53 protein-coding genes and 1 riboswitch (2 of these 54 only partly in view) are annotated in these 57671 nt (G+C 49.0%); of the genes, 7 read left to right on the top strand and 46 right to left on the bottom strand.

Annotated features, from left to right (window positions below):
- Positions 1 to 273, bottom strand: partial view of a DUF134 domain-containing protein gene (locus NQ502_RS14240; protein WP_028529778.1) — the 5' portion only. 111 nt of this gene lie to the left of the window's left edge; only the first 273 of its 384 coding nucleotides appear in the window; its start codon is at positions 271 to 273; the stop codon falls past the left edge of the window.
- 197 nt (positions 274 to 470) lie between these two features.
- On the opposite strand from NQ502_RS14240, the gene NQ502_RS14235 reads away from it, so the two are divergent.
- From NQ502_RS14235 to NQ502_RS14220, 4 genes are read left to right on the top strand one after another with little or no spacing between them, the layout of a single operon-like run.
- Positions 471 to 1394, top strand: coding sequence for a rhodanese-like domain-containing protein (locus tag NQ502_RS14235; protein ID WP_242830294.1), 924 nt, complete (start codon positions 471 to 473; stop codon positions 1392 to 1394).
- Positions 1387 to 1533, top strand: a complete 147-nt coding sequence (locus NQ502_RS14230; RefSeq protein ID WP_169579929.1) for a CD1871A family CXXC motif-containing protein — start codon at positions 1387 to 1389, stop codon at positions 1531 to 1533. The genes NQ502_RS14235 and NQ502_RS14230 overlap by 8 nt, the downstream gene beginning before the upstream one ends.
- Complete coding sequence (locus tag NQ502_RS14225; RefSeq protein WP_028529777.1) at positions 1526 to 2404, top strand: 4Fe-4S binding protein; 879 nt, start codon at positions 1526 to 1528, stop codon at positions 2402 to 2404. Before NQ502_RS14230 ends, NQ502_RS14225 begins: the two co-directional genes overlap by 8 nt.
- Positions 2401 to 2829 carry an RrF2 family transcriptional regulator gene (locus tag NQ502_RS14220; RefSeq protein ID WP_028529776.1) on the top strand — a complete coding sequence of 143 codons (429 nt, stop codon included), beginning with the start codon at positions 2401 to 2403 and terminating at the stop codon, positions 2827 to 2829. Before NQ502_RS14225 ends, NQ502_RS14220 begins: the two co-directional genes overlap by 4 nt.
- A gap of 72 nt (positions 2830 to 2901) precedes the next feature.
- Here the strand turns inward: NQ502_RS14220 and NQ502_RS14215 are convergent, their stop codons facing one another.
- The 7 genes from NQ502_RS14215 to asnB form a co-directional block, all read right to left on the bottom strand.
- Complete coding sequence (locus tag NQ502_RS14215; RefSeq protein ID WP_028529775.1) at positions 2902 to 4116, bottom strand: aminotransferase class I/II-fold pyridoxal phosphate-dependent enzyme; 1215 nt, start codon at positions 4114 to 4116, stop codon at positions 2902 to 2904.
- Positions 4117 to 4128: 12 nt separating this feature from the next.
- Positions 4129 to 4923 (bottom strand): ABC transporter ATP-binding protein, encoded by a 795-nt coding sequence (locus NQ502_RS14210; RefSeq protein ID WP_028529774.1) that lies wholly within the window; start codon positions 4921 to 4923, stop codon positions 4129 to 4131.
- A 2-nt stretch (positions 4924 to 4925) separates the two neighbouring features.
- Positions 4926 to 5840 carry an ABC transporter permease gene (locus NQ502_RS14205; protein WP_028529773.1) on the bottom strand — a complete coding sequence of 305 codons (915 nt, stop codon included), beginning with the start codon at positions 5838 to 5840 and terminating at the stop codon, positions 4926 to 4928.
- A 195-nt stretch (positions 5841 to 6035) separates the two neighbouring features.
- Positions 6036 to 7106: an ABC transporter substrate-binding protein gene (locus NQ502_RS14200; protein ID WP_242830293.1), complete on the bottom strand. Its 1071-nt coding sequence runs from the start codon at positions 7104 to 7106 to the stop codon at positions 6036 to 6038.
- A 96-nt stretch (positions 7107 to 7202) separates the two neighbouring features.
- Positions 7203 to 7652, bottom strand: a complete 450-nt coding sequence (nrdR, locus tag NQ502_RS14195; protein ID WP_028529771.1) for a transcriptional regulator NrdR — start codon at positions 7650 to 7652, stop codon at positions 7203 to 7205.
- 72 nt (positions 7653 to 7724) lie between these two features.
- Complete coding sequence (gene sigG / locus NQ502_RS14190; RefSeq protein ID WP_028529770.1) at positions 7725 to 8501, bottom strand: RNA polymerase sporulation sigma factor SigG; 777 nt, start codon at positions 8499 to 8501, stop codon at positions 7725 to 7727.
- 103 nt (positions 8502 to 8604) lie between these two features.
- A complete protein-coding gene (gene asnB / locus NQ502_RS14185; RefSeq protein WP_028529769.1) occupies positions 8605 to 10437 on the bottom strand; it encodes an asparagine synthase (glutamine-hydrolyzing) in 1833 nt (610 codons plus the stop codon).
- A gap of 140 nt (positions 10438 to 10577) precedes the next feature.
- On the opposite strand from asnB, the gene NQ502_RS14180 reads away from it, so the two are divergent.
- Entirely contained in the window at positions 10578 to 10841 is a 264-nt protein-coding gene (locus tag NQ502_RS14180; RefSeq protein WP_407691145.1) for a YlmC/YmxH family sporulation protein, read from the top strand.
- Between the two features lie 169 nt (positions 10842 to 11010).
- Here NQ502_RS14180 and NQ502_RS14175 read toward each other — a convergent pair whose 3' ends face one another.
- The 6 genes from NQ502_RS14175 to aroD form a co-directional block, all read right to left on the bottom strand.
- Entirely contained in the window at positions 11011 to 12723 is a 1713-nt protein-coding gene (locus NQ502_RS14175; RefSeq protein ID WP_049898380.1) for a M56 family metallopeptidase, read from the bottom strand.
- A 38-nt stretch (positions 12724 to 12761) separates the two neighbouring features.
- Positions 12762 to 13151: a BlaI/MecI/CopY family transcriptional regulator gene (locus NQ502_RS14170; RefSeq protein ID WP_028529767.1), complete on the bottom strand. Its 390-nt coding sequence runs from the start codon at positions 13149 to 13151 to the stop codon at positions 12762 to 12764.
- A 183-nt stretch (positions 13152 to 13334) separates the two neighbouring features.
- Positions 13335 to 14753: a group II intron reverse transcriptase/maturase gene (gene ltrA, locus NQ502_RS14165; protein WP_260046563.1), complete on the bottom strand. Its 1419-nt coding sequence runs from the start codon at positions 14751 to 14753 to the stop codon at positions 13335 to 13337.
- Between the two features lie 456 nt (positions 14754 to 15209).
- Positions 15210 to 15908 carry an RNA polymerase sporulation sigma factor SigE gene (gene sigE, locus NQ502_RS14160; RefSeq protein WP_044983295.1) on the bottom strand — a complete coding sequence of 233 codons (699 nt, stop codon included), beginning with the start codon at positions 15906 to 15908 and terminating at the stop codon, positions 15210 to 15212.
- Between the two features lie 50 nt (positions 15909 to 15958).
- Entirely contained in the window at positions 15959 to 16765 is an 807-nt protein-coding gene (locus NQ502_RS14155; protein ID WP_028528834.1) for a sigma-E processing peptidase SpoIIGA, read from the bottom strand.
- A gap of 154 nt (positions 16766 to 16919) precedes the next feature.
- A complete protein-coding gene (gene aroD, locus NQ502_RS14150; protein ID WP_044983290.1) occupies positions 16920 to 17684 on the bottom strand; it encodes a type I 3-dehydroquinate dehydratase in 765 nt (254 codons plus the stop codon).
- Between the two features lie 160 nt (positions 17685 to 17844).
- Here aroD and NQ502_RS14145 point away from each other — a divergent pair, with 160 nt between their 5' ends.
- Positions 17845 to 18717, top strand: coding sequence for a shikimate dehydrogenase (locus NQ502_RS14145; protein WP_028528832.1), 873 nt, complete (start codon positions 17845 to 17847; stop codon positions 18715 to 18717).
- 68 nt (positions 18718 to 18785) lie between these two features.
- Here the strand turns inward: NQ502_RS14145 and NQ502_RS14140 are convergent, their stop codons facing one another.
- The 32 genes from NQ502_RS14140 to NQ502_RS13985 form a co-directional block, all read right to left on the bottom strand.
- Complete coding sequence (locus NQ502_RS14140) at positions 18786 to 19538, bottom strand: sulfite exporter TauE/SafE family protein (RefSeq protein ID WP_028528831.1); 753 nt, start codon at positions 19536 to 19538, stop codon at positions 18786 to 18788.
- 115 nt (positions 19539 to 19653) lie between these two features.
- Entirely contained in the window at positions 19654 to 21060 is a 1407-nt protein-coding gene (locus NQ502_RS14135; protein ID WP_028528830.1) for a glutamate synthase-related protein, read from the bottom strand.
- A gap of 176 nt (positions 21061 to 21236) precedes the next feature.
- Positions 21237 to 22391, bottom strand: coding sequence for a cell division protein FtsZ (gene ftsZ, locus NQ502_RS14130; RefSeq protein ID WP_341349413.1), 1155 nt, complete (start codon positions 22389 to 22391; stop codon positions 21237 to 21239).
- 128 nt (positions 22392 to 22519) lie between these two features.
- Entirely contained in the window at positions 22520 to 23608 is a 1089-nt protein-coding gene (locus NQ502_RS14125) for a cell division protein FtsQ/DivIB (protein ID WP_028528828.1), read from the bottom strand.
- A 59-nt stretch (positions 23609 to 23667) separates the two neighbouring features.
- Positions 23668 to 24933 carry a UDP-N-acetylglucosamine 1-carboxyvinyltransferase gene (gene murA / locus NQ502_RS14120; protein ID WP_327240948.1) on the bottom strand — a complete coding sequence of 422 codons (1266 nt, stop codon included), beginning with the start codon at positions 24931 to 24933 and terminating at the stop codon, positions 23668 to 23670.
- Positions 24934 to 24980: 47 nt separating this feature from the next.
- Complete coding sequence (locus NQ502_RS14115) at positions 24981 to 26075, bottom strand: FtsW/RodA/SpoVE family cell cycle protein (RefSeq protein WP_028528826.1); 1095 nt, start codon at positions 26073 to 26075, stop codon at positions 24981 to 24983.
- Positions 26076 to 26220: 145 nt separating this feature from the next.
- Positions 26221 to 27582 (bottom strand): UDP-N-acetylmuramoyl-L-alanine--D-glutamate ligase, encoded by a 1362-nt coding sequence (gene murD / locus NQ502_RS14110; protein WP_028528825.1) that lies wholly within the window; start codon positions 27580 to 27582, stop codon positions 26221 to 26223.
- 12 nt (positions 27583 to 27594) lie between these two features.
- Positions 27595 to 28551: a phospho-N-acetylmuramoyl-pentapeptide-transferase gene (gene mraY, locus NQ502_RS14105; protein ID WP_028528824.1), complete on the bottom strand. Its 957-nt coding sequence runs from the start codon at positions 28549 to 28551 to the stop codon at positions 27595 to 27597.
- 127 nt (positions 28552 to 28678) lie between these two features.
- Entirely contained in the window at positions 28679 to 30343 is a 1665-nt protein-coding gene (locus NQ502_RS14100; RefSeq protein ID WP_407691161.1) for a peptidoglycan D,D-transpeptidase FtsI family protein, read from the bottom strand.
- 171 nt (positions 30344 to 30514) lie between these two features.
- On the bottom strand, positions 30515 to 31636 hold the full coding sequence (locus NQ502_RS14095) for an ABC transporter substrate-binding protein (RefSeq protein ID WP_028528822.1): 1122 nt from the start codon (positions 31634 to 31636) through the stop codon (positions 30515 to 30517).
- Positions 31633 to 32724: an adenosylcobinamide amidohydrolase gene (locus tag NQ502_RS14090; protein ID WP_044983289.1), complete on the bottom strand. Its 1092-nt coding sequence runs from the start codon at positions 32722 to 32724 to the stop codon at positions 31633 to 31635. The genes NQ502_RS14095 and NQ502_RS14090 overlap by 4 nt, the downstream gene beginning before the upstream one ends.
- An 8-nt stretch (positions 32725 to 32732) precedes the next feature.
- A complete protein-coding gene (locus NQ502_RS14085; protein ID WP_049898169.1) occupies positions 32733 to 33965 on the bottom strand; it encodes an ABC transporter ATP-binding protein in 1233 nt (410 codons plus the stop codon).
- A gap of 15 nt (positions 33966 to 33980) precedes the next feature.
- The gene (locus NQ502_RS14080; protein WP_028528821.1) at positions 33981 to 35009 is read right to left on the bottom strand and encodes a FecCD family ABC transporter permease; all 1029 of its coding nucleotides are present in this window, start codon (positions 35007 to 35009) and stop codon (positions 33981 to 33983) included.
- 126 nt (positions 35010 to 35135) lie between these two features.
- Positions 35136 to 35264: riboswitch (cobalamin riboswitch) on the bottom strand.
- A gap of 108 nt (positions 35265 to 35372) precedes the next feature.
- Positions 35373 to 37388 (bottom strand): peptidoglycan D,D-transpeptidase FtsI family protein, encoded by a 2016-nt coding sequence (locus tag NQ502_RS14075; RefSeq protein ID WP_028528820.1) that lies wholly within the window; start codon positions 37386 to 37388, stop codon positions 35373 to 35375.
- Between the two features lie 86 nt (positions 37389 to 37474).
- Positions 37475 to 37996, bottom strand: coding sequence for a hypothetical protein (locus NQ502_RS14070; RefSeq protein WP_028528819.1), 522 nt, complete (start codon positions 37994 to 37996; stop codon positions 37475 to 37477).
- 29 nt (positions 37997 to 38025) lie between these two features.
- Positions 38026 to 38967 (bottom strand): 16S rRNA (cytosine(1402)-N(4))-methyltransferase RsmH, encoded by a 942-nt coding sequence (gene rsmH, locus NQ502_RS14065; RefSeq protein WP_028528818.1) that lies wholly within the window; start codon positions 38965 to 38967, stop codon positions 38026 to 38028.
- 28 nt (positions 38968 to 38995) lie between these two features.
- Complete coding sequence (gene mraZ / locus NQ502_RS14060) at positions 38996 to 39427, bottom strand: division/cell wall cluster transcriptional repressor MraZ (protein ID WP_028528817.1); 432 nt, start codon at positions 39425 to 39427, stop codon at positions 38996 to 38998.
- 259 nt (positions 39428 to 39686) lie between these two features.
- Positions 39687 to 40580, bottom strand: coding sequence for a prolipoprotein diacylglyceryl transferase (gene lgt / locus NQ502_RS14055; protein ID WP_028528816.1), 894 nt, complete (start codon positions 40578 to 40580; stop codon positions 39687 to 39689).
- A gap of 18 nt (positions 40581 to 40598) precedes the next feature.
- Positions 40599 to 41696 (bottom strand): redox-regulated ATPase YchF, encoded by a 1098-nt coding sequence (gene ychF, locus NQ502_RS14050; protein ID WP_028528815.1) that lies wholly within the window; start codon positions 41694 to 41696, stop codon positions 40599 to 40601.
- A gap of 83 nt (positions 41697 to 41779) precedes the next feature.
- Positions 41780 to 42427, bottom strand: coding sequence for a thiamine diphosphokinase (locus NQ502_RS14045; RefSeq protein WP_028528814.1), 648 nt, complete (start codon positions 42425 to 42427; stop codon positions 41780 to 41782).
- 18 nt (positions 42428 to 42445) lie between these two features.
- Positions 42446 to 43105, bottom strand: coding sequence for a ribulose-phosphate 3-epimerase (rpe, locus tag NQ502_RS14040; RefSeq protein ID WP_028528813.1), 660 nt, complete (start codon positions 43103 to 43105; stop codon positions 42446 to 42448).
- A gap of 2 nt (positions 43106 to 43107) precedes the next feature.
- Positions 43108 to 43977, bottom strand: coding sequence for a ribosome small subunit-dependent GTPase A (gene rsgA, locus NQ502_RS14035; protein ID WP_407691144.1), 870 nt, complete (start codon positions 43975 to 43977; stop codon positions 43108 to 43110).
- Positions 43978 to 44000: 23 nt separating this feature from the next.
- On the bottom strand, positions 44001 to 46139 hold the full coding sequence (gene pknB / locus NQ502_RS14030; RefSeq protein ID WP_028528811.1) for a Stk1 family PASTA domain-containing Ser/Thr kinase: 2139 nt from the start codon (positions 46137 to 46139) through the stop codon (positions 44001 to 44003).
- The gene (locus NQ502_RS14025; RefSeq protein ID WP_028528810.1) at positions 46133 to 46876 is read right to left on the bottom strand and encodes a Stp1/IreP family PP2C-type Ser/Thr phosphatase; all 744 of its coding nucleotides are present in this window, start codon (positions 46874 to 46876) and stop codon (positions 46133 to 46135) included. The genes pknB and NQ502_RS14025 overlap by 7 nt, the downstream gene beginning before the upstream one ends.
- A 14-nt stretch (positions 46877 to 46890) precedes the next feature.
- Positions 46891 to 47922, bottom strand: a complete 1032-nt coding sequence (rlmN, locus tag NQ502_RS14020; RefSeq protein WP_028528809.1) for a 23S rRNA (adenine(2503)-C(2))-methyltransferase RlmN — start codon at positions 47920 to 47922, stop codon at positions 46891 to 46893.
- Between the two features lie 5 nt (positions 47923 to 47927).
- On the bottom strand, positions 47928 to 49283 hold the full coding sequence (gene rsmB, locus NQ502_RS14015; RefSeq protein WP_028528808.1) for a 16S rRNA (cytosine(967)-C(5))-methyltransferase RsmB: 1356 nt from the start codon (positions 49281 to 49283) through the stop codon (positions 47928 to 47930).
- A 13-nt stretch (positions 49284 to 49296) separates the two neighbouring features.
- Complete coding sequence (fmt, locus tag NQ502_RS14010) at positions 49297 to 50238, bottom strand: methionyl-tRNA formyltransferase (RefSeq protein WP_028528807.1); 942 nt, start codon at positions 50236 to 50238, stop codon at positions 49297 to 49299.
- Positions 50239 to 50730 carry a peptide deformylase gene (def, locus tag NQ502_RS14005; protein ID WP_044983288.1) on the bottom strand — a complete coding sequence of 164 codons (492 nt, stop codon included), beginning with the start codon at positions 50728 to 50730 and terminating at the stop codon, positions 50239 to 50241. It abuts the gene before it with no gap.
- Between the two features lie 113 nt (positions 50731 to 50843).
- Positions 50844 to 53069 carry a replication restart helicase PriA gene (gene priA / locus NQ502_RS14000; protein ID WP_028528805.1) on the bottom strand — a complete coding sequence of 742 codons (2226 nt, stop codon included), beginning with the start codon at positions 53067 to 53069 and terminating at the stop codon, positions 50844 to 50846.
- Positions 53070 to 53072: 3 nt separating this feature from the next.
- A complete protein-coding gene (locus NQ502_RS13995; protein ID WP_028528804.1) occupies positions 53073 to 54530 on the bottom strand; it encodes a UDP-N-acetylmuramoyl-L-alanyl-D-glutamate--2,6-diaminopimelate ligase in 1458 nt (485 codons plus the stop codon).
- A 298-nt stretch (positions 54531 to 54828) separates the two neighbouring features.
- On the bottom strand, positions 54829 to 55800 hold the full coding sequence (locus NQ502_RS13990; protein WP_028528803.1) for a uroporphyrinogen decarboxylase family protein: 972 nt from the start codon (positions 55798 to 55800) through the stop codon (positions 54829 to 54831).
- Positions 55797 to 56984, bottom strand: coding sequence for an MFS transporter (locus tag NQ502_RS13985; protein WP_028528802.1), 1188 nt, complete (start codon positions 56982 to 56984; stop codon positions 55797 to 55799). Before NQ502_RS13985 ends, NQ502_RS13990 begins: the two co-directional genes overlap by 4 nt.
- Before the next feature lie 208 nt (positions 56985 to 57192).
- On the opposite strand from NQ502_RS13985, the gene NQ502_RS13980 reads away from it, so the two are divergent.
- Positions 57193 to 57671, top strand: partial view of a PucR family transcriptional regulator gene (locus tag NQ502_RS13980; protein WP_028528801.1) — the 5' portion only. 1051 nt of this gene lie beyond the right edge of the window; 479 of the gene's 1530 nt are visible here — the first part of the coding sequence; the start codon lies at positions 57193 to 57195; the stop codon falls past the right edge of the window.

The following is a 57671-nucleotide window of genomic DNA, read 5'->3' as shown; positions in this document are numbered from 1 at the left end:
TCCGTCCACATAAAGCTCTTTCCCCTCAATCAGACACTCCGCCAGTTTTCGGCGTGCGCTGTTATAGATCGCCTGCACGGTGGTACGGGCGACTCCCATACTGCGTGCACACTCTTCCTGATTCATTCCTTCGAAATCAATCAGTCTGATCGTCTCATATTCGTCCAGCGCCATAATCACAGGCTCGCTATTTCCCTGTGCAGTATCCGAGGGCAAAAATCTTCTGTTCTGCGGCATTTCGCAGATACGGCGGCGTTTACACGGCCTTGGCATTTATGTTATCCTCCTGTTGTTGACATATGTCACTTACAGGCTTTATTATATCCCCATTAACGGCATATGTCAATAACTATCTTTTTGCGAAAAACACTTGACTTATTCAACTGAAACATTTATCATTACAGTATAACTGAAACTATATTTCATACAGTTTCCAACAAGTCTATTTCAAATTAAGAGGAGGACATTTTATGAGAAGAATCAAAACAGCAGCCGCACTGACCGGACTACTGATTCTGTCCGGTATCCTGACTGCCTGTTCGCCCGGCGGTAAGACAGATGAGACCGGGACTTCAGACAGTACCGCATCATATCGGAAAATCACAGCGGAGGAAGCAAAAAAACGCATCGATACCGGTGATGATATCGTGATTCTGGATGTACGTACCGAGGAAGAATATGAAGAAAAACACATCCCGGGAGCCATACTGATCCCAAATGAAGAGATTGGAGATGAGCGGCTTGCAGCTCTTCCTTCGCTGGACCAGGAGATTCTGGTATACTGCCGAAGCGGAAACCGCAGTGCCCAGGCGGCAAAGAAGATGACAGCGGCCGGCTACACCAACGTCTTTGATTTTGGAGGCATCAGCGACTGGCCCTATGATACCGAGAGCGGAGCACCCGGTGAGCCGAAAGAGGAGGCAACCGAACAGGGAGAAACAAAGGATCATACAGCCGGCCCGTTTGGTGCATTCGAGACCGAGACGCTCGGGGGCGAACCGGTAAATCAGGATATCTTCGGCGAAGCAAAACTGACCATGGTGAATTTCTGGGCCACCTACTGCGGAGCGTGTATTCAGCATATGCCCTACCTGTCAGAATTGGATAAGGAATATCGTGACCAGGGATTTCAGATCTTAGGTGTAATCACGGATGTCAGCAAGCCTGAAGATGAGGCCGCATTAACGATTGCAAAATCGGCGGGGACCGATTATACTCAGATTATCGCATCGGACGATCTGATGCGGGGCGTCCTCTCAGAGATCCAGTATGTGCCGACAACCATATTCGTGGATCAGAACGGTACCCAGCTGGGCGAGACTTATGTGGGCGGCAAGCCGAAAGAAGAATGGGAAAAAATCGTGGAAGAATTACTGGAGCAGGTCAATGAATGAGACGAAGAGAACATGGATTCGAAGATCACTGCTGCTGGCCGCTGTATTCGGAATCACCCTGGGCGTTCTGAGAGGTGAGGCTGATACGGTCTTTATGAAGGCAGTCAATGTATGTCTGGAGTGTATTGGAATTGGATAAACAAAAGAAAAAAACAGATTCAAGAATACGGTTGTGGGTACAGGCTGCCTTCACCGCACTGACAAACGGATACGTATGGGGCTTTGTCGAGGGCAGGATCTTTACCGGACCGACAAAATCCCTGTGTGTTCCCGGTCTGAACTGCTACTCCTGTCCGGGTGCTCTTGGCTCCTGTCCGATCGGATCGCTGCAGGCAGTACTGGGCAGCAGGAATTACAGGTTTTCATTTTACATATTTGGCTTCCTGGTCCTGGTCGGTTCACTGCTTGGGAGGTTCGTATGCGGCTGGCTGTGCCCTTTTGGGCTGGTTCAGGACCTTATCTATAAAATTCCCTTTGTGCGAAAATGGAAGAACCTTCCCGGACACCGGGTCCTTGTATGGGCGAAGTACGTGATACTGCTCGTCTTTGTAATACTGCTTCCCCTGCTGGTTTTGGATATAACAGGGCAGGGAGCCCCATGGTTCTGTCAGTACATATGCCCCAGCGGAACATTGATGGCCGGCATTCCCCTGATGATCGGAAATGAAGCACTCCGGGGAGCCGCGGGATTTCTGTTTGCATGGAAGGGCGTGATCCTGGCAGTGATCGTACTGCTCTCTCTTATGATCTACCGCCCGTTCTGCAAATATCTCTGCCCCCTCGGCGCAGTGTATGGGCTTTTTCATCCCATCGCCCTGTACCGCTATCGCGTGGATGCAGAAAAATGCACACACTGCGGGAAATGTGAAAAGGTGTGTAAAATGGGCATCCAGGTGTGGAAAACACCTAACAGCCGGGAATGTATCCGCTGCGGCGACTGTATTCGCAGCTGCAGTTTTGGCGCTGTGGATTCTACATGGAAAAAACGAAAGGATGTAACGGAGAAATGACAAGTGAATTTGCGATCGCAGTGCATGCACTCGTATTTTTAAACCATAAAGGAGAAACCTTATCCAGCGACGCACTTGCAGACAATGTCTGTACCAATCCGGCGCGCGTTCGGAAGGTGATGGCCCCCCTGAAATCCGCCGGTCTGGTGGGAACCAGGGAGGGCGTAAAGGGCGGATACTATATGACGCTGCCTGCAGACCAGCTGACACTGGCTCAGATCAGCGATGCACTGCGTATGCCGCTGATTAAAGCTTCCTGGAAAACGGGAAGCGTGGATAAAGAATGCCTGGTAGCTTCCGGCATGGCTGGAATCATGGACGGTATTTACGGAGAATTAAACGATCTCTGTCTGAGACATCTGGCACATATCACAATCCAAGATATCGATGACAGGATTTTTCACTCCCGCAGCTCTGCGACCTGAATCTGCAGTCATTTGAAAAGAGTGCGGTTCAATAACTTTTCACCTGTTATTGAACCGCACTCTTTTATCTGCCTACTGATGATAATCCTCCAGAAAATCCCGCAGCTTCTTCATGGATTTTTGCAGCACCTCCACGCGCGGCAGATATACGATCCGGAAATGATCCGGTTCTTTCCAGTTAAATCCGCCGCCATGTACCAGCAATACGCGTTTGCTGCGAAGAAAGTCCAGCACAAACTGTTCATCATCCCTGATATTAAACTTTTTAGTGTCGATCTTCGGAAAAATATAAAAACCGCCCTTCGGTTTCACCGCCGTGATTCCCGGTATATCATTCAGCGCCTCACAGATGTAGTTGCGCTGTTCATAAATCCTTCCGCCCGGTACGATATATTCCTCAACGCTCTGATACCCTCCGAGCGCAGTCTGTACGATTGTCTGAGCCGGCACGTTGGAGCACAGGCGCATATTGGAGAGCATATTCAGCCCCTCTATGTATCCCTGCACATGAGATTTTCTGCCGCTCAGCACCATCCAGCCGATCCGAAACCCCGCGATCATATGTGATTTGGAGAGTCCGGAAAACGTCACGCAGAACAGATCCGGGTCAAGAGAAGCAATCGATATATGCTCTTCCTGGTCCATCACCAGCCGGTCGTAGATTTCATCCGAAAAGATGATCAGTTCATGTTCGCGGGCAATATCTGCAATGTCCTGCAGGACCTCTCTGGGATACAGTGCGCCCGTCGGATTATTCGGATTGATGATGACGATAGCCTTTGTCTTATCTGTGATCTTCTCCCGTATATCGTTGATATCCGGATTCCAGTCAGACTGTTCGTCACAGATGTAATGAACCGCTTTCCCGCCGGATAGATTTGCCGTGGCGGTCCAGAGCGGATAATCCGGTGCAGGTATCAGAATTTCGTCCCCGTCATTGAGCAGAGCCTGCATACACAGCGTGATCAGTTCGCTCACGCCATTCCCGGTATATACATCATTGATACCGACATTTGGAATCCCCTTCAGCTGGCAGTACTGCATAATCGCCTTTCTGGCCGCAAAAATTCCTCTTGAATCAGAGTATCCCTGGCTGTCACGCACTGACTGACGAATATCAAGGATCACTTCTTCCGGCGCCGAAAAGCCAAACGGCGCAGGATTTCCAATGTTCAGCTTCAGAATCTCAAGTCCTGCCTCTTCCATCCGGCCCGCCTCTTCCACGACAGGTCCCCTGACATCATACAATACATTGTCCAGCTTCGCAGACTTATCAAATGTTCTCATATTCTCTTACTCCTACGCCAGCATCATGCGGTCATTTGCAAATTCTCCGCCGCTGGCCTGTTCAAATTTCCTGAGCAGATCCTCCACCTTCAGCTGTTTCTTCTCATCTCCGTCCACATCGTAGATAATCCTGCCCTCGTGCATCATGACCAGCCGATTGCCCATACGAATGGCATCCTTCATATTATGAGTTACCATCATCGCTGTCAGTTTCTGCTCCGATATTATATTCTCCGTCAGTTCCAGCACCTTGGCTGCCGTCTTGGGGTCCAGCGCCGCCGTATGTTCGTCCAGAAGCAGCAGTTTCGGCTGCTGCAGCGCAGCCATCAGAAGAGTCAGCGCCTGCCGCTGGCCTCCGGAAAGCAGGCCTACCTTCGAGGTCATGCGGTCTTCCAGACCCAGACCCAGAGATTTCAGTTCCTCATGGTAACGCGCTTTTTCCGCCCTGGTGATCCCCCAACGCAATGTCCTCCGCTGGCCTCTTCGATATGCCAGCGCCAGATTCTCCTGAATCTCCATCTGCGCCGCCGTGCCTTTCATGGGATCCTGAAATACCCGTCCGAGGAATTTGGCTCTTGCATATTCCGGTTTCCTGGATATATTTTCTCCGTCCAGGATGATCTTCCCGGAATCAATCGGATACACTCCCGCGATCATATTCAGCATTGTTGATTTTCCGGCGCCGTTCCCGCCGATAATTGTCACAAAATCCCCCTGCCTCAGATGAAGGTCAATGCCGGTCAGCGCTTTTTTTTCATTGATCGTCCCTTTATTGAACGTCTTCTGTACATTCATCAGTTTTAACATGTCTACTTTCCCCCTTCGGAATAGGATTTTCTGATCCGCAGTTTCTCAACCGCCACCGGTATACACAGCGCAAGCGCGACGATGATGGCCGAAAGCAGTTTCATGTCATTTGCGCTCATACCGAGCTGCAGTACAATCGCACGAATCAGGAAATAGACAACAGAACCTACAATGGCCGAAGTCAGCTTGCTTCCAAAAGAGCGGAGCCGTCCCATCAGCACGTCACCGATCACGATCGCCGCAAGACCGATCACAATGGCGCCCGTACCATTGTTGATATCTCCGTATTTCTGACTCTGACAGACCAGACCTCCGGAAAGACCGACCAGGCCGTTGCTGATCATCAGGGCCAGCATTTTTGTCTTTTTGATGTTGACACCGAGCGCACGGATCATGTCCTCATTGTTACCCGTGGCACGGAGCGCGGCCCCGAGCTCCGTTCCGAAAAACCAGTACAGGAGGCCGATACACAATACTGCGATCACAACACCGAGTATCATGCTCGCATGAGTCTGGGAAAGTCCTGTCGCATCCACCATCCATGAAAACACAGTATCTGATTTAAGCAGCGGAATATTACTCTTTCCGCCCATGATCCTGAGGTTAATAGACCACAGCGCAATCTGCGTCAGAATCCCCGCCAGAATTGCCGGTATCTCAAACACCGTATGCAGAAACCCGGTCACACCTCCTGCGATCACACCCGCCACCAGCGATATCAAAAGCGCTGCCACCGGATTCCATCCGTGTGCTACGATCAATGTGGCGCATACGCATCCCCCGAGCGCAAAACTCCCGTCAACCGTTAAGTCCGCGATATCCAGAATCTTGAAGGTAATATAAACACCGAGTACCATAATCCCCCAGAGAATTCCCTGCGATACCGCTCCCTGCATTGAAACAAAAAACCCACTCATATTTTTATCCTCCTACGTGTACGTGGTATCTTTTAAAGAAAATACTTTCACGAAAATACAACGCTGACCATTATTCTTTCGTCAAAATCTTTTCCGGAATCAACCGTATTAAAGAACAGAAATACCAAGGGAGCCGAAGTTGGCTCCCTTGGTCCTGTTGTTTTCCGCTTTCGATACGTTTGCTGCGCCTGTTTCTTATTCTTCGCTTCCTGTATCCAGTGCAGATAAATCAAGTCCCAGTGCCTGCGCTGTCTCATCATTTACCTGCAGTTCACATTTGGATGCGTCCAGATAACCGATCGGCATGTCTGCAGGGCTTTTTCCATCCACAAGGATCTCTGCTGCCTGCTGTCCTGCCATGTAACCCAGCTGATAGTAGTCGATTCCATAAGTAGCCAGACCGCCTTCTGTCACCATTCCGCCTTCACCGCAGATTACCGGCATCTTATTATCGTTGGCGATCATTGCCACTGTCGCCATGCCTGCCGCGATAACATTGTCTGTCGGTGCATACAGCGCATCTACTTTGCCGATGGATGATTCCACGACAGACTGGATTTCATTCGATGAGGACACGGTGTAATCTTCGCACTCAATTCCCAGCTCAGCACATGCGTCTTTTGCCATCTGTGCCTGAATCGCAGAATTTGATTCAGCGGAACAGTACAGGACACCAACTTTTTTCACGTCAGGAAGAATCTGTTTCATCAGATCGATCTGCTCTTTAACCGGAGTCAGATCAGATGTACCGGTCACATTTCCGCCCGGAGCGTCGTTGGACTCGACAAGTCCGGATTCTGCTGGGTCTGTGACAGCTGTCAGGACTACCGGAATATCAGAGGTAACGCCTGCAACAGCCTGTGCTGCCGGAGTCGCGATCGCAAAGATCAGGTCACTTCCATTATTCACCAGCGTCTGGGCGATCGTCTGGCAGGATGAAGCCTCTCCCGCTGCATTCTGCTGATCCGCCTCATACTGAATTCCCATCTCATCAAGCGCCGCAAAAAAGCCTTTGTTGGATGCATCCAGTGCATCATGCTGTACGTACTGGATCACACCGATCTTATATACGGTGCCGTCCCCTGACTCTGTATTTTTTTCTTCAGCTGCATCATCTGCTGCCTCCACTGAAGGCGTTGGCTCGGCTGATTCATCTGCAGACTTGCTCTCATCGCTGCTCTTAGATCCGCATCCTGCAAACATTGCTGCCGCCAGCATTGCAGACAGGCCAACAGCCATAATTCTTTTCACTGTCTTGTTTTTCATATGATCCCTCTTTCCTCATTTTCTTTGGCGCTTTGACTCGCTAAAGTGCCAATTCATAACGCTTGAATTATATCATACTCCGACAGAAAGGGCAATCTATTTCAAAATCTTTTTGAGCTCATCCATGAACGTATTGACATCTTTAAACTCGCGGTAAACGGATGCAAAACGCACGTACGCAACCGCCTCGAGGTCCTTGAGCTTATCCATCACTATCTCTCCGATCACTGAGCTGGGAATCTCCCGCTCCTCCATATTAAAAATCTCAGTCTCGACTGAATCTATAAGATCCGTAATTCTCTCGGCCGAAATCGGACGCTTATGGCATGCGCGCAGCACACCGGCTTCAATCTTTGCGCGGTCATACTGCTCCCTGTTCTGGTCCTTCTTTATCACAATCAGCGGGATCGTTTCAACTTTCTCATATGTGGTGAAGCGTTTTCCGCACTCATCGCACATACGGCGCCTGCGGATTGCATTGCTGTCTTCGACCGGCCTTGAATCAACAACCCTGGTGTTATCCTGGTTACAAAATGGACATCTCATGCTCTTCCCCCTTTTTCGCTCTCCCATCACACGACTGTGAATATCATAACATTTTTCTTCTCTCTTTGCAAATTATGACAGATAATTTTTCATGCTTCGCAGCGCGCTCTTTTCCAGACGGGACACCTGCGCCTGTGAGATTCCGATTTCGGTTGCCACTTCCATCTGCGTTTTCCCCTCGAAGAAACGGAGCTGAATGATATGTTTTTCCCGCTCGTTCAGTCTGTTCATCGCTTCCTGGAGCGACAGGTCTTCAATCCAGTTTTCTTCTTTATTCTTTTTATCGCTGATCTGATCCATCACGTACAGCGTGTCGCCGCCTTCCGTATATACCGGTTCGTACAGGCTCATGGGACTCTGGATTGCATCCAGCGCATAGACGATATCCTCTTTCTGGATCCCCACTTCCTCGGCGATCTCTGCTATGGTCGGTTCACGAAGATTCTGCTTCACGTAGTTTTCCTTGGCGAATATAGCTTTATATGCAATGTCTCTGAGAGAACGGCTCACACGGATGCTGTTGTTATCCCTCAGATAACGCCGGATCTCTCCGATGATCATCGGTACGGCATACGTACTGAATTTGACGTTTAATGTCGTATCAAAGTTGTCGATCGCCTTGATCAGCCCGATACAGCCGATCTGGAACAGATCATCCGCCGCCTCGTTGCTGTTGGAAAAACGTTTGATCACGCTTAAGACAAGACGCAAATTCCCTTTGATATATTTCTCCCTGGCCTCTTTATCCCCCTGTTTGATCTTTCGGAATAATTCTTCTTTTTCTTCATTGCTAAGTATCGGTAATTTTGATGTGTTGACTCCGCATATCTCAACTTTATTAAGCGCCATAACAAGAATCCTCCTAGAAGTTTTTTCTAGTAAAATGGTTCTCATTATGGCGCCCTGCTATGCGCATCCGACAGAAATTTTACAAAGTTTTAGCCCTTGACAATCAAAAGTTTTCCCTGTACCACAGCAAAAAAAGGTATACGGTCCAGATTTTCCTGCTGTTATCCCTCTTCCCGTTTTTATGCTGTTCCAGCAGTTCTATCAGACTGTCTTTTTCAAAAAATCTCTCCGCCGTTTCACTCTCAAATTCCGCTCTCACAATTCCCGCGTATGGTTCCTGATTCAGCCACTTTCGAAGGGGAACCGGAAATCCGAGTTTCCGTCTTTTGGCAGTCTCCTGCGGCAGGTAACCGTCAGAAACACTGCGGAAAACTGACTTCGTCTGCCTGCGGGTAACCCTATATCGGACGGGAACCGAAAACGCAGCCCCGGCTACCTCCGCGTCCAGGTAGGGAACTCTTACCTCCAGACCGTGTGCCATACTGATGTGGTCCGATTTCCTGAGGATGTCCCCGCGCATCCAAAAGTTAATGTCGATATACTGCATCCTGGTAATATCGTCCAGACCCTCTGTCTCAGCATAATATGCCGCTACAACATCCTGCTCCGTATATGCTGCCAGTTCCTTTTTTTTCAACAGTTCTTTCACTTCCTGGCTCTTGAATATATAGGCATTCCCTATAAACCGTTCCTCCACGCTCTGACCGGCCCGAATCAAATACTCTTTTCCTTTAAACGAAAACGGCAGGCGCTCCATGATCCTCCGCAGGCCGCGCCGGATCTTCCCGGGCATGATGTGCACAAACGGCTCCAGCGCCAGTGCTGACTGGTAGACGTTATATCCCCCGAACAGTTCATCCGCCCCCTCTCCGGAATAAACGACTTTAACGTCCCTCGCCGCCAGTTCACAGAGATAGTAAAGCGGTATGACAGACGGATCTGCCACCGGCTCGTCCAGTGCCTCCAGAATCCTGGGAACCGCATCCCAGTACTCTTCTCTGGTAATGAGTCTGGAATGGTTGGTCATCCCATTGATTCTGCTCAGTTGGGCGGCCTTTTTCGTCTCGTCATATTCGGCTTCCTCAAACCCGACGCTGTATGTTTTCTCCATCTCTCCTGCCACTGCCAGAAACGACGAGTCTATGCCGCCGGACAGGAAAGAGCCAACCTCAACATCGCTCAGCTTATGTGCCTCAACGGAGTTCAGAAGTGCCTCTTTCAGGCGTTCCTCTGCTTCCTCTCTGCGCATCGTCTCCTCAGTGTGAAACCTGGCTCTCCAGTAGCGGTGAATCTGCATCCTCCCGTTTTCCAGTATCATAAAATGTCCCGGCAGAAGCTGGTAGATCCCTTTATAAAATGTCTCTTCGAGCGGATTATACTGAAAGGCCAGATAACCCGGAAGTGCATCTTCATTGAGCTCTTTTCTCACATCAGGATTTGCAAGAAGCGCTTTGATCTCAGATCCGAAGCAAAATCCGTTATTCTGTGTGCAGTAAAACAGCGGCTTGATGCCGAATGGATCCCGCGCGATCAGTAATGTCTCAGATACGGTATTCCACAGCGCAAAGGCGAACATGCCCCGAAGCTTTCCCAAAACGTCTGTACCGTATTCCTCATAGCCGTGGAGAATCACTTCCGTATCAGCATCCGTCGTGAATACATGTCCCATCCCCTGCAGCTCTTCCTTCAACTGCAGATAATTATAGATTTCTCCATTGTAGACCAGAACAAGTGTTTTATCTTCATTCCACACAGGCTGTTTGCCATTCTCAAGTCCGATGATCGACAGCCTGCGCATGGCAAGAGCGATATGCTCATCAACGTAATATCCTTCATCATCAGGCCCCCTTGACATGATCCTGCTGTTCATTTTCTTTAAAGTGCTTTCCTTCTTTTCATATTCTCCCTCGGAAAGAAATCCAGTTATTCCACACATACTTTCTCCCTTTTCATACGTACTTTTAAACACTATTGTGTTTATTATAACAATCTTACTCTTTAAACAATATAGAAATTATCTTAAGAATTATAAACTTTTTCTATCGAAAATACATATACTATAAAAACGGCATTGAGGTGGTCGCTTTGCGCCTTTTTGAACTGAGACAAAAAGAAGTTATCAACATCTGCAACTGTAAAAGCCTGGGCTGCCCGGTCGACCTGGAATTCGAATGTAAAAGCGGCCGTATTACCGCATTGATCATACCCGGTCCCGGCAAGCTGTGGGGACTCATGGGCCGGGACTGCGAATACGTGATTCCATGGGAATGTATCACACAAATCGGCGATGATATCATTCTGGTTGAAATCCGGGAGGATGTATGCCTGAAAAGATTTTAGTCACACGCCGCTGAACTCTTATCCTGCGCATCCTGTGATCATCATACAGCCTGGCGCTACATAAAGTATTCAGCAACTTGTTTTCAACATGTTATTTCCGGCTGCAATTGCAGAACAGCAGTTCCGTTTTCGGCGGAACTGCTGCTTACTGGTATCAGCAGATGTATCCTCAGGAAAATCCATGTCCCGGTATGTTATTATTAACAAACGTGGCAGCTTCCAGGGGTGGAAATCCCGATATCACGATATCGGTAACAACGGGATGTGAAGCGTGGTTATCAGGGAACTCAAAATAAAGCGTATATTCATCGCCGTTATAAACTGCACTCATGCCGCCATCTGTGAATTCCGCTGTATGTTTCTTAAAAATCAACGACCTCTCGCCTGTCATCCCGCCTACTCTATATGCTGTAAAATCAAAGGATGTATCCGTAATATTCGAAATGTCAACTTCGCAGTAGTCATCCTCAATATACAGCCCGTCGACGATTTTTTCCTCATCGAAGCCTGTGAGTACGCTGTCAAAGTACGTCCCTTCATATAACTGGACTTTAGCACTCACCGCAGATTCGCTGTCGTGATTCTCCTCCGGCGCTTCCGCATCGTCCGGTAAGTGATTCTCTTCGTCAGCCGGTATCACTTCCGGCTGCTGAGTCGTTTCTGCTTCCGGTGTCTGCTGTGCATCCGGCGTCTGTTCCGGTTCCGGTGTCTTCTCCGCTTCCCGGGTCTGTTCCGGTTTGGGCAAACTTTCACCGGTTTTCTTTCCCTGGTCTGCCGAAGACGTATCTTTCATACCCGCATCAGCGTCGGACTGTGTTTTCCCGGACACCGACACGGCAGGAGCATCTGTTTCTCCATTATTTTTGTTCACAGAACATCCCACCAGAACATTGGAAACCACTAAGACAAACGTGAGAATCAAAATTGGAATGATTCCCTTTCTTAACTTTGCCGCTTTCATCATATACCAGATCCTTTCTTTAAATGCCGCCTTGCTGTCATTCAGGCTTGCGGTGAGATAGTGTGAATTCCCCGAAGCTGCTGTTTTCAGCAGCAGCCTGTTATAGACCGTATGATCACGCTTCGGATATCCCGCTATTACATGGCAGTCACAGATGTATTCGATATCTTTGTCCGCTTCCCTTATCATCCAGTGAAGCAGCGGGTTAAACCAGTAAACCGTATCGACAATCAGCAAAAGCATCTTATACCACAGATCTTTATGCCGGTAATGAAACAGCTCATGTTTAAAAATCAGTTCCAGCTCCTGCTCTGTATAGGGGATATCCGGCAGATAGAGATACGTTCTTCCAAGTCCTGCCAAAACAGGCGACTGCACCCTCGGATTCATCATCAGTTTCGGTACTCTTTTGATATGTTTCTCAGTACATGCCGCACGGTATACTTTTGTTATTCTGCTGTTTTTCACCGGCATTCCCCAGCGTCTGAGCCTGCCGAGCGAACGGTAATATAAGATAAGCCTGCCAGGTGCCAGAAATAAGAAACCGGTCAGCCAGATATAACAAAAATAAGTCAGCATACCCGTCAGCGTAAGCGCAGGTTCTTTCTGCTCATATGTGCTGCCGCTTAGTCCCGCTTCTTTTTCCTGTGCCTGAGACACATCCGCTAAAGGCGTGTTCCTCACTGTATTATGGACTGTACTGGGGATCTGATCCTGCTGCTCAATCTCCACTCTTACGACTGCCCGTTCATTCGAAATATTGACCGGAAACATTAAAAACAGCGAGATCAGCAGCCACATGGTATATTTCCACCGGACAGAATACCTGCCTTTAAATATACGCGAAAACAGAATGACTGCAAGAATGCAGGCTGCAGCGAATATATTTATCTTTAAAATGTGAAGAATCGTATTAACCATACACTAACCCCCTCGTGTTTTCTTACCTCGATCTTTCTCTAATCTCTGTGATTTTCCAGTTCTTTTATGAAATCATTTAATTCATCCAGATCTTCTTCCGCAATCTGATTACCCTGATACAGGGATGCCACAAACTTTTTAATGGAATTGCCATACAGTTTCTCCAGCACAGTTTTGCTTTCATTCTGCAGATACTCTTCCTGCCGGATGACCGGAGAATACAGGTTACTTTTTCCCTGCTTTTCAATTTTTACAAATCCCTTTTTTTCCAGTCTGGCCAGCAGAGAAAGAATTGTTGTCGGCGCAAGGTCCTTCTTTTCATTCACAACGGCCTCAATCTCCATCCGGCTCATCCTGTCATGTCCGTTCCACAGTACAATCATAATATCCAGCTCTGAGTCGGGCAGTCTTTGATATTTGCTCTTCATACCGTTCCCCCTTTCCTACCCGTATTTCTAGTTTTCTACATATGTAGAATTTATTTCATTCTACACCTGTAGAAGAATTTTGTCAATGATTATTCAATAAGGGAATCGGGTAGGAGGTAGATAATTATTTTATCTACCGACCTCCCACACCACCGTACATACCGTTCAGTATACGGCGGTTCTTTAGTTTTCACATATTTTCAAATAGAACTCTGTGAATGTTGGATAACCTAATTCACAGAGTTTCTTATTGTTAAAAGCAGTCTGAAGCACGAAATATCCACTACAATACCAATTTCTATTTCGCATGTTGGCACATATCCATGCCTTTTCCTTTTCTACTCCTAACTTTTTGAGTTCTTTAAACTTTGTTTTGACTTTCTTCCACTGTTTCCAATAGATTGCCCTTATTCTATGGCGTAACCACTCATCATTACTCTGTAATAGACTTTTCATATCAGCCATTCCAAAGTAGTTTACCCATCCTCTAATAAACTGTGTCAATTTTAATGCTCGATATTCATTTCCCCATCCATTGCTTCTGTCAGTAAGTTCTCTGATTTTATTCTTCATCTTCGTTACTGATTTAGAATGTACTCGAAATCTGCATTTTCCCTTGTATCTATAGAAACTATAGCCAAGGTACTTGACTCTACTGATGTGTGCCACGCCAGTTTTGGTGCGATTTACTTTAAGGAATAGTTTTCCCTCGATATATGGCACTATATTGTCTAAGGTTCTTTCTGCACTTTTTCTGCTTTTACAAAAAATCATACAGTCATCTGCGTATCGGACAAATCTATGTCCTCTGCTTGTTAGTTCCTTATCCAGTTCATTCAGCATTATATTACTTAGGATCGGGCTTAATGGTCCCCCTTGTGGCATACCGACCTCTGTCTTTTCAAATATCCCTCCACTAATAACTCCAGCATTGAGATATTTGTGAATGAGCGATATTACATGTCCATCCTTGATGGTTCGTGATAGTACTTCAATTAGTTTGCTCTGACATACTGTGTCAAAGAACTTCTCTAAATCCATATCTACCACGTATACATATCCATCATTGACATTTGTCTGGCATTGTTTCAGTGCATCGTGTGCACCTCTGTTTGGACGAAACCCAAAACTGTTCTTCGAAAACTGTTTCTCATAAATCGGCGATAGCACCTGTGTGATTGCCTGTTGAAACACTCTATCTACCACTGTAGGCACTCCCAGTTTTCTGAACTCGCCTTTTGTTTCTTTGGGTATTTCTACCCTACGGACTGGGTTGGGCTTATATTTCCCATCCTTTATCTGTTGGGTTAGTTGCTCTTGGTTATCTCTTAGAAAGCCTAGAAGTTCATCCACGCTCATTCCGTCAACACCGCCTGCCCCTTTGTTTGATTTTACTTTCTTATAAGCCTTGTTTAGGTTATCCCTGTGTAAAATCTGTTCCATTAGATTGTCCGTCTGAAAATCTGTGATGTTGTTGTTGTTTTCAGCAATCCTCTGATGGGCGGACACTTCTGCATACTCTTTCTGTTCCGCAGATACCCTTTGCAGATAGTCCTCTATATGAAGTTGTCTGTCCTTAAATCCATCATTGGTTACATTCATTTACTCACATCTCCTAAAGTTCAGTCCTTCCCACTATGTTTGCAACCATAGTAGTACTATGACCTCTGCTGACTTCTCGCCATTCGTTGTTACTACAGACTTCATACTCTGTTTTCGTCTGCTGACGAGACCTCCCTAGGTACCACACGTTTCTTTCTCTCCATCCATCTGCCACATTTACCACAGTTAATTCCGAGTAGTTATTGGACTTTAGTTTGTAAGGCAACCTTATCCTTAACTGTAGCCTGATGTGATTTCTGTTCGTCAGACCGGAGATTTGCCTACACCTTCCTTCAGATTCCACCTCACGATGGACACCCTTGGTGTTCAGCTATATCCTTCCCACTACTAGGGCGGATTCGGGACTTTCACCCATTAGAAACGTGCGCCGCTAGGCGCACCGTAAAAAACGGCCTGCCGCAAGGGCAAGCCGTTAAACTACAAAGCCATGAAAGATCACTCATATCTTACAATTTCTTTTTTCAGCCGTTTCATAATGCGTTTCTCAAGTCTTGAGATATAAGACTGTGAAATGCCAAGCATATCCGCTACTTCTTTTTGGGTCTTTTCCTTACCGTCCGGCGACTGCAGTCCATACCGCAGTTTGATAATAATCTGTTCCCTGTCAGACAGTTTGCTGATGGCTTTCCCCAGCAGCTTACACTCTACTTCGTGTTCGATATCACGGTAGATCACATCTTCATCTGTCCCCAGAATATCCGAAAGCAGCAGTTCATTGCCGTCCCAGTCCACATTCAGCGGCTCATCAATGGATACTTCCATTTTTGTTTTATTGTTTCTCCTCAGATACATCAGGATCTCATTCTCAATGCAGCGGGAAGCATAGGTTGCAAGTTTGATCTTCCTGGTCGGATTAAATGTATTGATCGCTTTGATCAGGCCTATGGTGCCAATGCTTATGAGGTCTTCCACCCCTACTCCGGTATTGTCAAATCGCTGTGCGATATACACCACAAGCCGCAGATTATGTTCTATCAGTTCATCCCTGGCTTCCTTGTCCTGCTGGCTGCCCAGGTTTTCTATCACGACTGCCTCACGCTCCGCATCCAGCGGTGCCGGCAGTACATCCGTTCCCCCAATATAAAAAATCTCTCCCGGTTTTTTAAATATCATTCTCGAAAATCCGGGAAACATTCCAAACCGAACACGGTTCGGCAATACTGCATGTATCATATTCTTTCCTCCTAACCGTCTACCAGATCCGGATTCAAAATCATCTGACACTGTCCCGCAAATGACCGGTGGCCCTTTGCCAGCGCGATGACCGGCTGATCGACTGTCCTGCTCATAGTTTCATTTTTTACCACCAGGGAATCCAGCGTAACCGCCAGTATGACTCCCTGAGTACATCCCACACTCTGGAACGGGATGTAATGCGGATGGAACTGCAGCAGTTCGTCCTGTGAGAACAGACTTTCCACTACGCTTTCATCCACAATGGATACCGGTTTCTTCGATAAGGTATCGAACAGCCGGTTTCCGGTGTCATATAGTCCTTTGACTTCCTTGCATTTCCCTCCTGCGTACAGCACAACTTCATAAAGATTTGTGACATTTCCCTTTAATCGCGTGTATACCAGGATGCCCGCGGTAATGACCAGATAACTCACGGCCGCAAGAAGCAAAAAAGTCCAAAAACCAGATTTTGTCAGATGGGTCTGTAGTCTTGTAAGCAGACCGCCTGTAAGAAATGACGCCAGATATAAGAGCAGCAAGCCTTGTAATATCTTTTTCCAGCCTTTGATTTTGCATCCGAACTTTACCATCAAAGTATTGATTACCACATGCACCAGTACCGTATTCAGCAGCCTCCAGTCCGGAAGCTGTATGATGATGAGCAGACAAAGCGCAAGCGCTCCGAATACTGCCGCCGCCAGACTTCTCAGATGTGTGGCAGAACATCTGAGTATTCGGCTTACGATTCGCAGCAGAAAATAATCCATCACCATATTCGTTACAAAAAAGACGTCTATGAAAATCTCATAGTACACAAAACACCCCCCATAACCTTTGAATACGCACTTACTGGAATAAGCAAGATTCATTATAGGTTATGAGAGGTGTTAATTTTGTCAAAAGCACGCTGTCGGATTTTATATCTTTTCGACAGCTTTTCCCTCTGTAATTTTGAGTTATGTAAAGTGATTACCGCATACTTCGATGCAGCACGCCGAGCATCTGTTTCAGATCACCGATAGGAAGCTGCCCCGGGGCTGAGCATTCTTCCACCGAAGCAAAGGTTACGCTGGAACCAAAAATCTCCCCGCTTATGCGGCTCACAGCCCCCATTCCCGACATAGCCATGGTAATGACCGGATGCGTGGTCCTTTTTGTCTCCTCATAGGTAGCCGCAAGGAGTGTAAGCACATCCTCCTGTTTTTCCGGCATTACAGCTATCTTTAAAATATCGGCTCCCGCATCGTCCATTCTGTCAAATATCGCCAGCAGCTCCTCTTTTGCGGGGGTTTTCGTAAAATGATGATTCGATCCGACAACAACACAACCGTTTTGATGTATTTTTCGAATCAGCTGCTGCACCGCACCCTTTTCCCGGAAAATCTCGACATCAACTGCATCCGCCAGCCCTGTTTCGGCTGCTGACGCGTTTATGTTTACATAATCTTTTGTCGAAATATCCAAAACGCCGCCCTCCTGCCGTGTCCGGAATGTGAAAAGAAGGGGAATATCGCATAAAATAGCGTGAACTGTCGACAGCGCCGCTGTTACGTCCTGCAGATTTTCGACATTTTCAAAGTAATCCGCACGCCATTCTGCCAAATCCGCCCCTGCGGCCCTGATGCCCTCCGCCTGTCTTATTATATCTTCCTTCGTCCTTCCTGTTATGGGAACACAGATTTTTGGCATTCCGTCTCCGATCGTCAGACTGCCAAGCTGTATGGGTTGTATCATATAGTTTCACCTGTCTCTCTCTCAATTTGAAAGCGTCAGCCTGTACCGACCACGCGATGCGCTCATTATACCGTTCTAAAAGTTCCTTGTCAATCTTTACACTGTCAAGATCTCATGATAAGCTTTAGGTGTGTGAAACTTACGATTTGGAGGAAAAACAATGACAGACATCTCTATTACCGGTCATACAAGGCTGACCGGACTGCTTGGCAGCCCCGTCGCTCACAGCATGTCCCCGTTGATACACAACGAAGCGTTTCGTGCGCTGGGACTGGACTACGTATATCTGTGCTTTGACGTAGGTGAGGAAACACTCCCCACAGCCGTCTGCGGCCTGAAAGCAGCCGGTATCCGCGGTTTCAATCTGACCATGCCGAACAAAAATAAAATCATGGAACTCGTGGACCGCCTGTCTCCCGCTGCAGAACTGATCGGAGCCGCCAACACGGTTGTCAATGACAACGGGATACTTACCGGTTTCAATACGGACGGTATTGGTTTTATGCAGTCAGTCCGTGATGCAGGTCATGAGATCACCGGTGATACCATGACGCTCCTCGGCGCCGGAGGAGCCGCCACCGCGATCGCGGCCCAGGCCGCCCTCGACGGGTTAAAGGAAATCCGCATCTTTGCGAGACCCACCAGCCGCTTCCACAGGCGGATCCAGGTATTGACTGACAAGATCAATCAGACAACAGACTGCCGCGCATTCCTGTACGACAACGCAGATCAGAAGGCTCTTCAGAATTCCCTTGATACCAGCACAATTCTGGTGAATGCGACTTCCGTCGGCATGCATCCTGACACCGGCGAATCTCTGATCACGGATCCCTCATATTTTCACAAGGGTATGATCGTCTCCGATATCATCTATGAGCCGCGTAAAACACGGCTGCTGTCGCTGGCAGAAGCAGCAGGGTGCCAGACACTGAACGGTCTTTATATGCTTTTGTATCAGGGTGCCGAAGCATTTCGCCTGTTCACCGGACACGATATGCCGGTGTCGCTTATCAAGCAGAAATATTTTCAGTGACAAAAAAAGACTGGCCTCCGGGTAAGGTAAACCCGGAAGCCAGTCTTTCTCTCATATATGATTCGTTATCAGATTTTAAAAACAAGTGCCTTAACCAGTGTGCTTAAGCCTGCGCAGATGAATACGATCGTAATGATCCTCTTGATCGCAGCTTCACTCAGTTTACTGTCGACACGGCTTCCGAAGAACATGCCGAAGACAACACCCACCGCAGATATCAGTGCCAGTTTGATGATGTCCAGCGTATAGAAACCGGTGAAAATGTAAATCAGCAGACGGATCGTATTTTCAATAAAGAAAATGAAACACATCTGTCCGCGGAACTGGTTACGATTTACATAACCCGTTCGTTCGATGTAGGCTACAAAAAACAGATTGATTCCGTAAAGCCCTGCGGTAAAACCTGACGCTATCGAAACAAGGATCATAACGATGAGATTTCCCGATGACTTTGTCGACTGCTTTCTTGTCAGCATCTCCACGCCGCAGATCACGATCACGAGCCCAAGCAGTGCCTTGAGCACCCAGGAGGTCGCATATTTCAGACACAGCATTCCCGGAATCATACCAATCAGTATACAGACAATCATAGGTATGGTTGATTTAACAGAAAAAGCCTTTCTGTTTTTAAATGCTATGTAGAGATTCAGCGGCCAGTTCATCAGCAGATTCATCGGTGTGATCTGATTGTTCTGCATCGTAGTCAATGACAGCATCGGATTCGAGATCAGCGGATCTCCAAACCCCGCCAGCCCTTTTACAAAATACGAACAGAATTGAACAACAAACAGAAACAGTGCAAATCCAATTGTAATTTCCATACTCAAATTCCCCTTCTCGATCAACATTGTATCAAGTATACTACTTTCCGGAGAATTTGTCTTTTATTTTATTGCATACTTCACATAAATGCGGTAAAAGAAACGCTTTCGAAGATCACGCATGCGGGATATCCGTAAACTCCGAAATCTCCCGGTTTATGGTGACGAGATCACTCAGGTTCAGATCGTGCAGGTTCCTGTGACCCGTGATACGCGCAAATGTTTTCAGCTCTTCCCTCGTACAGTTTAGGAAATTTGCTACACGCTGCGCCGCCGCATCCACCTTCAGCCGTGCCCGAAGCTCCGGATCCTGTGTCGCAACACCGACCGGACACATTCCGCTTCCGCAGATCCGGTACTGCTGACACGCTGCCGCTATCAGCGCCGCCGAAGCGACCGCAACTGCGTCAGCTCCCATTGCAATCGCCTTTGCAAAATCTGATGAGACACGCAGTCCGCCTGTCACGACCAGCGAGATATCAGAATGAACGGAATCCAGATATTTTCTCGCGCGGTGCAGGGCATATACGGTCGGAACACTCGTCGCATCCCTTACCAGGCGGGGACTGGCGCCCGTCGCACCTCCCCGGCCATCGATCGTGATAAAATCCGGTTCGGCAAATACGCAGAATTCCAGATCCCTCTCAATCCTTCCGGCAGCAATCTTGATGCCGATCGGCCGCCCATCCGAACGTTCACGCAGGCCGGATACCATTTTTCTCAAATCCTCCTTCGTATTCAGCTCCGGAAATTTTGATGGACTGATAACATCCTGTCCCAGAGGCTTATTGCGGATCTTCGCGATCTCCGGCGTCACCTTACCGCCCGGCAGATGTCCTCCCATGCCGGGTTTCGTGCCCTGGCCGATTTTAATCTCTATCGCATCCGCCTTTCTGAGGTTCTCATCTGTCGCACTGTATCGGTTCGGCACGTATTCAAAGATGTATTTACAGGCAGCCTCCCGCTCCTCGGGGAGAATTCCTCCCTCCCCGCTGCACATGGCAGTTCCTGCCATGGCGCTCCCCTTAGCAAGCGCCACTTTTACCTCTTTCGACAACGCCCCGAACGACATATGTGAGATGTACACGGGACCGCTTAAAACCATTGGTTTTTTCGCATGTTTACCTATCACGGTCATCGTATCCACAGATTCATGTTCGTCGAGCGGAGGCGGATTCAGCTGTGCCCCAAGCACCAGGATATCGTCCCAGCCCGGCATCTGCATCTGCGTCCCCATCGCCTCGATAATTGGCTTTCCGGTAACGGCCATCTCGTGAATTTCCTTCATAAAGCGGCATCCCGGATCCTCTCTGACATACTCCGGCGGATATGCAGGAGCCATCCCTGTCTCCACCGGGAATTTTTCATCTGCCGGCCGGTCCGGCTCCTTCGTTTCTTCCATCCGTATAAACTTATCTGCCGGCTGTCTGCAGACCGGACATGCCGTCAGTTCGGCAAACGGCTTCTTCTCCTTTTCTTCATCGTAAACATACCCGCACACACTACATTTGTATTTTGCCATAACATCCTCCCAATAAATTGAAATTAGTAACTATTATTAGTTTATTCCTTTTTTTTCTACATGTCAAGAAAATGAGCGTTTGAATTTTGCATCCCATGAGGAGATACAAAACTCAAACGCCCATACAGGCACAGCGCGGGACCGCACTGTACAAATATTCTGTTATCCGCTGATTGCTACTTCCGGTTCTTCAGGAAATCCGGAATCTGAATATCTTTTTTCGGCACATTGCTTGCTGTCGGTGCGGAAGCCTGTGAAGGCATCTGCAGTTTCGGCATTGTGAATCCCTGTGCCTGCGTGAAAGAAGGAATCTCCTGTTTCGTTTCCGCCTTCGGCATACTGAACATACTCTTTCCGCCGACACTCGGCTGTTTGGATGTGGCGTCATCAAGTCCCGTTGCGATCACGGTGATTCTTGCCGTATCCACATCAGAATCATCATACATGGCACCGAAGATAATATTGGTATCCTCACCGGCCAGATCCTGCACGTAGCTGACCGCATCGTTCGCATCCATCAGTGAGATATCACCGGAAATATTGACAATGACATGAGAAGCGCCGTTGATCGTTGTCTCAAGCAGCGGGCTGGCAACAGCCTGCTGTACTGCCTCCAGTGCCTTGTCGTCCCCTTTCGCCTCACCGATACCGATGTGTGCGATACCTTTATCGATCATAACGGTCTGGACATCTGCGAAGTCAAGGTTGATCAGAGCCGGCAGGTTGATCAGGTCTGTAATGCCCTGCACGGCCTGCTGCAGCACCTCATCCGCCTTCTTCAGAGCCTCCGGCATCGTTGTCCGGCGGTCTACGATCTCAAGGAGTTTGTCGTTCGGAATCACGATCAGTGTGTCAACATTCTCTTTTAATTTATCGATTCCCATAAGCGCATTGCTCATACGTGTTTTCGCTTCAAAACGGAACGGCTTCGTCACGACACCGACAGTCAGAATACCCATCTCTTTCGCGAGACCTGCCACAATCGGAGCCGCCCCGGTACCGGTACCGCCGCCCATACCGCAGGTAACAAACACCATATCAGCACCTTCGATCAGTCTGCGAACCTCGTCAACGCTCTCTTCCGCCGCCTTCTGTCCCACCTCAGGCTGTGCGCCGGCACCGAGTCCTTTGGTGACCTTTTCACCGATCTGAAGTACAGTAGGTGCTTTACACAGCGTCAATGCCTGTTTATCTGTATTAATTCCGACGAATTCCACGCCGCCGATCGCTTCATCCACCATGCGGTTTACAGCATTATTTCCTGCCCCACCCACTCCGATCACTATAATCTTTGCAGATGATTCCGCTTCATTTGACATAATCTCTAACAAGGTACTTCCTCCTTTTGCACTTTCGCATATCTTATTCCCCGAAGGGCATTCTTCTTTCTTTCGTTAAGCTACATATAGATATATAATATAATCTCTCGTCCAATTAATCAACCATTTTTTTATTTTTTTTAGTATCCGCTGCCCTTGTCATCACCGTCAGTTTCCATATTCCGGGAATCGGTTTCGCCCGTATCTGATCGATCTGTTTCTGAATCTGTTTCCTCATCACCGGACGCATCTTCCCCGGAGTTCGTTTTCTCATCACCGGATGCGTCTTCCCCGGGTCCCGTTTCCCCGTCACCGGACACGTCTTCTCCGGAGTCCGTTTCCCCGTCACCGGACGCGTCTTCTCCGAAACTCTGACTGTCATCACCGGATGCATCACCTTGGGAATCCTCCTGATCCCGGACGTCTGTATCCTCCTCCGGCACATCCTCCGTAAAGATGATGTTTACCGTATCCTTTGAATAATCCTCCAGATGCAGCACGCCGGATTTTCCTGAAATCTTTGGCAATATCGCAGCCACCCTGGTGATCTTTTCTTCCAGCAGTGTATCCGGCCCCAGTGTTACCCGGATATCTCCATAATGCAGTGTGATATTATAAACATCGTCAAACTCCACACGATCCGGCTGGATCTCGTATTTATCCACAATCCGCGCGATTCCAAGCACCGTGTTGAACACGCTTTCATTTTCCACCGGAAGTTTCTCGTCCATCACCACGTGCCCGAATTTTAAGCCTGTGATAAATGGTATATCCGTGACTGCAGCATGATATGTGGTCTCATTCTCATCCCGGATCTCTTCCGGCTCTACCACATCAGCGTCAGTATCTTCCGCCTGAATGACATCGCTTACCTCTGGAGCCACCTCACTCTCAACCACAATGCCGTCCTTGTCAAAATACATATTGCAGTCGAGGTATCTGACGTAGCCGATGACCTGCTTTTCATTGACATGCAGCCGGAGCTTATGAGAAGATACCATCTCCACCTCTATGGAACTGACAAACGGCATTTTTTCCGTCTGCGTTTTTTTCCTGAATACTGACATCAAAAATGAATTTGCTGCAAATGGTCCTTTTAATACTTCTGCCTGAACATCCTCAGTCGTATATCTGGTATTTCCTACCACTTCAACCTCTTCCACATGAAATACGGCGAGAAAGACGATGACGCCTATGAGCAGGACCAGTAATATCCCACCCAAAATCATGCGAAACAATTTTTTTCCTATTTTTCTTCTATAGCGTGGAGTATTCATCCGTATAATCCTTATTCCCCTGTTAATTCAATCTTTCCCCCAAGCGCCGCCAGGTTTTGGCACAGATTTTCATATCCCCGTTCTATAAAATGAGGATTCTCAATGACCGTCACCCCTGAAGCCGAAAGTCCCGCCAGTACGAGGGCGGCACCGCCTCTCAGTTCTTCAGCAAATACGTGCTGCCCATATAGTTTTCTGCCCCCGAAAATCAGCGCATCCCTGCCGTCTATCAGTATATGCGCCCCCATTCGGTTTAAGAGTGTTACAATCTTAAACCGTTCTTCAAATATCTGTTCCCTGATCAGGCTGTTTCCCGGTATCGTTGCAAGCACGCTCATCAGCAGTGACTGCATATCGGTCGGAAATCCCGGATAGCCCGCGGTCTCTATAAACGGCACCGGAAAACGGATCTGCCGACTGTCCGTTACTAGTTTACCACTGTTCAGATGATATTGTCCACCCATTTTCTCATAGACGGACAGGATTGAGGTAAGTTCCCTGATCGGTGCATTTTCAAGCGTCACCTCTCCGCGTGTGGCTGCGCCTGCAAACAGGTACGTGCCTGCGGCGATACGGTCAGGCGGGATCCGGTACTTTACATCATGCAGCTGTTTCCCTCCGGACACAGTCAGCATATCTGTCCCGCCGCCCCGAATGTCCGCACCCATGGCATTTAAAAAATTGCAGAGATGCAGGATCTCAGGCTCACGTGCACAGTTTCTGAACACGCTGACACCATCTGCCAGCACTGCCGCCAGAATTGCATTTTCCGTAGCCCCGACGCTGGATTTGGAAAAAGTCATATCAACCGGATGGATCTTTGCACAGACTGCATGCAGTATCCCTTCGTTTTCCTCAATTCTGGCCCCCATCTCCTGCAGCAGTTTCAGATGCAGGTCAATCGGCCGTTTCCCGATCGTACACCCTCCCGGATATGAGATTTTGATGCATCCGGTACGCCCCAGCATACTGCCCATCAGCACAATGGAAGATCTCATTCGGTTGGCATATTCTGAGGGCACGTACGTTTTATCAATGTTTGTACAGTCGAGCATCAGTGTATTTCCATCCCAGGCCGTCACGGCACCGAGTTCTTTTAAGATCGCTTCCATGCACAGTACATCTGTGATTTTTGGACAATTATAAAGCGTTGTAATTCCCTGATGCAGAAGCGCGGCCGCCATGACCGGCAGTGCCGCGTTTTTGGATCCCTGTATGTATACAAAACCGGAAAGAGCGCTTCCTCCTTCAATTCGAATACTCTGCAATCGGCACACTCCCCATTTCAGTTATAAATTATTGTATTCAGTCCGCCTCCGATTGGTTACAGAAATTCCTGTTTTTCGTAACGGCTCACGGCGAGCGCAAGCCCCATCTCCCCCAGCAGAAACAACACCGAGGTCCCCCCGTAGCTGACAAAAGGCAGTGTGATTCCAGTATTGGGAATCGTGTTTGTCACCACGGCGATATTTAAAATAACCTGAATTGCCATATGCCCCATGATTCCGGAGGCTATCAGTGATCCCAGCAGATCCGGCGCATGGGTGGCGATCACCATCAGCCGCCAGATCAGAAAACCAAAGATCAGCATCAGAAGTATTGCTCCGATCAGCCCGGTCTCCTCACAGATAATGGAAAATATCATATCATTCTGCGCCTCAGGCACGAAACCCAGCTTCTGCAGACTGCTTCCCAGTCCCTTTCCGAAGATTCCCCCGCTCCCGATCGCATAGAGACCCTGGATTGTCTGGAACCCCTTATCATAGCTCTCCGGATCCCTCCAGACGGCCAGACGTTCCAGACGGTAACTCTCCAGACTCAGAAACACAGTGATAAAGGCGATTCCTGCCCCTCCGATGCCGATAAACTGCATATATTTTGGATTTGATACAAAGATGAGAATGACCCCGATTCCCAGAATGATGATCGCGGTACTCAGGTTATTGGTCCCGACCAGCCCCACAATCGGAAGGACAGCCAGCATGACGCTCGCCATAAACCAGATACTGGTCATCTTTCCTTTATATTTACTGATGTGGTACGCCAGAAACAGAATCACGGCTACTTTCGCGAACTCAGACGGCTGAAACGAAAGAGGTCCCAGCGACAGCCACCGTTTCGAACCGTTGTATTCATCTCCGAACAGCAGAACTGCCAGTGACAGCAATATTGAGATCAGGTAAAGCGGTGTTGCGAACCGTGCAACGATATGATAGTCAATTCCTGCCACCACATAAAGTACAAGAAACCCGAGCGCCGTCGCAAACAACTGCTTTTTAAAGTAATACGCGGGATCATGAAATTTGACGCGTCCGTTGTACGTGCTCGTGCTGTAGAGCAGCACCAGGCCTGTCAGTACGAGCAGTATAACAAGCACCAGCAGCGTAGCATCCAGCTTTTTCTTTTTATTACCTTCCATCGGCCACCGCTTTATCTTTTTCTCTCATTCTATGAATGATTCTGTGAAAATATAATACAGGGACAGGCCAATTCTGATATGAATTGGTCCGCCCCTGTCAATGACAAGCCTGCTGCCTGCAGCTTTTCGGACATGCCGCAGCAGACTACAGCTCATATACGTATTTCTTGAACATGTCTCCGCGCTGCTCATAATTATCAAACTGTCCCCAGCTCGCACATGCCGGCGAGAGCAGCACTGCATCTCCCGGATTTGCCTTCTCCGCACAGATTTTCACCGCTTCTTCCAGTGAGTCCGCCAGAATGGTACTGGTAAAACCGCACGCATGCGCTTCCCGCTCTATCTTTTCCCGCGTCTGTCCGATCAGGACCAGATACCGCACTTTCCCATCAAAGGATTGAATCCATTCCGTGTATTCCGACTGTTTGTCATACCCGCCGCCGATCAGCAGAGTCGGACGTTCCATCGCCTGTATCCCTTTTATGGCTGCATCCGGATTCGTACCCTTGGAGTCATTGTAGTAGACGACACCGTTTTTTTCGGTCACGTACTCGATCCTGTGTTCCACCGCTTTAAAATTTTGAATCGTATTTCGTATACTCTCGATTGGAACCCCGGCGTATAATGCGATCGCAGCCGCAGCCATCACATTCTCATGGTTGTGACGCCCCGGTAGTTTCAGGTCTCTGACCTTCGTGACCATGACCTCATCATTCCCCCTGCGGAACACGATCCCTCCGTCCTTCAGGAAAATCCCCTGCTCCAGTTCCCTGAGACTCGAAAAGAATACCACCTGCATCCGTTCCTTCAGTTCCTCTCCGAACGGCCGGAGAATTTCATCTTCATAGTTGAGGACACAGACATCATTTTTCCCCTGGTTCGCCGTAATCAGTTCTTTGACCCTTATGTACTCTTCCATCGTATGATGGCGGTTCAGATGATCTTCCGTAATATTCAGGACAGCGCTCACCTGAGGTGCAAAATCCTGTATCGTCTCCAGCTGAAAACTGCTGATCTCAGCCACCGTCACCGCATCTTCCGTCATCTTAAGCGCCGCCGATGTGTATGGTGTCCCGATATTCCCCACGACATAGACTTCCGGGAAATAATCCTCCATGATCTTTCCTGTCAATGCTGTTGTCGTCGTCTTCCCGTTCGTACCGGTGATCGCAAGTACCCGTCCTCTGCTCATCTGGTAAGCCAGTTCCACTTCGCCCCAGACCGGAATCTTGTTTTCTCTGATCCGGATCACTTCCGGTATATCTGTCGGAACACCCGGACTCAGAACAGCCAGTTCAACGGAGGCAAGTACTTCATCCGGCAGCTGACCGAGTACGATCTCTGTTTGTTCCGTCTGTTCCAGCCTGTCCAGAATATCCTCCCTGGACGCATTTTCATTTCCATCATAGATCACCGGCACTGCCTGTACCCTGTGCAGAAGATCAGCCGCTCCGATTCCACTGATGCCGGAGCCAAATACCAGCACTCTTTTTCCTGTTAACTTCATTTTCATACTCCTTTATATCGCAAGCAGCGCTATCAGACACAGAATCGCTGTGATGATAGAGAACACTGCTACCACTCTGGTTTCCGACCATCCGCAGAGCTCAAAGTGATGGTGAATCGGCGCCATTTTGAAGATCCTCTTACCGCCTGTCTTTTTAAAATAGGTAACCTGTATCATCACAGAAGCCACCTCCACCAGATAGATCAGCCCTACAATGAGAATAAACAGCGGCATCTGAAGCATATACGCCGTCCCCGCCACGAACCCGCCCAGGGCAAGTGAACCCGTATCCCCCATAAAAACACGCGCCGGAAATACATTGAAGAGCAGAAACCCGAGCAGGCCTCCCACTACGGCACAGGTGATCGGTTCGATACCGCTGTGATTACCGATCGCAACGACGGTAAAGAATGTTGCGACCATTACAGTCACGCTGGATGCCAGCCCGTCCAGTCCATCCGTGAAATTGACGCCGTTCACCGTCCCGATCACCGCAAGGAACATCAGCGGAATGGCCAGCCATCCGATATCCAGGTAGCTGCCGCCCGAAAACGGTACGAGAAGCGTCAGTTTCACATCCGTAAACAGTATCATATATACTGCAAAGACAGCCGTCACGATAATCTGTAAAAACATCTTCTGCATCGGCAGAAGCCCGTCAGAACGCCGCAGAACAACTTTCAGATAATCATCCAGAAACCCGATCAGCCCGAATCCCAGGGTCAAAAATAGGATCGGAATAATATTGGGGTAGTCTCTGACATAAAACAGTGAGGTCACTGTTGTCGCGATCAGAAAGATGAGTCCCCCCATCGTCGGAGTACCCGCCTTCTTTAAATGAGACTTCACGCCATCCTCCCGCTCCGTCTGTCCAACTTTCAATTTTCTCAGAAACGGAATGATGACGGGTGCCAGCACCACGCTGACAACAAACGCAATTATTACCGGAATGACTGCTTTAAAATCCATAATCCACCTCATTACATTCTTTTGTTTATCTCCGCGGGAGCCGAATACCCGGCAGCATACTGCGGGGTATCTGACTCCGGATGCCCGGCGGCATCCTCAAACAGTATAATGCCTTTTCACAGAATAATCAACTGTTTTGGCTGTCTCCGGTCTCCTTTGTGGCGCTTTGTTTTTCTATTTTCAGGTAAGGCAGCACATTCTCAAAAATATCCCGCATAACCGGTGCCGCGATTGTACCGCCGTAATAGACGCCCTGCGGATTGTGAATGATACAGATCCCAAGAACCCTGGGATTCTCTGCAGGCGCAAACCCGAGAAACGAGGAGATATAGATATTGGCACTTCTGGGCAGTGTCTGGGAAGTCGCCGTCTTTCCGCCGATCGTATACCCTTCAATATAGGCATTTTTCCCCGATCCTTCCGATACTACTTTTTCAAGAATATACCGCATTGTCTCCGATGTCTCAGCAGACACGATGTGTTCCTTCGTCTTATACTCCAGTTTCTCGATCAGTACCCCGTCGTCATCCCGCACCTCGACGCCAAAATGCGGGGTCACCCGCGTTCCTCCGTTGACAAGCGAACTTGCCGTCGTCGCCAGCTGGATCGGTGTAATCTGGAAGGACTGGCCGAAGGAGATCGTCGCAAGCTCCACCAAGCCTACATTTTCTTTTTTATGCATGATTGTCGCCGCCTCACCCGGCAGGTCAATTCCGGTTTTTTCAAGAAGTCCAAACTGTTTGAAGTATTTATAGAAATTGTCTACACCGAGACGCAGCCCAACATCGATAAACACGGGATTGCAGGAGTTCTCAGCTGCCTGCAGAAATGTCTCAGCCCCGTGCCCCGTACGCTTGTGACAGTGGATTCTCCTGTCTTCCACAACTCTGAACCCAGGGCAGCTGAACGTATCGTCAAGTGTCACGACCCCCTCTTCCAGTCCCGCCGAAGCCGTGATGATCTTAAACGTGGACCCCGGCTCATACGTATCGTTGATGCATACATTCCGCCACATCTGATTGCGCAGGTCCTGTATCTGTTCTTCACTCTTTCCGGACGTATCGGTGCCCTCAGGCAGTGTGAACGGGTCATTCAGATCAAACTCAGGCACATTTACCATCGCATAGATCTCCCCGTTCTGAGGATTCATCAGCAGGATCGAGACACGGTCAGCCTCCTTTTCCTCCATGACTTTAAGCGCCGCCTGCTGGACGTACTTTTGAATATTATAGTCCATGCTGATATGCAGATTGTATCCGGCAACAGCCTCCACCCTGCTCTCACCGATCTCATCCACCTCCACGCCTCTGGCATCCGTGGTCGTCAGGATCTTGCCGTTGATCCCTTCCAGAACAGAATCATATGCCACCTCCAGCCCGATGATTCCCTGGTTGTCACCTCCCGTAAAGCCGAGCACGCGCGATGCGACTTCGTCATACGGATAAAACCGTTTAAAATCTTCATCCACTTTTACCCCTGCCAGGTTATATTCACGGATCTTGTCTCCGGTTTCCTTCGGCACATTCGTCTTGATCCGTTCAATGGAACTTACCTTCTCCACGCGCTTTGTGGCCTCTTCCTGCGTTAATCCGAGTTCCGTCACCAGCATGCTGATCACTTTGTCTTTTTCCTTGATCTGGCTGTGAATCACGGATATCGTACACACCGCGCGATTATCGGCGAGTACCACCCCCTTGCAATCAATGATTTTGCCCCTCGCCGCTTTAATATCACGTTCGCGCTCATGCAGCTCATCCGCTTTGCGGGCATAGTAATCGGAACGCACGACCATCAGATAGACCAGGCGTCCGGCCAGCCCCAGAAGCATCAGAATACATGCCAGAAATACAATGACTGTTTTCTTCTTGTTATAAGTCTTATTCTTCCGCACAAAAACCTCCGGATACCCCGTTATTTCACTTTATGGGGGACCCGAAGGCTTTAACACATCTTTTTTGTATTTTCAGGAGAACGGAATAAAATACCGGAGTTCGCGATCCGGAAATACATCCGGATGAAACATTGCCGAAAGATCCTGTGCCACCTGATCCGGCTGGTCGGCACTCATCCAGAAGGAATTATCAAGCTGCCAGACCGCTCCATCCTGAACAGCTTTCAGATCCTCCAGTACAGGCGCTTCCGCCAGTACCGACGCCATGTCCGGTGTGAAATCCGGCGTTGTCGAATAGATCAGAATATCTGCATCCTCAGACCGGGCATAGAATTCTTCCAGTGATATCTGCGTATCCGCTGCCTCTATATCTTTAAAAATATAATCGCCGCCGGCATCTTCGATCATATCGGCGATCCAGCCCTCACCGGACGCCACGTATACTACACCGTCAAACAGGCTTCCGTAAGATACCGTGGGTCTGTCCTCACCGGCAATCTTCTCCTTCATCCGTTCAATACTTGCCGCGGCTTCCTGTATCACCGCCTCACCCGTTGTATCTTCGTTATAGAAGGCGGCAATAAATCGAAGCCAGTCCAGCCTGCCCATATAAGTCGTCTCCATATATTCATTATCCACGGCATATGGTATCCCGAGTTCCTCAAACTTCTCAATCACTCCGGTCTGGGGATTGCTTCCCGTATAGACAAATACAAGTTCCGGATCCATGCTCTGTATCAGTTCATAGTCGGGTTCTCCCATATCTCCCCCGACATCCCGGATCTGTCCGTCGTCAAATCTCTGTACGACCTCATCGATCGTCCAGGTCTCTCTGGCTCCGGCCACTCCTGTGATTGACTTCCAGATTTCTTCACTGTCAAGCGCCTGCAGCATACAGACCTGTGTTGTGGACATATACACCACACGCTCCACAGGGGTACGGACCACCATCTCGTCTGCAGCTTCCCCGGGAATCTCAGCCTCCCTTGGTACCAGATACATTTTTCGCCCTTCAGCATCCGTCACCAGCTTAACACCGTCATCGAGATATTCGATCGAAAAATCAGAGGTGTAGGGATCTTCTTTGCCAGTCTGTTCCTGCACGGCATCTTCCTTTTTTTCCTGTTTCCCGCAGCCCGTGATCAAAACAGCCATACACAACGCTGCAAGTACAAAATATCCTGCTTTTTTCATCTAAACTCCTCCCAGATCCTGCTGATCTTTTCTATGATGCCTGTCACATAATGTTCCATCAGACTTTCTCCGCCGTTCTCTGCTCTTTTTTCTTTCTTGCCCGAAAGACCCATATCCAGCCTGTCAAGCAGCTCCTGTGCCGTCTCAAAGGCTTCCCCTGGCTCTATCATTCCCCAGTCCAGCTGATCTGCCAGATGCACATACAGAGACGTATACAGCACACAGGTCCCTTCATCGTCGATTGTCTGCAGGATTCTGTCAAATGATTCCCGGGACATCCCACTCTCCCCGGCTCTGCGCTGATAAGCCCCCCACAGAGAGTTTTCCGTCACTCCAAATCTGCCCAGACGCCTCAGCACCGCATGCTGATGTGCCGGACAAAGACCGGTCTCCAGAAACAGCGCCTCCTTCACAGACTCCAGCACCGCGAGACCGATCAGTTCCCCCAGTTTACTGTGCTTGCCGGCATCGGAAAATGCAATGTCCGCTCCGGGTTCTGTGATGATCACCGCTCCGTCCGTTCCCGAACCGGTGGCGATGCCCGCGGAATAAAGGCTGGGCGCCAGCAGTTCCTGCAGCGCCGCCGCCTTTGCCTCGGTACAGACCATCAGTGCCTGCAGCATGGCGCTGTCACTCAGTCCTGCATTGATATTCAGAAAAATGTTGATCGTGCCTGGCGAAACTTCATCATATCCGCCTTCTGTCTCATACCACGAAGCTGGATCGCCGGCGCGGCCGCCGTTGACATCAACACCCGCCGTCACCAGTGCGGAAACTGTCAGCTCCCTGTAGGTTTTGACTTTTACCACGGTATGTTCCATTGAGGCAGCCGTCCCAAGCCCTGTCGAGCATTCTGCTTTGAGTCCAAGCTCTTCTGCCGCCAGCGCCATATGTTCCGGATACGTGGCCGCACGCAGCCGGCACTCCCCGGTGTCCGCCTCTTTCATATCAAGATTAAACGCCGCCGTGAGATGTTCGCTGAATCCTCCGCCCAGCGGACCGGTGCTCAGTACTCTCCGTTTTCCTGCAAAACGGATCACTGTGGCACTTTGCAGGCTTATCATCTGGTCTGATCCAAACTGTTTCATATCCTCACCTACGCAAATTTCCTGAATGGCTTTTCTGCACTCTGATGTTTCAGGTTTTCCAGTACCTCAGCTATACTGCTGCAGAAAACCAGATCCTTGCATACAGCCGAAAACAGACGGCTGCTCTCTTTTGGATCCCTCATGGACAACACGGTACTGCCGTTTATCACAGCCTGTGTGATCAGCTCCAGATTCCTCCGGTTCATGGACCCGCATGGAAAACCGGAATCGATCACAAAACGGCAGTGTTTCATTCTTTCGGCTGCCTGTCTCAGATGAATCGCGGATACCGGTTCAAATGCCTCCTCCTGCACAACATGAGTACAGATCGCGCGCGCTATCTGGGCATCCACATCGTTCTCATGCAGCACACCGCTCGCAGTTCCGTATCCGCCCCTCTCCAGGCTCCTGTACAGCGGAATCGCAGTACCGCAGCCCGGAACTACAAAGACTTCTTCCTCATAGTTTCCGGTCAGCTCCACGCTTCCAAGCAATTCATTGTACCTGGCACCCTTTACATTGTACAGTTCCTGCAGCGTGCCGCTTCTGATCACATCCTCCGGCGCACCCTGTGCGATCACTTTTCCATCCTTGACCATCAGCAGAGTCTGGCAGCCTTTTGCAGCAAGGTCAATATCATGCAGAGAAAGGATTGCGGTAATCCCGAGCGTACGGCAGAGATTATTTAAAATCTGTATGATTTCAACTTTGTGGTGAATATCCAGATGGCTGGTCGGCTCGTCGAGTATGATCAGTTCCGGCTGCTGCACAAGCGCCCGGGCGATCATCACTTTCTGCTTTTCACCGTCGCTGAGCTCACTGTAATATCGCTCCGCCAGATGCTCTACTCCCACCTGTTCAAACGCCCCGTTGATGACCTCATAGTCTTCCTTTTCCAGCTTTCCCCAGAAATTCGTATGGGGATAGCGTCCCATGGAGACGAGTTCATATACCGTCATCAGCGCAGGGGCGGACTGTTCCGTCAGCACCACCGCCAGCTTTTTTGCGAGTGCATTTTCCCGCAGGCTGCTGATATCTGTCCCGCCAATCTGCACGGTCCCTGAGACGGGCGCAAGCAGGCCTGAAAGCGTACGCAGAATAGTGCTCTTGCCCGCCCCGTTGGGACCGAGGAGGCAGATCATCTGTCCTTTCAATCCTTCCAGATTCACTCCCTCCACCACAGTCTTATTCTCATAGCCTGCATTCACCTGAACTGCATTTACAATCAATTCATTCTTCATCTTATATCAGCCTTTCTATAGTTCCTGACCCTTCTGGCGGATCAGGAGGAATACTACCAGCGGCGCTCCTACGACCGAAGTCAGCGCACTCAAAGGAAGTTCAACCGGGCTGAGCAGCAGCCTGGTACCCAGATCGCAGATTCCTGTCATCAGCGCCCCGCAGATGCAGACAGCCGGCAGCACAACTCTGTTATCGGAAGTCTTAAGGAGCATGCGTACAATATGCGGGACAGCAAGTCCGACAAAAGAAATCGGTCCTGCAAAAGCAGTTACAAGTGCTGTCAGCACACTGGAAATGAACACAATCATAATGCGGAAACGCTGTATTCTCACACCCATCGATTTTGCATAGCGCTCCCCCAGCATCATACTGTTCAATGATTTACCCATGAAGAGAGCTGCAGCCAGAAACGGAATCCCGACCACATAAAGCACGGCTACCTGCTCCCATGTAATTCCGGCAAAGCTTCCGAGTGACCAGCGATAGAAACCCGTCACCTTCTCCTTATCGGCCAGCGCGGAGAGCATGCTGGTCACGGCACTGCAGACAAATCCTGCCATCAGCCCGATGATCAGCAGCGTCGATATACTTTTCACTTTTCTGGAAGCCCAGATGACACAGAGCATGACCGCCATTGCGCCGATAAATGCACCTGCGACCATTCCCATCGGAGGTATGCTTTTCATCCCGAAGCTGAATCCTCCGAGCGTCACAAGTCCGACAAACAGTGTGGAACCCGATGAAATGCCCAGCACATACGGTTCTACGATCGGATTGTTGAAAAACACCTGCAGCAGTACGCCTGCGGCGGCAAGGGCAGCTCCCCCAATGACGGTAGCGAGCGTTCTCGGGAGCCTGATGTTCTGTACAATCGCACGGTTTGTCTCCGCCACATCCGGACTCCCGGTAAAAATCCCCAGGATTTCACTCATGGATATTGACACCGATCCGAGTGCAATATTCAGTAAAAAGACAACCACCGCCGCGGCTGCGAAAATTCCCAGCAGCATTACTCTGCGTGAATGATTCTCATTGGTTTTCAAACTTACTTTCCCTCCTCTTATATCAGAAAAATCCCGTATTGAGGATTTCTTCTCAATACGGGATCGCTATCATCCTTTTACCGTACCTCCTGAATTCGAAGAGTCCTGTACGCCTTATCATACCGTGTGTTCTGACTTATACATCAACATGATTCTCCGCCTTCCCGAATACTCTCAGTGGCCGAACTTTTCGTTCCCGGAAAATCACTCCGTAATTACAGCAGCGCTCCTGTGCGGGATTCTCACCCGTCTTCCTGGCCTGTACGTTCCCAAACGGCCCGCATCAGCCAAAACGGCATCATAGTGTTTTTTATCATTATATTTTCTTGGGCTCAATATGTCAACTGTCGGATTTTTCCGCTGTTAATTCTCCAGTCCTGCCTCTTCATTGGTAACTCCGTCGTCCGTCTGTGTATTTCCGCCTTCAACATCTTCATCGTCCTCCAGCGGCTCCGGAACAGAAGTATCGGAGACACCCTCTGAAGTGCGGTCCTCACCTTCCATATCAAAGATCTCTTCGAGTGAGATGCCATCGTCAGCTGATTCCCCATCCGTTCCTTCATCCGGAAAAATATTCATATAGGGCAGAATCTCCGACATGATATTGTGTGCGAGATACTGCGCATAAGTGCTGATCGACTGAATCTCTACATTCGGTTCGTCCACAACGGTGTATATCACCACCTGCGGATCGTCAAGCGGTGCAAAGCCGACATACGAAATCAGATATTTGCCATTTCCCCGCGGAATCTTCTGAGCCGTACCGGTCTTTCCTCCCATGCTGTATCCATCCACCTTGGCATATTTTCCGGTACCATTGCTTGCGACAACCGCACCCATGTATTCCCTGATATGAGCTGATACTTCTTCAGACACGGTCTGTTTCATAAGTACAGGTTCTACGTTTTTTATGACTGCACCATCGCTGTTGAGAACCTTGCTCACGATATGCGGCTGATAATAATATCCCCCGTTGATCACAGAGCAGATGGCAGCCGTCTCCTGAATCATCGTGCAGGTATATCCCTGCCCGAAAGACGATGTGGCAAGTTCCGTCTGCCCCATCGTATCTGTTGTATGCGTAATACCGGATGCCTCGCCCGGCAGATCGATGCCTGTCCTTAATCCAAAGTTAAAGACATTCTGATAGCGGATGAAATCCTCCACGCCCATCTTCTCCGCCATTTGCATCAGTGCTGAATTGCAGGAATTTTTCATTACCTCCGACAGGGTCTGCGTCTCATGGGCTCCGGGATAGACGGAACATTTGATCGTCTCACCGGCGACCACCTCATATCCCCCGCAGTAAAAGGTATCATCGTAGGAGATGTCCCCGCTCTCAAGAGCTGCCGCCACAGACATCGGTTTCACCGTGGAGCCAGGCTCATACGCATCGCTGATACAGTAGTTTTTCCAGATGCCGTTCAGGTTATCCAGCATGGTCTCATTTGACATTTTGTCAATCTCTTCCTGCGCATAGAATGGGGTCAGATCCCTCGGATTATTGAGATCATAGGGATCCGAACTGCCCATTGCCAGAATTTCTCCTGTATTGGGATTGGCAACCACGACGCCCACATTTTTGGCGCCTTTTGCGCCGTTCGGACCATTTGCAAGCCCATCCATCAGATCCTTAATGTATTTTTCCACCGTTTCCTGAATATTGACGTCAATCGTTGTAACCACACTGTTTCCGCTCTGCGGCTCAATAATTGTCTGTTCCACGTCGGCATCCGAATTAAAGTACCCGTACTGCCTGCCGTTTACCCCGTTCAGCGTACTGGAATAATATCCCTCGATCCCCCAGTCAGCCGTGTTTCCCGAATAGGTGAATCCGATCACGTCACACGCAAGCGAATTCAACGGGTATGTGCGCAGATAATCTTCTTCGAACCATACCCCTTTCACATTCTGGCGCTCGGTGAGCTCATCCTTGGTCATTTCCTTTTCTTCCGTATCACAGTAGTCTTCAAAATCCTTTTTGTCTGTGATGGAAAGTTCTTTTTTCAGAATCTGGTACTGACTGGATTTTGTCTCTTCATCGGTCAGTTTTGCACGGACCATCTCCTCATCGAGTCCCAGAACTTCTACAAGTGCCTTTATGGTCGGTTCCAGATATTTTTCGTTGGAATTGACAACCTTGCAGTCCAGGATCACATTGTATACCTTTTCGCTCGTCGCCAGGATCGTGCCGTTCTTGTCCAGGATATCTCCACGCTTAAACGGTATCACACGGCTGTCATACTGCTGCTGTGACTGCGTAAGTACCTGCTTTTTGTAGCGCTCGCCGCTGGTAGCATTGATATATGTGATTCTGATTGATAAACCTACTAAAGCCAGTATGACCGCCCCAAATGACCATACCAGCTTTTTCCTCATACTGCTATTCAATTTTCGTTCTGTAAACGCTTTGTAAACGCGCCTTGTTTTTCTTGTTCTTTTTGGTCTTCTCGCCACTGTCTCACCTACTCCGTGCCAGGCACATCCTGATACTGACGCACGTAACTGTTTCCAGCCGTATCATACGTCATGATCTGTTCTTCTGTCGGATACTGCATGCCCAGCTTATTGATTGCTGTGTTTTTTACACTCTCCAAGTCCACGGAAGCCATAACGGTATTATAAAGCGCGTCATTGTCAGCCTTCAGCGTACTGAGCTCAGACTCCTGTCTGGCCATCGCCTGCAGCTGTGACGTGAGTTCTGCCCGCCTCTGAAGATATGACACACACAGAAACAGCGTGATAACTGAGATGAGTGCAAGAAACATTACATAACCGCGGCTCATCTGTGTTGCCTTCATACGGTTCTTCTGTGTCGACACACTGACTGCCCTGCCGGCTCTTGACGGCTGTGCCTTCCGGCTTCGCCCCGGCTCATGCCGCTGCGGCATCTCATCCAGTTTGCGCACGGTATTCCCGCTGATATATGACTGTCCTCTGTAATAATCCGATCTCGTTGAATTTACCCTTCTTGATGAATTCGCCATTTATTATCTCCTGACTGTCAAGACTTTTTTCAGGTTTTCTTTCTTTCAAACACACGAAGCTTCGCGCTTTTCGAACGTTTATTGACTTCCATTTCTTCTTCTGAAGGCAATATGGGCCTGCGTGTAATAATCCTCCCCTTCGATACCTTACCGCAGACACAAACCGGAAAATCGGACGGACATGTACAGGGATTTTCATTTCTTCTGAAAATCGTCTTTACAATCCGGTCCTCCAGTGAGTGGAATGTAATAATGCAGATTCTCCCTCCATCGCTCAAAAGATCAATCATACCATCCAAGGAATCCCTCAGCACATCGAGTTCCTGGTTCAGCTCAATGCGGATTGCCTGAAAGGTACGTTTCGCAGGATGTCCTCCGACTGCCCGTATTTTCATCGGAATGGCCCTTTTCACCACTTCCGCAAGCTCCCCTGTCGTGTCAATCGGTGCTTCCTGCCTTGCTTTTACAATATGTTTGGCAATATTTTTTGCAAACTTGTCTTCTCCGTAATCGCGAATGATCCGATACAGATCTTTTTCACTGTAGCCATTCACGATATCTCTGGCTGTTTTGTCCTGGCGCTGGTCCATACGCATATCCAGTGGCACATCCTCCCGATATGTGAACCCTCGCTCTTTCGTATCCAGCTGGTATGAGGACACGCCAAGATCCAGTACAATACCATCAACTTCCCGGATACCAAGGTTTTGTATTTCCCGGACCATGCTGCAATAGTTGCTGCGAATGATCGTCGTGATCTGCTGATAGTCTCTCAGACGGCCGGCCGCAGCCTCTATTGCAGCAGCATCCTGGTCTATACCGATAAACCTCCCCGTGGCAGTCAACAATTTGCATACCTCCAGGGCATGTCCGGCACCTCCCAGCGTACCGTCGACATAAATCCCGTCGGGTTTTACCTTTAGATTGTCAATCGTTTCCTGAAGTAATACTGACTTATGCTTAAACTCCAATTCGATTCTCCTGTGCAGTGTTTTTCCCTTAGATTACGATACCCATATCCTGCATCCCTTCTGCAATGGCATCCATATCATCATAACTGCTGTTTTCCATCCATTTGGTTTTGCTCCAGATTTCAATTCTGGTGATATTTCCAGTAAGTACTACGTCTTTTTCCAGACCAGCAAATTCCCGCAGCGTAGCCGGCACGAGAATCCTCCCCTGCTTGTCCAGTTCACAGACTGTTGCCCCCGCAACAAAGAAACGTGAAAAGGTTCTAGCATTTTTGTTCGTAAGTGGTAAAGCTTTCAGCTTCTCTTCAAAGGCTTTCCATTCGTCCATGGGATAAATTGATAAACATCCGTCCAAACCCTTCGTCAAAACAAACTCCTCTCCCAGGAGTTCACGAAACTTTGCCGGTATGATTAATCTCCCCTTCGTGTCAATTGAATGACTGTACTCTCCCATGAACATAATAATAACCTCTTTCGTCGGAAGTGTATCTCTCCCCTGCACTTCCGGCGGCGCTTTGGAGAGAACTGCCACATTCTCTCCATTCATCACCACCTTTTACCACTTGCCACCACTTATGTTCTTATATTACTCTACTTCCCCCCAAAAAACAAGACTTAAATAATGCTTTTTTAAAGAACTTTTTGTGAAGTTTCCGCGGTTTTTCGACAAAAAAAGAGGAGAAATCGGCCTGATTTCTCCCCTTTATACAAGGTATGCTCTACTCTTTATTTTCATCCACAACATCTAGTGTTTCCGCATTTTTTCTTAATTTTTTACGTTTCCATAAAATGGAAGCTGCTGCCGCCACCACCAGGATACCGGATAAAACCTGAGACACCGGAATCCCCACTCCGGGTATCAGAAGCTGATCCGTGCGCAGTCCTTCGATCCATGCCCGTCCCAGACCGTATCCCATAAGATACAGCAGAAAAACTTCTCCGTCAAACTTCTTCTTTTTCCTGTAAATCAGCAAAAGAATCAGAATACAAAGGTTCCAGGTTCCTTCATACAGAAATGTGGGATGAACCTGAATCATCTCCACGCCTCCCACTGTCTGTACATGCGCCCACATCTGCTGCGTGATCTCATTTTCTCTCACCGCAGATACCGGAAGCTGCATGGCCAGCAGACTGTCGGTATATCCGCCGAATGCTTCCCGATTAAAGAAGTTCCCCCACCTGCCGATAATCTGTCCCAGCAGAAGTCCCGGCGCAATGCAGTCCACCATTCTCATAAAAGACATCTTTTTTACTCTGGAATAGATAAAAACCGCAACTGCCGCTCCGATGATACCGCCGTAAATCGCCAGTCCCCCATGTCTCGTATTAAAAATTTCCAGCAGATTGTCTTTATAATTGTCCCACGCAAATATCACATAGTAGATCCGGGCTCCGACCACACCGGCCACAAGACCGATGATCAGCATGTCCCAATAATAATCTGTATTCTCGCCGACGCGTCTGGCCTCCCTCAAAACCACAAACATCCCAAGCATCATCCCTGTCACAACGATGACACCGTAGTATGCAATGTCTATCCCAAACACCTGAAACGTTTTTCCCACATTGTCAAGATGAATTCCCAGATGCGGAAAGTTGATCGCTGTATCCATTTGCTGTTCACCTTCTTCTTATACATTAAATCGGAATAAAATGACGTCTCCGTCTTTTACCACGTATTCTTTCCCTTCCATTCGTACCAGTCCTTTTTCTCTGGCTCCTGCGTATGACCCGCAGTCCAGAAGATCCTGATAATTGACAACCTCCGCCTTGATAAATCCGCGCTCAAAATCCGTGTGGATCTTTCCTGCCGCCTGCGGCGCCTTTGTTCCCTGTTTGATTGTCCAGGCACGGGTTTCATCCTCGCCGGATGTGAGATAGCTGAGCAGTCCCAGGAGGCGGTAGCTCGCCCTGATCAGTTTCTCCAGGCCGGATTCCTTCAAACCCAGATCTTCGAGAAACATCTTTTTCTCCTCTTCCTCAAGCTCGGCGATCTCCTGCTCGATCTGTGCACAGATCACGAAAACTTCACTGCCCTCTTGAGCGGCAAACTCTCTGACCTGCTGAACATACGGATTGGACGCACCGTCATCTGCCAGATCATCCTCGGCAACATTTGCTGCAAAGATCACAGGTTTCTGGGTCAGCAGATTGTAAGAACTGATCAGCGCCTGCTCCTCATCATCCGCAGCTTCCATTGTCTTGACCGGTTTTCCCGATTCCAGATGTGTTTTCAGTTTCGCAATCGTCACCAGTTCTTTCGCAGCATTCTTGTCATTTCTGGCTGATTTCGCGGTCTTTGCTTCACGGCGTTCCAGTATTTCTAGGTCGGAAAACACGAGCTCAAGTTCAATCGTCTCAATGTCACGCAGAGGATCGATCGTCCCGTCCACATGAACAACGTTGGAATCCTCAAAACAGCGCACGACGTGAACGATCGCATCGACTTCCCGGATATTGGCGAGGAACTGGTTGCCGAGCCCTTCTCCCTTGGATGCGCCTTTTACAAGCCCCGCTATGTCCACAAACTCAATGACTGCCGGCGTCACCTTTTTAGACTGGTAAAAGTCTCCGAGCAATTTCAGTCTGTCATCCGGTACCGGAACGATTCCCACATTCGGATCTATGGTGCAGAACGGATAATTCGCAGATTCTGCGCCCGCCTTAGTCAGTGAATTAAACAGTGTACTTTTCCCCACATTGGGAAGTCCGACAATTCCTAATTTCATTGTAGTTATCTCCTATATTTCAGTTTATCATAATTCTGTAGATTTTATCACAGATACCATCCGGTGTAAATATCCCGCTAATCTCAATCGCGTGACTGGATCATGATCAGGATACCCGTTTTCATGGATACATAAGCATCATCCGCTGTGATCTCGTTGCTCACACCCAGCCCGCTGTCATTTTTCAGCGTGTGATCTGTCAGCGGGTATTTGAATCCACGCAGTGTAAGTCCCTCCGTCTTTTCTCCCAGCGGGAGAAACGAAACGTATGCTCCATACTGCTCTTCTCTTTTCAGCCGGACCTCGCCGCGGATCAGAGAGATCCTGTTGTGTTCATCCAGGATATATGCCGGTATCCCCGCCTCCAGTGCAGGCTTCAGGGAATAGATATTCCCAAGCGTATGGTCCAGTCTCGTCCCGGTAGCCCCAAGCAGCCATATCTGACTGCTCCCGTGTGTAATCGCCTTCTCCAGTGCGATCTGGGTATCTGTTGCATCCTTTACTGGATTGTATTCCCTTATGGGAATCCTGTTATGTGCACGGTATTCCCGGATCACTTCCGCCGGGACACTGTCAAAATCCCCCACAATATAATCCGGACTGATCCTGTGCTCCCACGCAAACAGAAGTCCTCTGTCTGCCGCTATGATGTAATCCGGTTTTTGTTTTTCCATAAAATCAAGGGCAAGATCAGAATTGATATTGCCCCCGCTGATAATCAATGTGTTCACTTTTTGCTTCCCTGTTTCCTATTCATATCGTTTAAATGCTTCCTGGAAGTTTTCGATATTTGCCCGGATATCTCCGCCGAACACTGCAGAACCTGCAACAATAATATTTGCACCTGCTTCCAGCACCTTGTCGATCGTCTTGCTGTTTACGCCTCCGTCGACCTGAATATCCGTTTCCAGTCCCCGAGATTGGATCATTTCCTTCAGATCTTTGATCTTATCTGTGGATTTTTCGATATAGGACTGTCCGCCGAAACCCGGGTTTACGGTCATCAGAAGCACCATATCCAGTTTATGCAGCACATATTCCAGCTGGCACAGCGGTGTCGCCGGATTGAGCGCAACGCCTGCTTTGCAGCCTGCCTTATGGATATCTGAGATACATCCTTCCAGATGTCTGCACGCCTCTGCATGTACCGTGATCATATCGGCGCCTGCTTTTGCGAAGTCATCGATGTAGCGGTCTGGATTGGAAACCATAAGGTGCACATCGAAAAACAGTCCGCTCTCTTTGCGAATGGACGCAATCACCGGCATACCAAACGAGATGCTCGGAACAAAATCCCCGTCCATCACATCGATATGCAGCCACTTCACTCCCGAATCCTCAATCATTTTCAGCTGTTCTCCCAGACGGTTAAAGTCTGCCGACAGCATAGATGGTGACAGTTGATACATACTTAATACCTCCTCTTTTCCCTTTCTTTTAGTTCCTCAAACAGCTCCCTGTAATCCGCATATCGTATGGAGCTGATCTTTTTCTCTTCCACTGCACGGCGTACCGCGCAATCCGGTTCTGAGATATGCACACAGCCCTGAAATCTGCAGGCCTCCTCATACGGACGAAATTCCATGAAATACTCTTTCAGTTCTTCCTTATCCATATCTTCCACTGTCAGTGCGCTGAAACCCGGTGTATCCATCAGATACGTGTCTGTGTCAATCTGAATCAGCTGGGCATGGCGGGTCGTGTGGCGTCCGCGCCTTAGCTTGCGGCTGATCTCACCAGTCTCCATATACACTTCTTTCTGAAGAAGATTGGTAATCGATGATTTTCCCACCCCCGAAGGGCCGGCAATGACCGTGGTCTTCCCTCCAAGTACCTCCCGTATCTCCTCGATCCCTTCCTCCAGGCGTGCACTCGTAAGAATGACCCGGTATCCGCAGGACGCATATGTCTCATAGAGCAGACGGAGTTCCTCCTCTGTTGCCATCTCTTTTTTATTAAAGCAGATGGTCGTCCGGATCCCCTGGCATTCCATCATGATCAGAAAACGATCCAGCAAAGAAAAACTGGGCCTTGGGTTCTCGATCGCGAAAATCACCATGGCCTGGTCAATGTTTGCGGCCGCCGGACGAATCAGCTCGTTTTTGCGCGGATGAATCCCGACGATGGTACCGGTCTTTTCAGATTCTTCCAGCACTTCAACCTCAACCTCATCCCCGACCAGCGGTTTGATTTTTTCTTTCCTGAATATGCCTTTCGGCCTGCACTCATAGACCCCGGCTCCCGCTACGGAAACATAGTAGAAGCCGGCAATTCCTTTCATTATCCTTCCACGTATCATACGTATTATGACTCGGTAAACGGAACGGTATACTGTGCCCGCTGAACGTAATCGCCATCCACCAGTTCATAGAGGTAGACTGTCCCGGTGTCCACACCGTCGGCACCTGTGATCTCCACATTATACGGGAAGGAGATCGTGGCACCCTCAACGATCGGTGTCGTCACAGTCTCACCGTTAACATTCTGTACAAGTTCCAGTTTTACTGCTCCGCCGGAGTAGTTGCTCGGCTCACCCAGGCGTTTGCTGCAAGCCCATGTTCCGCTGTATGTGCCTGCCTGTGAATCACTGCCGTCCGGCGAATCGTTCTGCAGCGGCGTATTGTTCGTGGCATCTGCCCGGTTCACGCTGATCGTGATCTCAGTTCCGCTGTTCACTCTGGTGCCCGATGAGATGCTCTGCTCATAAACCTCACCTTCGCCCACGGAGCTGCTCGTTCCCGTCTCGACCGTCACGATCAGTCCAAGATTCTCAAGTGTTGCCTTTGCGTCTTCCTCAGAGATTCCTCTGACACTTGGTACTGTTACTTCCACATCCGATGCTCCCTTGCTGACAACCAAAGTTACGGTATCACCGACATTCACCGATGTTCCTACATCCGGACTGACAGAGATGACGCTGCCAATCGCAACATCCGCACTGTAATCCTGCTGTACACTCGTCTCAAGACCCATATCACGGAGGGCCGCTTCTGCATCCGCCTGAGGCTGCCCGACAATATTCGGTACTGTAAGCTGAGCGCTTCCCGTACTCAGGGTATATTCTATCGTTGTATGTTTCTGAACTTTGGAACCTGCCGCTTCACTCTGACGCATTATCTGACCTTTCGCATATTCATCGGATGGTTCCTCCGCTACTTTTTTGAGGCCGATTCCCGTATCCTTGAGTGCTTCTTCCGCCTCTGCCACGGTCTTTCCCCGCAGCTCCGGCACTTCTACCATGTCCTCATCGTCAGACGTCTCATCATCCTGATTGTCCTGATTCTCTTCAATCTGCTGCGGTTCTTTCTTCTTGTCAGAACCGAATTTAAAGATACCCGCAGCGGTTCCGATAAAATAGATCAGGATGCAGATGATGATCGCGCCGATGATAAATCCGCCGATGGTCATCGCTTTTTCAAGCTTGCTGCTGATGCCGCCCTCGTCATCCTCGTCGTCATCCTCGTACTCATCTTCATCATCATCGTCATAGATGACCGGCTGTTCCTGGTACGGCTTATCCTGTGCCTCTGTCTTTCCTTCTTTGATCGCATCCAGCTCTTCCTGTGAAATGCGTACAGTCTGTGCGTGGCTCGAGAGCGGCGCCAGCTGTACAAAGGTCCCGTTCGGGTCAACCAGCGAGTGCTTCAGATCTTCGATCACTTCCGACAGGTTGTTGTATCTGCGGTCGACACTCTTCTGTGTACATTTTAAGATGATCTGTTCCAGGCTGAACGGCAGATCCGGCGTATATTTTGACGGCGGCACCATTTCCTCCTGCAGATGCTTGATGGCAATCGCAACAGACGTATCTCCGTCGAACGGTACCCGCCCCGTAACCATCTCATACATTGTGACACCCAGTGAATAGATATCACTTTTTTTATCGCTGTATCCTCCGCGCACCTGTTCCGGAGAACTGTAATGCACAGAAACCATCACATTCGACGTGATCGTGTTGGAAGATACGGCCCTCGCAATGCCGAAATCGGACAGTTTTACCTTTCCGTCCGTGGAAATAATGATATTCTGCGGTTTGACATCGCGGTGTACAATGTCGCTGTTATGAGCAGCTTCCAGCCCCAGCGAAACCTGAATCGCAATACTGGTCGCCTCTTTGACGCTTAATTTACCCTTCTTTTTTATATAATCCTTTAACGTAATGCCTTCCACCAGCTCCATCACGATAAAGTTAACGCCTTCATCCTCTCCGACATCATATACGTTGACAATATTCGGATGTGCAAGGCCGGCTGCCGCCTGCGCCTCTTTCCTGAACTTTGCAACAAATGATTTGTCATCCCGGAATTCCGGCTTCAGAACTTTAACCGCCACGAGTCTGTTCAGCTTATGATCACGCGCTTTATAGACATCGGCCATTCCACCGGTGCCGATCTTGCTGATAATCTCGTAACGCTCTACTAGAATCATTCCCTCTTTTAACATTCTCTCACCTCTTTTTTAAATGGTTCAACCACAATGACTGCAATATTATCTCTGCCGCCGTTATCATTCGCCCTGTGCATCAGTGCTTTTGCGGGATCTTCCCCATCCCCGCACGAAGTCAGTATTTCGAATATCTCATCGTCGGTAAGCATACCGGACAGTCCGTCGGAACACATGATAATCCTGGCATTATCCTCCAGCTTGACGTCAAAGAAATCAATTGCCACATCCGGCCCGGTCCCAAGAGCCCGGGTGATGATATTGCGGTCCGGATGATTACGGGCCTGCTCCTGGCTGAGCTCGCCCATGCGTATCATCTCCCCTACCAGAGAATGATCTCTGGTCACCTGTTCCATTTTATCACCGGCCACATACAGCCGGCTGTCCCCAACATTTGCAACATAAACATATCGCCCCACAACAGTTGCTGCAACGATTGTAGTACCCATGCCCTTGAGTTCTTCATTTTTGGAAGCCTGATCCAAAAGCTGTTCATTCGCAGTTTCAATCGCACTGCGGATGATTTTTATTGGATTGAAGTTAATATCCTGCTTCACTGCTTCCACCAGCACCTTCACTGCAAAGCTGGAAGCAAAGTCACCTGCATTGTGTCCTCCCATCCCGTCTGCCACCACAAAAAGATTCGGAAGATTTCCTATCGGCTGTTCAGATGTATATATGTAGTCCTGATTTATTTGTCGAACCTGCCCAACATCTGTAACAGAAAATGCTTTCATTCCCCACACTCCTTTTAGTTTTGATCAAGATAGCTTTTGCGCAGCTGGCCGCAGGCCCCGTCAATATCTCGCCCCATTTCTCTTCTAATAGTAACATTAATTCCGTATTTTTCAAGCTTATTTTTGAATTTCTCCACATCTTTTTTGTCAGATTGCACAAAACTGCGTTCCCTGATCGGGTTCACCGGAATCAAATTCACATGGCAGTTCAGGCCTTTTATTTTCTCCGCCAGCTCATCGGCATCCTGCTGACTGTCATTATTTCCGCTCACCAGACTGTACTCAAACGTCAGCCGGCGGCCGGTCTGTTCAAAGTAATACCGGCAGGCAGCAAGCAGCTCCCGGATGGAATATCGGCTGGCGACCGGCATCAGTGCCTTTCTCTTCTCATCGTTCGGGGCATGCAGAGATATGGCCAGTGTGATCTGAAGCTTTTCATCTGCCAGTTCATATATCCTCGGTACGATCCCGCACGTCGAAACCGTAATGTTCCGCTGACTGATATGAAGCCCCCGCTCATCCGTCAGGATATGCAAAAACTTCAGCAGTTCCCCGTAATTGTCAAAAGGCTCCCCTGTCCCCATCACGACCACGTTGGAAACTCTTTCCTTCGTCAGGTTCTGAATCCGGTATATCTGTAAGAGCATCTCTGCGGCTGTCAGATTTCTGGTAAGTCCGCCGATCGTGGAGGCGCAGAACCTGCAGCCCATGCGGCAGCCGACCTGAGAAGAGATACAGACGGAGTTTCCATGCTGATACTGCATCCACACACTCTCTATCACATGTCCGTCCTGAAGGCGAAACAGGAATTTCTTTGTACCGTCAATCTTCGAGGTCTGCACCTGCACCGTCTCCAGCTCATACAGCGGATATTCCCCTGCCAGTTTCTCCCGGAGCGCCTTCGATACATTGGTCATCCGATCGTATCCGGAGACCGTCTTTTTATGCAGCCAGTCAAAAATCTGACCGGCTTTGAAAGATTTCTCGCCCATCTGTTCCACGACTTCCTGTAATTCTGGAAACGTCATGGAACGAATATCCCGCATCTGTGTCATTTCCCTGTCCTTTTCATTCTGGCAATAAAAAACCCATCCGTCTTATGCACTCCCGGGAGAAGCTGGAGGTAACCTTTCGGGGTCGTTTCTCCACGCAGCTCTTCCGGCAGGTAAGGATCCAGACTCTCCAGTTCATACGGATAATTTTTCACAAACCATTCAATATTATTCTCGTTTTCTTCTCTTCCTATCGTACATGTGCTGTAGACCAGCGTCCCTCCCACCTTCACGTAGGAAGAAGCATTGTGCAGAATCTTGCGCTGCAGTATGATCAGGTCCTCCTGCTTCTGTGCGGTCACCTTATACTTGATATCTGTTTTCTTTCCGATCACACCGTAACCGGAACAGGGCACATCTGCCAGGACGACATCCGCTTTTTCTATGGAGTCTCTGTCAAACACCGTAGCATCCTGGCAGACGGCATGTACATTGATTGCATTCATACGCTGAATGTTCTCTTCGATCATCCCCACCTTGTAATCCGTCAGGTCTCTGGCCTCCACGGTTCCGTATCCCATCATCTTGTCAGCTACATGCAGGCTTTTTCCGCCGGGAGCCGCACAGAGATCGATGACGCAGTCATTTTTTTCCGGAGCAGCCACTTCAGCTACGAGCATGGAACTGATATCCTGCACCATAATGCAGCCCATTTTAAAGACATTCAGCATGGAAAGATAATTGTAACCCGATATATAGTATGCATAGTCCAGATATGGAGCCTTTTCCACCGTAACTCCCTGTTCTTTCAGTCTCTGGATTGTAACCTCCGTATTGATCATGTACTGCACACAACGGATCGTCGTCGGCTTGTCTTCCATAAAATCTGCCGCCATACGTTCTGTCTGTTCAAATCCATATTCCAGTACCCATTTCTCGACAAGCCATGCCGGAATTGAATACTTTACCGATAGATACGCGATTGGCTGCGTCTCGGGCGGATACGTGATATTCTCTTTATTGCGTGCCACATTTCTCAGTACCCCGTTCACAAAACCTTTAAGACTGTAAAAACCCTTTTTCTGTGCCAGTTTTACCGCCTCATTACAGACTGCGGAATCCGGTATCCGATCCATGTAGATCAGCTGGTAGACACCGCTGCGCACGATTTCCCGGATCACAGGTTTCATTTTCTCAACTTTCACACTGGAAAACTGTTCAATGATATAATCGATCGTGAGCATATACTCTATGGTCCCCTCGCAGACACGTGTGATAAAGGCACGATCCTGTTTCGGCAGATACTGATATTTATCCAGTGCATTTCTGATCGCTATGTGGCTGTATTCTCCGTCTCTGTCTATTTCCAAAAGTACACCGAGTATGATTTCTCTGGTACTGATTACACTTGCCATTTGTACTCCTCGCTTACCGGGACACAGTCAACTCTGCGCCCTCTTTCATCTCGTTTCCGCGCAGGAAAGCATCTGCTTCCATACGTTTTTTTCCCTCAAGCTGCAGCTCGCGGACGCACAGCAGGCCCTGTCCCGTCTGGACGCAGATCCCGTCCCCTGAGGCCCGGACAACCTGTCCCGGCATAAAGCTGCTGTTTTCCTCACATACGGACGCTTTCCATATCTTCAGTATTTTATGATTCCAGCCTGTAAATGCACTCGGCCACGGATTCAGTCCCCTTACCAGCCGTTCCAGTTCGGCAGCGCTTTTATTCCAGTCGATCTGCCCCATGCTCTTTGTGATCATAGACGCATAAGGAGTCGGGCTTTCCTGTGGCTGCTTTTCATATACCGCTTCACCCGATGCGATCGCAGGGAGTGTTTCCACCAGCAGCTTTGCACCCGCTGCACTCAGCTTCTCGAAAAGGCTCCCCCCCGTCTCCGCTTCCTCAAGCGGAACGCTCACTTTGGCGATCATATCACCGGTATCAAGCCCTTCGTCCATTTTCATGACGGTCACACCCGACTCCTTCCTTCCGTCGATGACCGCACGCTGAATCGGTGCTGCCCCCCGATAATCGGGAAGCAGTGACGCATGAACATTGATACAGCCGTACTTCGGCATCTCAAGCAGGCGTTTGGGAATGATCTGCCCGAAGGCGACAACAACCGCAACATCCGCATGCAGCTCTTCCAGCTGGTCCAGAAATGCCTCATCACGAACCCTCGATGGCTGCAGTACATTCAGGTTATGCTTTACCGCCGCCTCCTTGACCGGAGTGGGCTGCATCGTCTTGCCTCTCCCTTTTGGCTTGTCGGGCTGAGTCACAACCGCAGCAATCTCATGTCCTGCTTCCACCAGAGCCTCGAGTGTTCCCACAGAAAAATCCGGGGTTCCCATAAATATTACTCTCATTTATTCCTCAACCTCGTCTCCATATTCTTCATCCGCGGTCACATCACGGAGTTCCCCCTCCACATGCTCCACATACATAATGCCGTCCAGGTGATCGCATTCGTGGCAGATGGCACGTGCCAAAAGCTCCGTTCCCTCAAGCACGATCGGCTCCATATTTTCATTCAGAGCCTCTACTTTCGCATAATTCGGACGCGTCACGGTTCCGGTCTTGCCCGGAAGACTCAGGCACCCCTCATCGCCGGTCTGCTCTCCGGACGTCTCCACGATGACCGGGTTGACCAGTATGTGCGGTCCCTCGCCGACGTCGATCACAACGATCCTTTTCAACACCCCTACCTGGGAAGCTGCCAGTCCGACACCGTATTCCTGATACATCGTATCCAGCATATCCCCGATCAGTTCCCGGATTCTCGGAGTCATCTCTTCTACCGGCCGGCACTTTTTGGTGAGTACACGGTCGCCCATCTTTCTGATATTACGAATTGCCATAATTTCCTCCATTTCCTATATGTTCTTCAGCATATATTAAAATTGATGTAACTGTTCAGCTGATTTTGGTGTCAATATTCCCGCCCTCTGAACTGTCACAAATTGCTGTTTTATCAGCTGTGCAGGTCAAATTGTATATATAACTTCCGGAATCCCGCGTTGATCTCCATATACTGCTCTGTTCTCATTCTCACTGCAGCGAGGTACGATTCCTGCGGATGCTTCATATACAATACCTTCCTGTATCTGTCCTGGATTTTAGAGACGGCCGCATCTGCAGGACCTATGATGGAAAGCCGGTCGTCCCGGTTGACATTCTCAATATATTTCCGGATATACTGCATCGCCAAAGCCAGTTGTTCTTCATCCTCTCCACTGCCGCTCACCGCCATCATCGCGCAGGCGGGCGGGTAATCCATCAGCATCCGGTATGCAATCTCTTCCTGATAAAATGCCGGATAATCCTGCTTCACAGCCGCCCGGATACTGTAGTGTTCCGGCTGGTATGTCTGAATAAACGCCTCTCCCTGTGATTCGCCGCGGCCTGCACGTCCAACCGCCTGAACCAGCAGTTGAAACGTACGTTCTGCGCAGCGGTAGTCATCGGCATTCAGGGAAAGATCTGCCGCCAGCACACCAACCAGCGTAACCCGGGGGAAATCATGTCCCTTTACGATCATCTGTGTACCGATCAGAATATCGGCATCCCCTCTGGAGAATGCGGACAGTATTTCTGAATAGCTGTCCTTTTTTCTCGTGGTATCCATATCCATACGCAGCACTTTTGCCTGCGGAAACATATGCCTGACCATATCTTCAATCTGCTGCGTCCCAGCTCTGAATGCTCCAATGAACCGTGACCCGCAGGACGGACAGACCGAAACCTCTGCCTCCGTGTAACCGCAATAGTGACACACCATTTTTCCGCCCCGGTGCAGCGACAATGAAACATCACAGTGGGGGCATTTTGCGACATGTCCGCAGGACCTGCAGGATAGAAAACCCGCATAGCCCCTGCGATTCAGGAACAGAATCGTCTGTTCCCTGTTATCCAGTCTCTTCTGAATCGCATCCCGAAGTGCCCGGCTTATAATAGAAGTATTTCCTTCTGATAATTCTTCCCTCATATCCACTGTATATACACTTGGAAGCACACCGTTTCCAAAGCGCTGTGTCAGTGTAATAAGGCGGTATTCCCCGGACAGGCAGCGGTAATACGCTTCCAGGGAAGGCGTTGCTGAACCCATAACCACGGCCGCATCTTCCAGTGCTGCCCGCATGACGGCAGTCTCCCTGGCATGATAGCGCGGGGTCCCTTCGCTCTTATAGGAGGTCTCATGTTCCTCGTCGATGATGATCAGTCCCAGATTCGGAAAAGGTGTAAACAGAGCGGACCTTGGACCCACCATCACCTGCACCTGGCCGTTTCTGGCCTGTGCAAAGGCATCCCATCGTTCCCCCTGCGACATACGCGAATGGATAACTGCCGCTTTCTCCCTGAATCTGCGGCGAAAACGTGCTGCCATCTGATACGTCAGTGCGATCTCCGGTATCAGGACGATCACCTGGCGTCCTGCCCGCAGCACACTGTCGATGAGTTCCATATAAAGACGGGTCTTGCCACTCCCCGTAATCCCATAGACCAGACAGGGCTTTGGCATGTAATGGTTCATCTCTTCAAGAATCTGTCCCGCGGCATGCCGCTGTTCTTCTGACAGAATCGGTTCCGGTTCCTCATCAAATTCAGGAAGCTCAGGAGAGCGGTACTGTGTCTCAGACTCCACACTGATGACTCCCCGTTCACTGAGCGGGCCAAGTACGGCGGCCGTGATATTCAGTTCCTTTAGTGCCCGGGCATAATCCAGCTCTCCCCGCTCAAGCAGCGCCTTTATCACTCTCGCTCTGGCCGTGCGGTGCTTTTTCTCACATTCCTGCAAAAGTCCCCGCGCTTCCTCCTGTGTCTGCAGGAGTCGAATCGTCCGCTTCTGCTTCGTCTTGATTTCCTGCTTCATGGGGAGTACCGTCTTAAGTGCCTGTATCATCGCAGACCCGTATGTCTCCTTCATCCAAGAAGCAAGCGCGATGAGTCTGGTCTCAACACCCACGGGGTGTTCCGGCACAGCCGCAATTTCTTTCATCCTGTCCTCCTGAAACTGCGCGTTCTCTGTAATTCCGACAACATATGCATTCGTCATGCGGTTTCCCCTGCCAAAGGGCACCAGAACCGGCATTCCAATCCGTACAGAACTTTTGAGTTGTTCCGGAATCCGGTACTGAAATGTCCGATCCAGCTTCTCACTGGTAATATCCACGATCACATCTGCATATGATTTTTCCATCAGCTATTTTCCTTCCAGAATATCCCGAATCAGTTTCCTCTCATCCATCGGATATTTCCTGCCCCTGATCTCCTGATAATCCTCATGTCCTTTGCCGGCAAGTACAATGATATCGCCCGGTTCGCCATTATGAATGACATAGGCGATTGCCTCTTTCCGGTCTGCAATCTCTACAAATTTTCCGTCTGTTTTTTGAATCCCAATTTTGATATCATCGATAATCGCCTGCGGTTCTTCATCCCGCGGATTATCTGATGTGATGACAGTAAGGTCCGCCAGTCTGCCGGACACCTCTCCCATTTCATACCGCCGTAGTTTTGACCTGTTCCCTCCGCAGCCAAACAGACATACTAAGCGATGCGGGTTGTATTCCCGCAGCGTCGTCAAAAGGCTTTCCAGGCTCATCGCATTATGGGCATAATCGATCATCAGCGTAAAATCATCGGAGACTTTGATCATCTCAATCCTTCCTTTGACTTTCGCCTGCTTCAGCGCCTGAACGATATCATTTTCCGAAACATTGAAATGGCGGCAGATAGCGATCGCCGTCAGCGAATTGTAAATACTGAACTTTCCCGGTACGTCGATTTCGACCGGAAACTCCATAAGGCCTTCCACCTGATATGCGACACCCAGATATCCGGGTTTCGAGATGAGATGTGCATTGGCTGCCCGAAGGTCCGCATCCTTGGCAAACCCAAATGTCTCCAGCTTACAGGTATGACCTTTGATCATGGCCTCCAGATGCTCGTCATCGGCATTTACAATGCCCACCCTGCACTGCCTGAGCAACTGGCTTTTACACTGAAGGTACTCCTCAAAGTCAGCATGTTCATTTGGACCGATGTGATCCGGCTCAATATTGGTAAAGATCCCAATATCAAAGGTGAACCCCGCGGTTCTGTGAAGCTTGAATCCCTGTGAAGACGCCTCCATCACCGCACAGTCGCAGCCGGCATCCAGCATCTTCCTGAAATACTGCTGAACGGTAAATGACTCCGGAGTCGTATTTTCCGACGGGATCACTTCATCACCGATAACAGTCTCAATCGTACCGATCAGCCCCACCTTATATCCTGCGTTTTCGAGAATGGACTTCACCATATAGGTAGTCGTAGTCTTTCCTTTCGTCCCGGTGATCCCAATTACCCGCAGACTATCCGCCGGATACCCGAAGTACGCAGCTGAAATCACCGCCATGGCATACCGGCTGTCCGAAACCTTTATCACTGTTACTCCTGCCGGAACCTGTACTTCCTCTTCTACAACGACCGCTTTTGCGCCCTGACTCACCACAGCCGGCACAAAGGTATGCCCGTCAGCGACAGCTCCCCTGACACAGATAAACAGCGAACCTTCACAGGCTTTTCTGGAGTCATTCACCACTTCCGTTATCTCAACATCTTCACTTCCGTTAATTATCTCATAATCCAGACGTTCCAATAATTTTGTAAGCTTCATGCCGCACCTCCGTTTTGCATCTGCTTCATGCCAGAATACTCTGCGTATTCTAACTCATCTTATAGAATATCACACTCAAAAGGGCTTTTCAACTTGAAACGGGCCGTGTACACATACAGATTTCCTTCCCGGCATCTTAATAATTTCTAAAGAATCTTTTTGTTTCTTTTATGGAATGTCCACACTTTCCTCACAAATTTCATGTATAGTAGGTATTGGATAGTTGATTAACCACTCACTATCTCCCCCCTCATTTAAAAAAACAGGGATCCGCATATGCGGATCCTTGTTTTTTGTTCTATTTGTATAATTCTTCTCTGCATGACTCATACTCATCCATAATAATCTCTGTCCACTCCGGACGTACCAGCAAAAGTGCGGGGATATAGCAGCCTCCTTCGGACAACTCCATGATTTCTTCACGAATGCTTTGCCTGACAGCCTGTTCAGTCAGTGCACCTGCGCTTTCCATCACATCCAGTTTCTGAGTATCGAAGTATACATTGTAAACCACTTTCGTACCGGTAATCCTTTTCATACGCGGAATATCATTCAGTTTCATAATGTTCAGTCCGTCAACTTTCAGTTCATCTACAATTTCCGGTATCAGATCCTGGATGTTTCCGCAGCTGTGAAGTTCAAAGAGTATTCCTTTGCTGTGTACATGTTCGACAATTCTTCTGGTCGGTTCTTTTATCAGCTCTCTCCATATATCCGGTGCAAAGAACAGGGAACGCTGCGTTCCCCAGTCGTCATGATAGCAGATGATATCTGGCCTGTAGTATTCGGCAATCTTGTCAATCAGACGGCATTTATAATCGGCCATTGCCTCAAAAAATGCTCTTACCTCCTCAGGGTCCGTCAGAAGAGCACACAATGCGTCCTCAAATCCCATAAGCGTATGGAGACGTTCAAAGATACCATTGTGTATCATCTGATAGAGTAGCGCTTCCCTGCGGTTAAAATCCAAAATCCGGTCTTTTTTTGCCGCTTGTTCCCAGTCAAACTGGTCCAGATCCGGAAATTTGACTATCTCACGCCAATCTGCAATATCTTTCAGCAGAAAATCAGGTCCCGGGACAGGCGCCGGCTCCCCCTCTTTCCACATCCAGTGTACTCCGAACCAGTCATAGCCATCCCTGCCGCCGGCTGCCCGTTCCAGATAACCGCTGACCGGAACATTATTGATGATACCCTCCCCCATAATCGGAAGGAACTCTGGCATTTCATGGCGATACAGTTTTAACACATTTTCCTTTTTTGATATCATATTCTTCCCCTCTGCTCTCTTAAAATAAACAGGAATGCCAGGCCGATGACCGGCATTACCGCCAGTGCAAACCAGCAGGTTCTAAACGTTCCTGTCAGATCCACTGTCCAGCCGACAACCATCGGTGACAGAATGGACGCCATCTGAAAGATACAGTTCTGAACTCCCATCACTGATCCGGCAAGATGATCCGGAGCATATTTTGTGATCAGAGCATTCAGATGTGCATTCGGTAGATATGTTGCAAAACCATAGACAAAGCCTGCTGCCTTCAAAATGCCGAGATTGGTCTGGAAACCAAAAATCAGTGTCACAACGGCAATCAGGATATATACTCCTATCAGATAGAATTTTACATTCATGTTGAATTTTTTCACGATAATCCCGGTCAGCAATGAGCCGATAATCCCGCCAATACTGTAAATGCTCATAACACCTGCCGCCTGTACTGTTTCATATCCAATACTGCCCAGATAAGTGTTGGCCCATGTGGACACGCCAAGATTCAGAAACATATAGAAAAAACCGGCGAAGCAGACACAGACCAGGTTCCGTGTCGTAAACACAATTTTCAGTCCCGTCAGGAGCGTCACCTTTTGCCCGATTGCTTCTGATTTAATATTTTTCACAGTCACAAATATGAGAATCGCGATTGCTATGGCTATATAGCCAACTACGCGAAATGCTGCCTGCCAGCTGTAATCGACCAGCAGCCTTGCTCCCAGTTTGTTAGCGACCGTAAGTCCCACTGTCGGACCGACGAGCAGAATACCAAAAGCGATCCCCCTGTCTTTCTGTTCAAAATATTCACTGATAACTTTACTGCAGCACGCCATCACCACGCCTGCTCCAAGACCGGTGATGACACGGCAGATCATGCCCTGCGTATAATCCGTGATAAATGACATTCCAATAGAAGCGAGACCGGTCACAAGCACACCTGCCGACAGAACATACTTGACCCCAAAACGGTCTGCCAGTGTTCCCCCTGGAATCTGTGTTATAACGTAGCCGATAAAAAATGCCGACATAAAAGAACCTGCTGCGACATTTGACAGTCCAAGTTCCTCCGTTACCGTTGTGTTGAGCGGTGACCAGACAAATCTGGTCATAAAAGTAACTGCAAATGCCGCGAGCATCAGAAGCAGCAGCAGCCACCGTCTGGAATCTTTTGTCTTTTCCATGTGAAACCCTCCATTTTGATTTTCTTTTGCTTTTTATGACTATATTATACCAGTCCTGCCTGATCAGAATAATGCCATGACCATACAATTTCATATTGTAAACTGTACAAAATTGCACAATCACGCTCCTCATGAATGTTCCGCTTGCACACCTTCCTTATATTCTATAGAATGTCCCTATACGAATATTTTTGAGGAGGTAGATTTCATGAGACTGTCACTCCGGCTTATATATGAACAATTGGCGGAGCAATACCCGGCATTATCTCTGATGGGCTCAACCAGTCCCGGGCTGACGGAGGTCCAGATCTTTTCAGCAGGCAGTATCTCGCTGAAAAAGGATGTTCTGTACGTCATTCTGGATGATTCTTTGACATCCGGGATTCTTTCTGAAACCCCGGGCATCTCCTGCATTATGCGCGGTCCGGGACACCTGAATTTTCCGGAACACGCCATCGTTGTCCCCTGTCAGTACTGTATGACAGACTTGTTTAACGATGTCGTATCCCTGTTCCGGCAGTTCCAGTCCTGGGAAACCTCTGTTCTGGATGCCATCGCACGAGAGCGCCCCCTTACAGACATTCTGAATCTTTCGCATATGGTCACACGTGATACCGTGTATCTCGCAGATACCACACTGAAACTTATCGCACACACATCACCAACCCTGATGGATGATATCAGTGC

The organism is Ruminococcus gauvreauii, assembly GCF_025151995.1.
GTDB lineage: Bacteria > Bacillota > Clostridia > Lachnospirales > Lachnospiraceae > Ruminococcus_G > Ruminococcus_G gauvreauii.
The sequence above is the reverse complement of the archived record's forward strand: the minus strand, read 5'-3'. Positions and strand labels throughout refer to the sequence as shown.

Coding starts and splice junctions, on each gene's coding strand:
- NQ502_RS14085 (WP_049898169.1), bottom strand. CDS start 33,965: ATGAAGAATGAATTGATTGTAAATGCAGTTCAGGTGAATGCAGGCTAT.
- NQ502_RS14135 (WP_028528830.1), bottom strand. CDS start 21,060: ATGGCAAAATACAAATGTAGTGTGTGCGGGTATGTTTACGATGAAGAA.
- fmt (WP_028528807.1), bottom strand. CDS start 50,238: ATGAGAGTAATATTTATGGGAACCCCGGATTTTTCTGTGGGAACACTC.
- rsgA (WP_407691144.1), bottom strand. CDS start 43,977: ATGAAAGGAATTGCCGGCTTCTACTATGTTTCCGTAGCGGGAGCCGGG.
- priA (WP_028528805.1), bottom strand. CDS start 53,069: ATGGAAAAATCATATGCAGATGTGATCGTGGATATTACCAGTGAGAAG.
- nrdR (WP_028529771.1), bottom strand. CDS start 7,652: ATGAGATGTCCATTTTGTAACCAGGATAACACCAGGGTTGTTGATTCA.
- NQ502_RS14210 (WP_028529774.1), bottom strand. CDS start 4,923: ATGTTAAAACTGATGAATGTACAGAAGACGTTCAATAAAGGGACGATC.
- ltrA (WP_260046563.1), bottom strand. CDS start 14,753: ATGAATGTAACCAATGATGGATTTAAGGACAGACAACTTCATATAGAG.
- NQ502_RS14140 (WP_028528831.1), bottom strand. CDS start 19,538: ATGGAAATTACAATTGGATTTGCACTGTTTCTGTTTGTTGTTCAATTC.
- NQ502_RS14095 (WP_028528822.1), bottom strand. CDS start 31,636: ATGAAAAAAGCAGGATATTTTGTACTTGCAGCGTTGTGTATGGCTGTT.
- NQ502_RS14115 (WP_028528826.1), bottom strand. CDS start 26,075: ATGGAAGGTAATAAAAAGAAAAAGCTGGATGCTACGCTGCTGGTGCTT.
- ychF (WP_028528815.1), bottom strand. CDS start 41,696: ATGAAATTAGGAATTGTCGGACTTCCCAATGTGGGGAAAAGTACACTG.
- rsmB (WP_028528808.1), bottom strand. CDS start 49,283: ATGGCAAGTGTAATCAGTACCAGAGAAATCATACTCGGTGTACTTTTG.
- pknB (WP_028528811.1), bottom strand. CDS start 46,139: ATGTTAAAAGAGGGAATGATTCTAGTAGAGCGTTACGAGATTATCAGC.
- lgt (WP_028528816.1), bottom strand. CDS start 40,580: ATGGATACAGCGATCAACTTTCCGCATCTGGGAATTCATCTTGACAAT.
- NQ502_RS14230 (WP_169579929.1), top strand. CDS start 1,387: ATGAATGAGACGAAGAGAACATGGATTCGAAGATCACTGCTGCTGGCC.
- NQ502_RS14200 (WP_242830293.1), bottom strand. CDS start 7,106: ATGAAAAACAAGACAGTGAAAAGAATTATGGCTGTTGGCCTGTCTGCA.
- NQ502_RS14215 (WP_028529775.1), bottom strand. CDS start 4,116: ATGAGAACATTTGATAAGTCTGCGAAGCTGGACAATGTATTGTATGAT.
- sigG (WP_028529770.1), bottom strand. CDS start 8,501: ATGGCGCTTAATAAAGTTGAGATATGCGGAGTCAACACATCAAAATTA.
- NQ502_RS14175 (WP_049898380.1), bottom strand. CDS start 12,723: ATGGTTAATACGATTCTTCACATTTTAAAGATAAATATATTCGCTGCA.
- rpe (WP_028528813.1), bottom strand. CDS start 43,105: ATGTATCAACTGTCACCATCTATGCTGTCGGCAGACTTTAACCGTCTG.
- NQ502_RS14075 (WP_028528820.1), bottom strand. CDS start 37,388: ATGAGGAAAAAGCTGGTATGGTCATTTGGGGCGGTCATACTGGCTTTA.
- asnB (WP_028529769.1), bottom strand. CDS start 10,437: ATGTGTGGAATAACTGGATTTCTTTCCGAGGGAGAATATGAAAAGAAG.
- mraZ (WP_028528817.1), bottom strand. CDS start 39,427: ATGTTCATGGGAGAGTACAGTCATTCAATTGACACGAAGGGGAGATTA.
- NQ502_RS14090 (WP_044983289.1), bottom strand. CDS start 32,724: ATGAAACAGTTTGGATCAGACCAGATGATAAGCCTGCAAAGTGCCACA.
- NQ502_RS14025 (WP_028528810.1), bottom strand. CDS start 46,876: ATGAAAGCATTTTCTGTTACAGATGTTGGGCAGGTTCGACAAATAAAT.
- NQ502_RS13985 (WP_028528802.1), bottom strand. CDS start 56,984: ATGGAAAAGACAAAAGATTCCAGACGGTGGCTGCTGCTGCTTCTGATG.
- NQ502_RS14145 (WP_028528832.1), top strand. CDS start 17,845: ATGACAGACATCTCTATTACCGGTCATACAAGGCTGACCGGACTGCTT.
- NQ502_RS13990 (WP_028528803.1), bottom strand. CDS start 55,800: ATGATATCAAAAAAGGAAAATGTGTTAAAACTGTATCGCCATGAAATG.
- aroD (WP_044983290.1), bottom strand. CDS start 17,684: ATGATACAACCCATACAGCTTGGCAGTCTGACGATCGGAGACGGAATG.
- NQ502_RS13995 (WP_028528804.1), bottom strand. CDS start 54,530: ATGAAGCTTACAAAATTATTGGAACGTCTGGATTATGAGATAATTAAC.
- mraY (WP_028528824.1), bottom strand. CDS start 28,551: ATGGATTTTAAAGCAGTCATTCCGGTAATAATTGCGTTTGTTGTCAGC.
- NQ502_RS14170 (WP_028529767.1), bottom strand. CDS start 13,151: ATGAAGAGCAAATATCAAAGACTGCCCGACTCAGAGCTGGATATTATG.
- murD (WP_028528825.1), bottom strand. CDS start 27,582: ATGAAGTTAACAGGAAAAAGAGTGCTGGTATTTGGCTCCGGCATCAGT.
- NQ502_RS14220 (WP_028529776.1), top strand. CDS start 2,401: ATGACAAGTGAATTTGCGATCGCAGTGCATGCACTCGTATTTTTAAAC.
- NQ502_RS14100 (WP_407691161.1), bottom strand. CDS start 30,343: ATGGTCGTGCGTTCCGATTACTATGCCCGCAAAGCGGATGAGCTGCAT.
- NQ502_RS14070 (WP_028528819.1), bottom strand. CDS start 37,996: ATGGCGAATTCATCAAGAAGGGTAAATTCAACGAGATCGGATTATTAC.
- NQ502_RS14125 (WP_028528828.1), bottom strand. CDS start 23,608: ATGATTTTGGGTGGGATATTACTGGTCCTGCTCATAGGCGTCATCGTC.
- rlmN (WP_028528809.1), bottom strand. CDS start 47,922: ATGCGGGATATTCGTTCCATGACGTTTCCAGAATTACAGGAAGTCGTG.
- sigE (WP_044983295.1), bottom strand. CDS start 15,908: ATGTTTCCCGGATTTTCGAGAATGATATTTAAAAAACCGGGAGAGATT.
- NQ502_RS14235 (WP_242830294.1), top strand. CDS start 471: ATGAGAAGAATCAAAACAGCAGCCGCACTGACCGGACTACTGATTCTG.
- def (WP_044983288.1), bottom strand. CDS start 50,730: ATGGCAATTCGTAATATCAGAAAGATGGGCGACCGTGTACTCACCAAA.
- NQ502_RS14205 (WP_028529773.1), bottom strand. CDS start 5,840: ATGAGTGGGTTTTTTGTTTCAATGCAGGGAGCGGTATCGCAGGGAATT.